44 protein-coding genes and 1 pseudogene (1 of these 45 running past the window's edge) are annotated in these 57671 nt (G+C 69.7%); 22 read left to right on the top strand and 23 right to left on the bottom strand.

The window, feature by feature from the left end; all coding sequences use genetic code 11:
* From AC4PMY_RS14440 to AC4PMY_RS14405, 8 genes are all read left to right on the top strand, one after another.
* Nucleotides 1-1129: the 3' portion of an MmgE/PrpD family protein gene (locus AC4PMY_RS14440; RefSeq protein WP_491623060.1), read on the top strand. 395 nt of this gene lie to the left of the window's left edge; the window shows 1129 of its 1524 coding nt (coding positions 396-1524); its start codon lies off the left edge, out of view; the stop codon is at nucleotides 1127-1129.
* A gap of 31 nt (nucleotides 1130-1160) precedes the next feature.
* Entirely contained in the window at nucleotides 1161-2060 is a 900-nt protein-coding gene (gene prpB / locus AC4PMY_RS14435) for a methylisocitrate lyase (RefSeq protein WP_064294892.1), read from the top strand.
* A 124-nt stretch (nucleotides 2061-2184) separates the two neighbouring features.
* Complete coding sequence (locus tag AC4PMY_RS14430; RefSeq protein WP_491623059.1) at nucleotides 2185-3309, top strand: bifunctional 2-methylcitrate synthase/citrate synthase; 1125 nt, start codon at nucleotides 2185-2187, stop codon at nucleotides 3307-3309.
* Between the two features lie 69 nt (nucleotides 3310-3378).
* Complete coding sequence (locus AC4PMY_RS14425; RefSeq protein ID WP_314139148.1) at nucleotides 3379-5205, top strand: Ig-like domain-containing protein; 1827 nt, start codon at nucleotides 3379-3381, stop codon at nucleotides 5203-5205.
* Nucleotides 5206-5290: 85 nt separating this feature from the next.
* On the top strand, nucleotides 5291-5725 hold the full coding sequence (locus AC4PMY_RS14420; RefSeq protein WP_071260440.1) for a hypothetical protein: 435 nt from the start codon (nucleotides 5291-5293) through the stop codon (nucleotides 5723-5725).
* A 124-nt stretch (nucleotides 5726-5849) separates the two neighbouring features.
* Entirely contained in the window at nucleotides 5850-6401 is a 552-nt protein-coding gene (locus tag AC4PMY_RS14415) for an acyl-CoA thioesterase (protein WP_079003589.1), read from the top strand.
* Nucleotides 6402-6542: 141 nt separating this feature from the next.
* Nucleotides 6543-8492: an Ig-like domain-containing protein gene (locus AC4PMY_RS14410; RefSeq protein WP_491623058.1), complete on the top strand. Its 1950-nt coding sequence runs from the start codon at nucleotides 6543-6545 to the stop codon at nucleotides 8490-8492.
* 91 nt (nucleotides 8493-8583) lie between these two features.
* Nucleotides 8584-9579 (top strand): DNA-3-methyladenine glycosylase family protein, encoded by a 996-nt coding sequence (locus tag AC4PMY_RS14405; protein WP_240555582.1) that lies wholly within the window; start codon nucleotides 8584-8586, stop codon nucleotides 9577-9579.
* A gap of 29 nt (nucleotides 9580-9608) precedes the next feature.
* Here AC4PMY_RS14405 and AC4PMY_RS14400 read toward each other — a convergent pair whose 3' ends face one another.
* Nucleotides 9609-11396: a phytoene desaturase family protein gene (locus AC4PMY_RS14400; RefSeq protein ID WP_491623057.1), complete on the bottom strand. Its 1788-nt coding sequence runs from the start codon at nucleotides 11394-11396 to the stop codon at nucleotides 9609-9611.
* 139 nt (nucleotides 11397-11535) lie between these two features.
* Here AC4PMY_RS14400 and AC4PMY_RS14395 point away from each other — a divergent pair, with 139 nt between their 5' ends.
* Nucleotides 11536-15297, top strand: a complete 3762-nt coding sequence (locus AC4PMY_RS14395) for a proline dehydrogenase family protein (RefSeq protein ID WP_491623056.1) — start codon at nucleotides 11536-11538, stop codon at nucleotides 15295-15297.
* Nucleotides 15298-15366: 69 nt separating this feature from the next.
* On the opposite strand, the gene AC4PMY_RS14390 is transcribed toward AC4PMY_RS14395, so the two are convergent.
* Together AC4PMY_RS14390 and AC4PMY_RS14385 are read right to left on the bottom strand one after the other, a co-directional pair.
* Nucleotides 15367-15717 (bottom strand): GntR family transcriptional regulator, encoded by a 351-nt coding sequence (locus AC4PMY_RS14390; RefSeq protein ID WP_491623055.1) that lies wholly within the window; start codon nucleotides 15715-15717, stop codon nucleotides 15367-15369.
* Nucleotides 15718-15806: 89 nt separating this feature from the next.
* The gene (locus AC4PMY_RS14385; protein ID WP_064294884.1) at nucleotides 15807-16244 is read right to left on the bottom strand and encodes an Lrp/AsnC family transcriptional regulator; all 438 of its coding nucleotides are present in this window, start codon (nucleotides 16242-16244) and stop codon (nucleotides 15807-15809) included.
* A 162-nt stretch (nucleotides 16245-16406) separates the two neighbouring features.
* Between AC4PMY_RS14385 and ddaH the strand changes: the two genes are divergently transcribed.
* From ddaH to AC4PMY_RS14370, 3 genes are all read left to right on the top strand, one after another.
* Nucleotides 16407-17288 carry a dimethylargininase gene (ddaH, locus tag AC4PMY_RS14380; RefSeq protein ID WP_064294950.1) on the top strand — a complete coding sequence of 294 codons (882 nt, stop codon included), beginning with the start codon at nucleotides 16407-16409 and terminating at the stop codon, nucleotides 17286-17288.
* Nucleotides 17289-17419: 131 nt separating this feature from the next.
* Complete coding sequence (locus AC4PMY_RS14375) at nucleotides 17420-17653, top strand: hypothetical protein (RefSeq protein ID WP_064294883.1); 234 nt, start codon at nucleotides 17420-17422, stop codon at nucleotides 17651-17653.
* A 114-nt stretch (nucleotides 17654-17767) separates the two neighbouring features.
* Nucleotides 17768-18526: a polyprenol monophosphomannose synthase gene (locus tag AC4PMY_RS14370; protein WP_064294882.1), complete on the top strand. Its 759-nt coding sequence runs from the start codon at nucleotides 17768-17770 to the stop codon at nucleotides 18524-18526.
* A 31-nt stretch (nucleotides 18527-18557) separates the two neighbouring features.
* On the opposite strand, the gene AC4PMY_RS14365 is transcribed toward AC4PMY_RS14370, so the two are convergent.
* Entirely contained in the window at nucleotides 18558-19226 is a 669-nt protein-coding gene (locus AC4PMY_RS14365; protein ID WP_064294949.1) for an NAD(P)-dependent oxidoreductase, read from the bottom strand.
* Nucleotides 19227-19554: 328 nt separating this feature from the next.
* On the opposite strand from AC4PMY_RS14365, the gene AC4PMY_RS14360 reads away from it, so the two are divergent.
* From AC4PMY_RS14360 to AC4PMY_RS14350, 3 genes are all read left to right on the top strand, one after another.
* Complete coding sequence (locus AC4PMY_RS14360) at nucleotides 19555-21270, top strand: YncE family protein (RefSeq protein WP_491623054.1); 1716 nt, start codon at nucleotides 19555-19557, stop codon at nucleotides 21268-21270.
* A 182-nt stretch (nucleotides 21271-21452) separates the two neighbouring features.
* On the top strand, nucleotides 21453-21827 hold the full coding sequence (locus AC4PMY_RS14355) for a DUF3060 domain-containing protein (RefSeq protein WP_491623053.1): 375 nt from the start codon (nucleotides 21453-21455) through the stop codon (nucleotides 21825-21827).
* 67 nt (nucleotides 21828-21894) lie between these two features.
* On the top strand, nucleotides 21895-28110 hold the full coding sequence (locus AC4PMY_RS14350) for a DUF7507 domain-containing protein (protein ID WP_491623052.1): 6216 nt from the start codon (nucleotides 21895-21897) through the stop codon (nucleotides 28108-28110).
* 234 nt (nucleotides 28111-28344) lie between these two features.
* On the opposite strand, the gene AC4PMY_RS14345 is transcribed toward AC4PMY_RS14350, so the two are convergent.
* The 6 genes from AC4PMY_RS14345 to AC4PMY_RS14320 all read right to left on the bottom strand — a co-directional run bounded on the left by AC4PMY_RS14345 (nucleotide 28345) and on the right by AC4PMY_RS14320 (nucleotide 36003).
* The gene (locus AC4PMY_RS14345) at nucleotides 28345-29685 is read right to left on the bottom strand and encodes an alpha-hydroxy acid oxidase (protein WP_083397233.1); all 1341 of its coding nucleotides are present in this window, start codon (nucleotides 29683-29685) and stop codon (nucleotides 28345-28347) included.
* Nucleotides 29678-30505, bottom strand: coding sequence for a FadR/GntR family transcriptional regulator (locus tag AC4PMY_RS14340; RefSeq protein ID WP_491623051.1), 828 nt, complete (start codon nucleotides 30503-30505; stop codon nucleotides 29678-29680). The genes AC4PMY_RS14345 and AC4PMY_RS14340 overlap by 8 nt, the downstream gene beginning before the upstream one ends.
* A gap of 121 nt (nucleotides 30506-30626) precedes the next feature.
* A complete protein-coding gene (locus tag AC4PMY_RS14335) occupies nucleotides 30627-31559 on the bottom strand; it encodes a 2-hydroxyacid dehydrogenase (RefSeq protein WP_071260430.1) in 933 nt (310 codons plus the stop codon).
* Between the two features lie 9 nt (nucleotides 31560-31568).
* Nucleotides 31569-33032 carry a rhamnulokinase gene (locus AC4PMY_RS14330; RefSeq protein ID WP_491623050.1) on the bottom strand — a complete coding sequence of 488 codons (1464 nt, stop codon included), beginning with the start codon at nucleotides 33030-33032 and terminating at the stop codon, nucleotides 31569-31571.
* Nucleotides 33029-35068: a bifunctional rhamnulose-1-phosphate aldolase/short-chain dehydrogenase gene (locus AC4PMY_RS14325; RefSeq protein WP_064294875.1), complete on the bottom strand. Its 2040-nt coding sequence runs from the start codon at nucleotides 35066-35068 to the stop codon at nucleotides 33029-33031. The genes AC4PMY_RS14330 and AC4PMY_RS14325 overlap by 4 nt, the downstream gene beginning before the upstream one ends.
* Before the next feature lie 176 nt (nucleotides 35069-35244).
* Complete coding sequence (locus tag AC4PMY_RS14320) at nucleotides 35245-36003, bottom strand: DeoR/GlpR family DNA-binding transcription regulator (RefSeq protein ID WP_491623049.1); 759 nt, start codon at nucleotides 36001-36003, stop codon at nucleotides 35245-35247.
* 248 nt (nucleotides 36004-36251) lie between these two features.
* Here AC4PMY_RS14320 and AC4PMY_RS14315 point away from each other — a divergent pair.
* Nucleotides 36252-37007: pseudogene (locus AC4PMY_RS14315) on the top strand (SDR family NAD(P)-dependent oxidoreductase); the annotation flags it as partial.
* Nucleotides 37008-37083: 76 nt separating this feature from the next.
* On the opposite strand, the gene AC4PMY_RS14310 reads toward AC4PMY_RS14315, so the two are convergent.
* Together AC4PMY_RS14310 and AC4PMY_RS14305 are read right to left on the bottom strand one after the other, a co-directional pair.
* Nucleotides 37084-38409, bottom strand: a complete 1326-nt coding sequence (locus tag AC4PMY_RS14310) for an MFS transporter (RefSeq protein ID WP_491623048.1) — start codon at nucleotides 38407-38409, stop codon at nucleotides 37084-37086.
* A gap of 153 nt (nucleotides 38410-38562) precedes the next feature.
* Nucleotides 38563-39153, bottom strand: a complete 591-nt coding sequence (locus AC4PMY_RS14305) for a TetR/AcrR family transcriptional regulator (protein ID WP_071260499.1) — start codon at nucleotides 39151-39153, stop codon at nucleotides 38563-38565.
* A 148-nt stretch (nucleotides 39154-39301) separates the two neighbouring features.
* Between AC4PMY_RS14305 and AC4PMY_RS14300 the strand changes: the two genes are divergently transcribed.
* On the top strand, nucleotides 39302-40135 hold the full coding sequence (locus AC4PMY_RS14300) for an alpha/beta fold hydrolase (protein WP_071260428.1): 834 nt from the start codon (nucleotides 39302-39304) through the stop codon (nucleotides 40133-40135).
* A 163-nt stretch (nucleotides 40136-40298) separates the two neighbouring features.
* Here AC4PMY_RS14300 and rhaI read toward each other — a convergent pair whose 3' ends face one another.
* Nucleotides 40299-41465, bottom strand: a complete 1167-nt coding sequence (gene rhaI, locus AC4PMY_RS14295) for an L-rhamnose isomerase (RefSeq protein ID WP_175118044.1) — start codon at nucleotides 41463-41465, stop codon at nucleotides 40299-40301.
* Between the two features lie 82 nt (nucleotides 41466-41547).
* Nucleotides 41548-41907 carry an L-rhamnose mutarotase gene (locus AC4PMY_RS14290; RefSeq protein ID WP_197479032.1) on the bottom strand — a complete coding sequence of 120 codons (360 nt, stop codon included), beginning with the start codon at nucleotides 41905-41907 and terminating at the stop codon, nucleotides 41548-41550.
* 217 nt (nucleotides 41908-42124) lie between these two features.
* Between AC4PMY_RS14290 and AC4PMY_RS14285 the strand changes: the two genes are divergently transcribed.
* Nucleotides 42125-43417 carry an MFS transporter gene (locus tag AC4PMY_RS14285; protein WP_491623047.1) on the top strand — a complete coding sequence of 431 codons (1293 nt, stop codon included), beginning with the start codon at nucleotides 42125-42127 and terminating at the stop codon, nucleotides 43415-43417.
* A gap of 18 nt (nucleotides 43418-43435) precedes the next feature.
* On the opposite strand, the gene AC4PMY_RS14280 is transcribed toward AC4PMY_RS14285, so the two are convergent.
* Nucleotides 43436-44305 (bottom strand): NAD-dependent epimerase/dehydratase family protein, encoded by an 870-nt coding sequence (locus AC4PMY_RS14280; RefSeq protein ID WP_491623046.1) that lies wholly within the window; start codon nucleotides 44303-44305, stop codon nucleotides 43436-43438.
* Between the two features lie 39 nt (nucleotides 44306-44344).
* Here AC4PMY_RS14280 and AC4PMY_RS14275 point away from each other — a divergent pair, with 39 nt between their 5' ends.
* Nucleotides 44345-44953 (top strand): DNA alkylation repair protein, encoded by a 609-nt coding sequence (locus AC4PMY_RS14275; RefSeq protein WP_491623045.1) that lies wholly within the window; start codon nucleotides 44345-44347, stop codon nucleotides 44951-44953.
* Nucleotides 44954-45038: 85 nt separating this feature from the next.
* Here AC4PMY_RS14275 and AC4PMY_RS14270 read toward each other — a convergent pair whose 3' ends face one another.
* From AC4PMY_RS14270 to AC4PMY_RS14260, 3 genes are all read right to left on the bottom strand, one after another.
* Nucleotides 45039-46481 (bottom strand): arabinose isomerase, encoded by a 1443-nt coding sequence (locus AC4PMY_RS14270; RefSeq protein ID WP_491623044.1) that lies wholly within the window; start codon nucleotides 46479-46481, stop codon nucleotides 45039-45041.
* 101 nt (nucleotides 46482-46582) lie between these two features.
* Complete coding sequence (locus AC4PMY_RS14265) at nucleotides 46583-47644, bottom strand: LacI family DNA-binding transcriptional regulator (protein ID WP_071260426.1); 1062 nt, start codon at nucleotides 47642-47644, stop codon at nucleotides 46583-46585.
* 130 nt (nucleotides 47645-47774) lie between these two features.
* Nucleotides 47775-48704: an aldo/keto reductase gene (locus tag AC4PMY_RS14260; RefSeq protein ID WP_121292188.1), complete on the bottom strand. Its 930-nt coding sequence runs from the start codon at nucleotides 48702-48704 to the stop codon at nucleotides 47775-47777.
* Nucleotides 48705-48752: 48 nt separating this feature from the next.
* Between AC4PMY_RS14260 and AC4PMY_RS14255 the strand changes: the two genes are divergently transcribed.
* Complete coding sequence (locus AC4PMY_RS14255) at nucleotides 48753-49166, top strand: PLD nuclease N-terminal domain-containing protein (protein WP_071260424.1); 414 nt, start codon at nucleotides 48753-48755, stop codon at nucleotides 49164-49166.
* A gap of 33 nt (nucleotides 49167-49199) precedes the next feature.
* Here the strand turns inward: AC4PMY_RS14255 and AC4PMY_RS14250 are convergent, their stop codons facing one another.
* The 5 genes from AC4PMY_RS14250 to AC4PMY_RS14230 all read right to left on the bottom strand — a co-directional run bounded on the left by AC4PMY_RS14250 (nucleotide 49200) and on the right by AC4PMY_RS14230 (nucleotide 55236).
* Complete coding sequence (locus AC4PMY_RS14250; protein WP_491623043.1) at nucleotides 49200-50270, bottom strand: hypothetical protein; 1071 nt, start codon at nucleotides 50268-50270, stop codon at nucleotides 49200-49202.
* Nucleotides 50271-50396: 126 nt separating this feature from the next.
* Nucleotides 50397-51458 (bottom strand): rhamnose ABC transporter substrate-binding protein, encoded by a 1062-nt coding sequence (gene rhaS / locus AC4PMY_RS14245; RefSeq protein WP_064294864.1) that lies wholly within the window; start codon nucleotides 51456-51458, stop codon nucleotides 50397-50399.
* Nucleotides 51459-51528: 70 nt separating this feature from the next.
* Complete coding sequence (locus AC4PMY_RS14240; RefSeq protein ID WP_491623042.1) at nucleotides 51529-52641, bottom strand: ABC transporter permease; 1113 nt, start codon at nucleotides 52639-52641, stop codon at nucleotides 51529-51531.
* Nucleotides 52634-53686: an ABC transporter permease gene (locus AC4PMY_RS14235; RefSeq protein WP_491623041.1), complete on the bottom strand. Its 1053-nt coding sequence runs from the start codon at nucleotides 53684-53686 to the stop codon at nucleotides 52634-52636. Before AC4PMY_RS14235 ends, AC4PMY_RS14240 begins: the two co-directional genes overlap by 8 nt.
* On the bottom strand, nucleotides 53683-55236 hold the full coding sequence (locus AC4PMY_RS14230; RefSeq protein ID WP_491623040.1) for a sugar ABC transporter ATP-binding protein: 1554 nt from the start codon (nucleotides 55234-55236) through the stop codon (nucleotides 53683-53685). Before AC4PMY_RS14230 ends, AC4PMY_RS14235 begins: the two co-directional genes overlap by 4 nt.
* Before the next feature lie 197 nt (nucleotides 55237-55433).
* Between AC4PMY_RS14230 and AC4PMY_RS14225 the strand changes: the two genes are divergently transcribed.
* Nucleotides 55434-56138 (top strand): response regulator transcription factor, encoded by a 705-nt coding sequence (locus AC4PMY_RS14225; protein ID WP_491623039.1) that lies wholly within the window; start codon nucleotides 55434-55436, stop codon nucleotides 56136-56138.
* A 4-nt stretch (nucleotides 56139-56142) separates the two neighbouring features.
* Nucleotides 56143-57576, top strand: coding sequence for a sensor histidine kinase (locus AC4PMY_RS14220; protein ID WP_491623038.1), 1434 nt, complete (start codon nucleotides 56143-56145; stop codon nucleotides 57574-57576).
* The last annotated feature ends 95 nt before the right edge of the window (nucleotides 57577-57671 follow it).

The following is a 57671-nucleotide window of genomic DNA, read 5'->3' as shown; positions in this document are numbered from 1 at the left end:
GGTGGCCCAGCACGTCGGTTGCACGGGCGCCGACCTCGTCCGAGGGATCGCGACCGGCTACGAGATCCAGATCGACCTCGCGAAGGCGATCAGCCTGCACCGACACAAGATCGACCACGTCGCACACCTCGGCCCGAGCGCCGCCGCCGGCATCGGCACGATGCTCGGCCTCGACCAGGCCACCATCCACCAGGCGATCGGCCAGGCACTCCACACCACGACGGCCACTCGCCAGTCGCGCAAGGGCGAGATCTCCACCTGGAAGGCGCACGCTCCCGCATTCGCCGGCAAGATGGCGGTCGAGGCCGTCGACCGGGCCATGCGCGGCGAGACCAGCCCGTCACCGATCTACGAGGGCGAGGACGGCGTGGTCGCCTGGCTGCTCGACGGCCCCGACGCCTCCTACGACGTCCCGTTGCCCGGCGCCGGTGAGCCGAAGCTCGCGATCCTCGACTCCTTCACGAAGGAGCACTCGGCGGAGTACCAGGCGCAGGCGTGGATCGACCTCGCCCGCAAGCTGCACCACGAGCACCCGGAAGTCCTCGTGCCCGGAGCCGTGGACCGCATCGTCCTCCACACCTCGCACCACACGCACTACGTCATCGGCTCCGGCGCGAACGACCCGCAGAAGTACGACCCGACGGCGTCGCGCGAGACGCTCGACCACTCCATCCCCTACATCGTCGCGGTGGCGCTGCAGGACGGCGCGTGGCACCACGTCGACTCCTACCGTCCCGAACGCGCCACCCGCGCTGACACCGTCGAGCTGTGGCACCGGATCTCGACGGCGGAGGACCCTGAGTGGACGCGCCGCTACCACTCGCTCGACCCGGCCGAACAGGCGTTCGGCGGGCGCATCGAGATCACGCTCACGGACGGGTCGACCATCGTCGACGAGATCGCCGTCGCCGACGCCCACCCGCTCGGAGCCCGGCCGTTCGCGCGCGCCGACTACGTCCACAAGTTCCGCACGCTCGCCGCCGACGTCCTCGATGCGGAGGAGATCGAGCGTTTCCTCGCGCTCGCCGAACGCCTCCCGGAGCTCGACGCCGACGAGGTCAAGCAGCTGAGCATCCAGGCCGCCTCCGGGGTCCTCGCCTCGGCACCCCACCCGACCGGCCTGTTCTGATGCCGGCCGACCTCCAGAAGGGACCGTGCTGATGCTGTACAGCGAGACCACGCCGGCAGAGAAGCGCCGGCTGTTCCGGGAGCGACTCGCCACCGGTGAGCTGCTGCGCTTCCCGGGCGCGTTCAACCCGCTCTCGGCGAGGCTCATCGAGCAGAAGGGCTTCGACGGCGTCTACATCTCCGGCGCGGTGCTCTCCGCCGACCTCGGGCTGCCCGACATCGGACTGACGACCCTCACCGAGGTCGCCGGTCGCGCCAAGCAGATCGCCCGGATGACCGAGCTGCCCGCGATCGTCGACGCCGACACCGGCTTCGGGGAGCCGATGAACGTCGCGCGCACCGTCCAGGAGATCGAGGACGCCGGGCTCGCCGGGCTCCACATCGAAGACCAGGTCAACCCGAAGCGCTGCGGCCACCTCGACGGCAAGCAGGTCGTCGACACCTCCACCGCACTCGGCCGGATCCGTGCCGCCGTCGACGCCCGGCGCGATGCGAACCTGCTCATCATGGCGCGCACCGACATCGCCGCCGTCGACGGGCTCGACGCCGCGATCGACCGGGCCAAGCAGCTCGTCGACGCCGGAGCCGACGCGATCTTCCCCGAGGCGATGCGGTCGCTCGAGGAGTTCGCCGCCGTCCGCGACGCGGTCGACGTGCCGATCCTCGCCAACATGACGGAGTTCGGCAAGAGCGAGCTGTTCACGAGTCAGCAGCTCGCCGATGTGGGCGTGAACCTCGTCATCTGGCCGGTGTCGCTCCTCCGCATCGCGATGGGTGCCGCGGGTCGTGCGCTCGACACGCTGAACGACGAGGGCTCGCTCACGAGCAAGCTCGGTGAGATGCAGCACCGTGCCGACCTCTACGAACTGATCGACTACGAGGGCTACAACCGCTTCGACACCTCGGTCTTCAACTTCACCATCGACCGGTAGGCGTCCCCTCACCGGTGAACACCACCTGGGTCTCCGCTCCCCGAGCTTGTCGAGGGGCGAGCCGGGTGCCAAGCTCGACCGACGCGCGCAGGACGCGCGCAGGCAGTACGCAAAGGAGCAACGCATGACCGAAGCGACCAGTGACATCAAGAAGGGTCTCGCCGGCGTCGTCGTCGACGTGACGAGCGTCTCGAAGGTGAACCCGGAGACGAACTCGCTGCTCTACCGCGGGTATCCGGTCCAGGAGCTCGCCGAGCACTGCAGCTTCGAGCAGGTCGCGTACCTGCTCTGGAACGGTGAACTGCCCACGGGGGCCGAACTCGCGGAGTTCACGTCGTCGGAGCGGGGCCAGCGCGCACTCGACGACAACGTCAAGGCGGCCATCGACCTCCTCCCGACGACGAGCCACCCGATGGACGCCCTCCGGACGGCGGTCAGCGTGATCGGTGCGAACGATCCGACCGCCGAGACGAACACCCCTGAGGCCAACGCGGTGAAGGCCGCGAGCCTGTACGCGAAGCTGCCCGCGATCGTCGCGTACGACCAGCGCCGCCGCCATGGTCTCGAGCTCGTCCCGCCGCGCGACGACCTCGGCTACAGCGCCAACTTCCTCTTCATGACCTTCGGCGAAGAGGCCGATCCGGTCGTCGTCGACGCGTTCGACGTGTCGATGATCCTCTACGCGGAGCACTCCTTCAACGCGTCGACGTTCACCGCCCGGGTCATCACCTCGACCCTCAGCGACCTGTACTCGGCGGTCACCGGAGCGATCGGCGCGCTCAAGGGCGCCCTGCACGGTGGGGCGAACGAGGCCGTCATGCACGTCTTCGACGAGATCGGGACCGCTGACCAGGCCAGCGCCTGGCTCGACGCGGCGCTCGCCGAGAAGCGCAAGATCATGGGCTTCGGACACCGGGTCTACAAGAACGGCGACTCGCGCGTGCCGACGATGCTCAAGGCGCTCGAGCGGCTCGCCGAGCACTACGGCAAGCCCGAGATCCTCGAGCTGTACACGACGCTCGAAGCGGACATGGTCGCGCGGAAGAACATCAAGCCGAACCTCGACTACCCCTCGGGCCCGGCGTACAACCTGATCGGGTTCGACACGGCCACGTTCACGCCGCTGTTCGTCGCCGCTCGGATCGTCGGGTGGACGGCGCACATCGCCGAGCAGCTCGCGTCGAACGCGCTCATCCGTCCGCTGTCCGAGTACGTCGGGCTCGACGAGCGGCACGTGCCGACCGACTGAGGGACGAGTTCTCCACAGATTCGGCGGCAGCCCCCATGGCGATATTCCAGATGAGTAGCCTCGGTCCTCGTGACTGCTCTGATTCGTGCTCCGCGCTCCTTGCTCCTGCGATCCACGCTCTCGGCCCTCGCCGCTGCGACCATCCTGCTCACCGCGGTGGGAGTCCCGGTCCCGGCGTCCGCCGCTCCGCCCGTCGGTTCCATCGCCGACCCCCAGGAGCACGACGACGGACCCCGTGACGCGTTCGGCACCGGGGACGTCCCCGGTGCGCCGGACGCCGTGGCCCCTTCGGCAGGCACCTCGAGGGTGATCGGCAAGCTCGTCCTGCAGAACCGGTCCAGTGGATCCTCGGCGTACGTCGGGCTCTCCGCGCCGGAGTCGGGTCGGAACGTCCAGCGGCTGTACTCCTCCTCGGTGGGCGGAGCAGCGTCGCTCGCGGGAACGTATTCCCTCCCTTCCGTCGGTGCGGCCGGGCCGATCACCGGCGTGGGAGCCTCCTCGACGCTCTGCCTGACGCCCGCCGGCGACGGCTCCCGGGCGTTCGTCGCAGCCCGGACGTGCACCGGTTCCCCGTCGCAGGACTTCGAGTGGCGCTACGTCTCGAACACGTGGGTCGCCGGCTACGCGCTGTACCCGGTGTCGAGTCGGTACTCCCTGGGTGGGACCGACACCGACACCTTCGTCGAGCTCACGATGGACGCGCTCACCGACGTCGTCGTGGAGTCGCAGCTGGCCCCGATCGAGCCGTTCGAACTGCGTACGCCGGCGATCGGCGCCACGGTGGACACGCCGTCCCCCACGTTCAGCGGTATCGGGCAGCCCGGATCGTCCATCTCGATCCGCACCGACGCGCAGGCCCTGCTCGCGAGCACCAGTGTCCCCCTGGACTCGACGTCCTGGTCGGTTCCGTCGATCCAGCTCGAGCCCGGCCGCTACACGGGCACTGCGACCCAGAGCGGGACCGGTTCGGATGTCCAGGTGCGTTTCGACTTCACGGTCCCGTCGCCGCTCGCGCCCGGCGCCTCGATCCCCACGCCGACGCTCGCCCCCGGTCAGTCCGTGGAGGTGGAGGCGACGTTCAACGCCGATGCCGGTGGTCAGCGCATCGACGTCTACCACCCGGCGAACACGCGGATCACTGCGGTCGACCACCCGGCCTTCACACTCGACGCGTTGGGCATCGGGGGTGTCTTGCCGGTCGGCGCGACCACGCTGAGGTTCACGCTGCGGGCGAACGACGACGCTCCCGTCGGCGAGGCCACGGGCGGCAAGGTCACCTACGGTTCCTCCCGCATCACGATCGCCGACTTCACGGCGAACATCGTCCGGGCGCCGGACGAGCCGATCGCCCCCTTGGTGGTCGAGTCGCCGAGGCGCGGCGAGACGATCAGTGAGACGACCCCCGTGTTCAGTGGGACCGGCGAGCCGGGGTCGCGCATCGAGATCCGTGGCGCGTGGGGCGACGTCCTCGGCTCAGTGGAGCGGGTCGACGCGAGCGGTGCTTGGTCGATCACATGGAACAAGAGCCTTTTGCCGAGCCGGTATGCCGGAGGCACCGTGAAGCAGTTCGTGGACGGGGTACCGACGCACACCTTCGTCTACGACTTCACGATCGTCCAGCCTCGACTCGTCGTCACCTCGCCGAGAGTCGGCGACACCCTCACCGGCACCAGGCCGGTGTTCACCGGTACGGCGAACCCGGGGGCGCGGGTGCAGATCACGGGCGCGTGGGGCACCGACCTCGGCTCCGCGATCGCCGACCCACGGACCGGGGAGTGGACCATCACCTGGCCGCGTGACTATCTCCCGGCGCGGTACTTCGGCGGCACCGTGACCGAGACCGTCGGCGGCAAGGTCATCGCCTCGTCCGGGTACGACTTCACCCTCACCCAGTGAGCTGACCATCGGGCCGCCGGCCCGGTGTCACTGCACCGGGTCGGCGGCTCCTGCCTCCCCCTACCGAGCCTCCGAAGGAGTACCCATGCCCAAGCAACCCACCCTCCTCGCCGCCGCGGGCCTCGCCGTCATCGCCCTCACCGGATGCACCGACGCGGATGCGACGTCGACGACGAGCGCGTCACCGACGGTCGCCGCCGAGTCCACCACCGGTTCCGAGTACACGATCCCCGACGTCACCGATGAGTGCGTCGACGGCACGGCGACCATCGTCGACGACAGCTCGAACGTGACCATCGACGGCGACTGCGAGAACGTCGTCGTGGAGGCCTCCAACAGCATCGTGACCGTGACGGGAGCCGTCGTGAACCTCTCGTTCAACAGCTCCATCACCCTCGTGAACGTCTCGACCGTCGACAACGTCACGTTCGTCGAGGGAGCCAACGGCAACAAGGTCGCGACCTCGTCGGCGCCGGTGGTCACCGACAGTGGGGAGGGCAACACCGTCGCCGCTGACTGACCGTCGGCGATCCGGCCCAGGTGTGTCGGACGCCACACGTCGCCAGGCGTCCCAGGACCCGGGTGTTGTCGAGTCGGGACAACCGTGGTGCACGACGCCGCGCCGGCGGGATACGGTCGCATCCGTGCACCTCATCTTCCGCACCATCGCCATGTTCCTGCAGTCCCGCCGTCGAGCCCGCCGCGGCGAGCGCCTCGACACCTGGGACGTCGGACGGATCCGGTTGAGCGTGCTGCCGACCGACCTCGACGTCCTCGGCCACATGAACAACGGTGTCTACCTGTCGATCTTCGACCTCGGCCGGTTCGACCTCCTGATCCGGAACGGACTCTGGGATCGCTTCAAGCACCTGGGCTGGTACCCGGTGGTGTCGAGTGAGAGCATCACGTTCCGGAAATCGCTGCAGCCCTGGCAGCGCTTCACCGTCGAGACCCGCGTGACGGGCTATGACGACAAGGGCGTGTTCATCGAACACCGGGTGGTCGTGGGCGGGGAGATCTACACGCAAGCCCTCGTCCGAGGTCGGTTCCTCAAGCGCTCGGGCGGCGTGGTGGCGCTCTCGGAACTCATCGAGCTCACCGGCCCGGCTCCAACCGACCTCCCTGCATGGCAGGCGCAGTGGGCGAGGGATGTAGCCCTGCCGCCCACGAAGGCGTCGGCACCGAGCGACTGGTGAACCGGAAGAGTTGGTCGACATACTGGATTAAGCAACTGGAATACTTGTAGGCTGACCGCGTTCGTTCGCGAACGCTCCGCCGGTGCGTCCGGACGGCCCTCCCTCGGGTCGTCTCGGGCGCACCCTTGCGAAAGGTCGCCCATGAAACTCCCCATCCCCATTGCCATCGTCAGTCTGCTCGGCATGACGGTGAGTCTGCTCACCGGTCCGGCCGCCCGGGCCACCGAGCCGGCGCCTGACACGACCCCGGCGGTGTCCTCGGTCGAGGGCAGGTTCGTCGGCCAGGCGTTCCCCTCCGGCTCGGACGCCTTCTTTGCGGTCGGTGGCTCGACGGACGTCCTGAACCCGGCCAGGGTGACGCTGCACGCCACGCTCGACCAGGCGCTCGCCGCATCCGGCCGCTGGACGTTCCCGTCGGTGGACGCGTCCGGTCCGGTCACGACCACGGTCGGAGGCGTCACGAGGTGCCTCCAGCCTGATCCGTCGCAGGCCTACAAGTACGTGTACCCGGCGGTCTGCACCGGCTCGACCGCGCAGCAATGGGGCTGGGAGGTCTTCGCGAACGACCGTGTCAGCGGATACGGCCTCGTCTCGAACGGCGGAGCAGGTGGCTTCCTCCGTCAGTTCGACGGCAGGCTGGCCGTGGGCGGGTTCGGCTCGGTCGTGGACGCCGACCGGGTCACCCCGGAGGGACTCGATCCCGTCCCCGTCGCCATCCCGGTCACCCTCGAAGCGCCGACGCCCGGGTCCGTCGTCCGGGAGCCACGTCCCGTGTTCAGCGGGCGAGGCACGCCCGATGCGGTCGTCGAGGTCCTCGACTCGTCCGGCGGACCACTCGCCACGGCGACCGTCACCGCAGAGGGCACCTGGTCTGCCGTTCCGACCCGCGATCTCGCGCCCGGAGCGCAGTCCGGCACCGTTCGTCAACGCTCTGACGACTCGACCGCGAACTGGTCGCTGACCTACCGCGTCGTCACAGCGGTGACGGTCCGAACGCCCGCACTCGACGCCACGGTGGACGATCCGCGTCCGGTGTTCTCCGGTCTCGGAGAACCGGGCGCGCGGGTGACCGTCCTCGATGACACGACGGGTGTGACGCTGGTCGACGTCGAGGTGGACGGAAGCGGCGCCTGGAGTCAGCAGTCACTCCGGACGCTCGAGCCGCGCGCGTACACCGCGACCGCGACGCAGGTCTTCGGGGAACAGCGCACCACGGCACCGCTCCGGTTCACCTATCGGGAGCCCACGCCCGAGCCGGGCCCGGTCGAGGACGTCACCCTGCTCTCGCCCGCCATTGGGGAGACCATCGAGACCGCAGACCCGGTGTTCAGCGGTCGTGGAGAGCCGGGCGCGACCATCCGGGTGATCGGTGCCTGGGGTACGGAGATCGCTGCAGCCGAGGTCGGAGACGACCATCGCTGGGCGGCGCCGATCAACAAGAGCCTGACCCCCGGTCGGTACAGCGGCGGCTCCGTGCGCCAGGAGATCGACGGGATGGAGCAGTCTCGCGCGCCGTACGACTTCACCGTGGCCGCCCGCGCGGTCGTCGCACCGCTTGTCGTGGAGTCGCCCGCGAGCGGTGGCGTCATCTCCTCGTCGGTGCCCGTGTTCAGCGGCACGGCACAGCCCGGTGCGAGGCTCGAGATCTGGAGCGCATGGGGCGATCTCGTCGGCACCACCGAGGCCGTCGCTGCGAGTGGACGCTGGACGATCAGCTGGAACAAGTCGCTGCTCCCCGCCCGGTACGCGGGTGGCACCGTCCGACAGATCATCGGCGGCGTCGAGACGCACCGCTCCGTCTACGACTTCACCGTCGCATCCGTCCTCAGGGTGACGTCGCCGAGGATCGGCGACACCCTCACCGGTACGCGGCCCGTGTTCACCGGCACGGCGACACCGCTGGCCGACATCGAGATCATCGGAGCCTGGGGCACCCGACTCGGGACGACGAAGGCCGACTCCTCGGGCTCGTGGACCGTCGAATGGAGTCGGGACTACCTCCCGGGCCGCTACCAGGGCGGACGCGTCGAGCAACGCGTGAACGGAACGTTCATCGATCAGGCCGGGTATGACTTCCGCCTGGTGCGATAGCGGATCGTCGGCGGCTGGTGAGGCATCCTCACGCCCCTCAGCCGCCGTCGGCGTCGCCGGATGTCGGTGGTCACCACGTAGGGTGACCACCATGTCCGCCTCTGCATCGTTCGCCGCTCCATCACTGTCCTCCGTCGAGGCCGCGCTGCAGCCGACCGGATCGGTGTCGCGCGAGGCGGAGCCGATGCGGACGGTGTACCGCCCGAGCGGTCCACTCGACGTCCACGGCACCCTGCGGCTGATCGCCCGGGGAGGCGACGGACCCTGCTACCGCCGCACGCCTGGCGGGGTCTGGCTGACGGCGCGGACACCGCACGGTGGCGCGACGCTGTACGTCTCGACGGTCCGCGACGGCAGGGTCGAGGCGACCGCCTGGGGTCCGGGAGCCGAGTGGATGATCGCCGGCGTGCCTGAGCTGCTGGGGCGCGACGACGACTGGTCGGAGCTCGACGTGAGCCGGAGCCCGCTCCTCACCGAGGTGTCCCGACGGAACCCGGGGTTGCGGTTGAGCCGCAACCGGCTCGTGTTCGAGATGCTCGTGCCGTCGATCCTCGAGCAGAAGGTGACCGCACTCGAAGCGTGGCGTGCGTGGCGCCTGCTCGTGCGGCGACACGGTGACCCGGCACCAGGGCCGGCACCCGAGGGCATGGTCGTCGCGCCGTCCGCCGAGACCTGGCGGATGGTTCCGAGCTGGGAGTGGCACACGGCGGGTGTCGGGCCGCAACGGTCGGAGACGGTCGTGCGGTCGTCGCGACTTGCCGCCGCGATCGAGCGGACGATCGACGAGCACCCCGATGACGCGTCACGGCGCCTCCAGAGCCTGCCAGGCATCGGCGCATGGACGGCCGCCGAGGTGACGCTCCGAGCGCACGGCGACCCCGACGCCGTGAGTGTCGGCGACTACCACCTCGCAGCCTCGGTGGGTCAGGCGCTCACCGGCTCACCCGTGGACGACGACGGTATGCTCGAGCTGCTCGCACCCTGGGCTGGTCACCGGCAGCGGGTGCTGCGGCTCATCGGCCGGAGCGGCATCCACAAACCGCGTCGCGGCCCGAAGATCACCATCCAGGACCACCGCCACCACTGAGCGCGGGAGCGCGCTCTCCGGCGTGCGGGTCAGGCGTCCAGGACGGCCATCGCCGCGTTGTGCCCGCCGAGCCCGCTGACCGCGCCACCGCGTCGGGCCCCAGCGCCGCAGAGCAGGACGCGCGGGTGCGCCGTCGCGACGCCCCACCGCTCGGCCGCCGTCGACCGAGGGGCGTCGTCCTCCAGGAACGGCCACGACAGCGGGCCGTGGAAGATGTTCCCGCCCGGCATCGCCAGGGAGCGCTCGAGGTCGAGCGTCGTCCGCGTCTCGATGCAGGGCCGCCCCTCGGCGTCGAGCAGCAGCAGGTCCTCGATCGGCTCCGCGATTACCGAGTCCAACGATCGCAGTACCGCGGCCTGCAGTGCGTCACGGAAGGCGTCGTGGCCGCCGGGGACCGCGTCCGCAGCGACCGCGAGCCGATGCGGCACATGGAGGCCGAACACGGTGAGCGTCTGCGCCCCCGAGGCCTGCAGCTCCGTTGACAGGATGCTCGGGTCGCTCAGGGTGTGGCAGTAGATCTCACACGGCAGCGGGTCGGGGATCCGGCCGGCCTCCGCCTCGAGGTAGGCGTGCTCCAGCTGCGCCCAGCCCTCGTTGATGTGGAAGGTGCCGCCGAACGCCGCCGCCGGATCGACGGCCGGGTCGAGGAGCTTGGGGAGTCTCCGCAGCAACAGGTTCACCTTGACCTGGGCGCCCTCGGGATGCGGGACATCGTCCTTCGGCGCTGGCGCCGTGCCGAGGATCGAGTCGGCATCACGCCACTGCACCGGCGTCCCCCGCGCTGCCGACCACGCGGCGTACGAGGCCGCGGCCGCCCGCTGCTCCGCCGCCGGGTCGAGGAGGCGCTCCAGCACCGCCGGAGCCGCGCCCGACAGGATCCACTCGCCGCGGACGACGACCCCGGGGCGAGGCCGGAACCGATCCTGCGCCGCCGCCGGTTCGGGCGCCTCGAGCTCCGCTTCCGCGGCGAGGTCCACATACGTGACGAGCCCGTGCTCCGGTTGGATGGACGTCACCTCGGCGAGCGTCCGGATCTCGGCACCGGCCTCTTCGGCGGCTCGGCGCAGCGCGTCCGTGACCGCGCCCATGCCGCCGACCGGGACGTCCCAGTCACCCGTCCCGCCGCCGATCAGGTGGTAGAGGAAGCAGATGTTCTGCTGCAAGGTCGGGTCGTCGGCGCGGGCGAAGGTGCCGATGAGCGCATCCGTGAAGACGACACCTCGGACGAGGTCGGAACGCGCGGCGTCCTCGATAGCACGGCCGATCGGCTCGTCGAACACCGCCGACCAGATCGACGCGACCTCTGCGGCCGGCACCCCGAGGTCCGCGGCGGCGGCGATCGCCGCGTCACGCGCATCGGAACGGCTGCGGAGCGGCTCGAGCACCGTCGGCCAGAGCACCGAGGCCAGGTGACCGATCCGACGGTGCAGTTCGGCGATGCCCGCGGCGTCCTCCGGATGCCCGATGGATGCAAACGACGCGACGGTGGCGTCGTCGTCACGGTTGTCGATCAGGAGACCCGTGCCGGGGTTCGCGGGGTCGGGCGTGTACGAGGAGAAGCGGCGCCGGACGAGCCGGACGTCGAGCCCGAGGTCGTCGATGATCCGCTGGGGCAGCAGGCTGACGAGGTACGAGTACCGGGACAGGCGTGCGTCCACGCCGGGGAACGGACGTTCCGAGACAGCTGCTCCACCCGTATGGTCGAGGCGTTCGAGGAGCAGGACGCGCTTGCCCGCGCGTGCGAGGTAGGTGGCGGCGGTGAGGCCGTTGTGCCCGCCGCCGACGATGACGGCGTCGTACTGCTCGACGGAGTGCATGACCACACCCTATTCGCAGCCGCACTTCGACAGGCTCAGTGACCGGGGGAGGGCGCTCGGCGACCGGGGTGCTCAGCCGCCAGGCGTGTACTCGCGAGCCTCAGCTGGGATCATCGGATCGGAGCATAGGCTGAGCAGCATGGCGAACGTTGCGAACGAGGGTCCCACCGAACCGGTCGGACTCGCGGATCGTGCGATCGCCCTCGCGTCGAAATGGGTCGACGAAGGGGCGGAAACTCCGACCGATCCCGCCGCCGAGCGGCTCGCCGGCGTGCTGCGCGACCCCAACGGCCTCGAGTTCACCGTCGGGTTCGTCGACGGCGTCATGCGCCCGGAGGACCCGCTCGTCGCCGGGAACGCCCTCGCCGCCCTCGCGGGTCGGACGCCGCGGTTCCTGCCCTGGTACGAGCAGGCCGCCGTCCGCACGGGTGGTCTGGTCGGTCCGGTCCTGCCCTGGGTCGTCGTACCCGCCGCGCGACGCGTCCTCCGGGGCATGGTCGGCCACCTCATCGTCGACAGCCGTCCTCGTGAGCTCGGCAACGCGATCGCGAAGCTGCGCGCCGACGGTTCACGGCTCAATCTGAACCTCCTCGGGGAGGCCGTCCTCGGCGAGGGCGAGGCGGCGAGACGGCTCGCCGGCACCCGCGAGCTCCTGCAGCGCCCCGACGTCGACTACGTGTCCATCAAGGTCTCGTCGATCGCCAGTCAGCTGTCCATGTGGTCGTTCGAGCAGGTCGTCGACCGCATCGTCCGTCGCCTCGTGCCGCTCTACGAGCAGGGGCTCGCGACCGGCACCTTCATCAACCTCGACATGGAGGAGTACCGCGACCTCGACCTCACCATCGCGGTCTTCACCCGACTCCTCGACCAGCCGCAGCTGCTGCACTACCAGGCCGGCATCGTCATCCAGTCCTATCTGCCCGACGCCCTCGAGGCGATGATGCAGCTCACCGCCTGGTCGAAGCAGCGCGTGGCCGCCGGTGGCGCGCCCATCAAGGTGCGGCTCGTGAAGGGCGCGAACCTCGCGATGGAGCGGGTCGACGCGGCGATCCACGGCTGGCCGCTCGCGACGACCGGATCGAAGCGCGAGACCGACACCAACTACAAGCGCGTGCTCGACTGGGCGCTCACGCCGGCGCACACGGACGTCGTGCGGGTCGGGGTCGCCGGGCACAACCTCTTCGACATCGCCTACGCGTGGCTCCTCGCGGGCGACCGCGGTGTACGTGAGCGGGTGGACTTCGAGATGCTGCTGGGGATGGCGACCGGTCAGGTCGAGGCCATCAAGCGGGACGTCGGGGCGGTGCTGCTGTACACGCCCGTCGTGAACCCGAAGGAGTTCGACGTCGCGATCTCCTACCTGGTCCGCCGTCTGGAGGAGAACGCCAGCGAGGAGAACTTCATGTCGGCGGTGTTCGAGCTCGCCGAGAAGCCGACCCTGTTCGCACGCGAGCGACGTCGGTTCCTCGCCTCGGTCGACGCCCTCGGAGAGACCGCCGGGCAGGTGCCGACCCCCAACCGGACGCAGGACCGCGCCGCGGAGGCCCCGGAGGCACCGCTGTCCGACAACGACGGGGACGACCGCTTCCGCGATCCTGCGCAGGCGCCCGACGCCGGACTCACGCAGCAGGTCCTCGGGCTGGAACGCGGATCGAGCGGCGGCGAGGACCGCTTCCACGCCGACCCCTCCTCCGCGTACGTCGAGACGGCGGTCTTCTCCCGCTCGGAGCGTGGTGGTGTCGTCGACGGCGCCCCGGGCTTCGAGAACACTGCAGACACCGACCCCTCGCTCGCGGCGAACCGGGCGTGGGGAGCGTCGATCCTGGCGCGCGTCCCGCAGTCGACCCTCGGTGGCTCCGCGGTCGCGGCCGCAGCCATCGACGACCCACGTGTCCTCGAACGCACGATCACGATGGTCCGCACCGCCGGTGAGCGATGGGGAGCCCGCCCGGCCGCCGAACGGGCCGCCGTCCTGCACGCTGCAGCTCGGGTCCTCGCCTCCCGTCGGGCAGACCTCATCGAGGTCATGGCGAGCGAGACCGGCAAGATGATCGCCGAGGCCGATCCCGAGGTGAGCGAGGCCGTCGACTTCGCGCACTACTACGCGGCCAACGCGCCCCTGCTCGAGAGCGTGCACGGGGCGAGCTTCGTCCCCTCCGCGCTCACGGTCGTGACGCCGCCCTGGAACTTCCCCGTCGCCATTCCGGCCGGAGGCGTCCTCGCGGCGCTTGCCGCCGGCAGCGGCGTGATCATCAAGCCCGCTCCACAGGCGAAGCGGTGCGCGGCCGTGGTCGTCGAGGCGCTCTGGGACGCCGGGGTGCCGCGCGACCTCCTCGTGCTCGCCGATGTGGCGGAGGGTGACCTCGGTCGTCGGCTCGTCTCCCACCCGGCCGTCGACCGGGTGATCCTGACCGGCTCCTTCGAGACGGCGCAGCTGTTCCGTGGGTGGCGTGCCGACCTGCCGCTGCTGGCGGAGACGAGCGGGAAGAACGCGATCATTGTCACGCCCAGTGCCGACCTCGACCTCGCCGTCGCCGACATCGTGAAGAGCGCCTTCGGGCACGCCGGGCAGAAGTGCTCGGCCGCGTCGCTCGTGATCCTCGTCGGCTCGGTGGCACGATCCGACCGCTTCCTGCGGCAGCTCGAGGACGCCGTCCGCTCGCTCCGGGTCGGCTGGCCGTCCGATGCGCGGACGCAGATGGGGCCGATCGTCGAGCCGGCGGGGGAGAAGCTCCTCGCCGGGCTGACCGAGCTGCGCCTCGGCGAGAAGTGGCTCGTCGAGCCGAAGCTGCTCGACGACTCCTCGGTCAACTTCGGCCGGCCGAGCGAGCGCCTCTGGTCGCCTGGGGTCCGCACCGGTGTCCAGCCCGGCTCGCCCTTCCACGTGACCGAGTACTTCGGACCGGTCCTCGGTGTCATGCAGGCCGCGAACCTCACCGAGGCGATCGCCCTGCAGAACGCGACCCCCTACGGACTGACCGCGGGCCTGCACACCCTCGACCCGGTCGATCTCGGGGAGTGGCTCGACACCGTCGAGGCGGGCAACCTGTACGTCAACCGGGGCATCACCGGTGCGATCGTGCAGCGCCAGCCCTTCGGCGGGTGGAAGCGTTCGTCGGTCGGGACCGGCACGAAGGCCGGCGGCCCCAACTACCTGTTCGGGCTCGGCGAGTGGCGACCTGATCCGGGATCGGCGAGCCGCAGCCTGCATCTCCGCGGGCTCGACACCCGCATCGTGAAGCTCATCGAGTCCGCCCAGCCGTCGCTCACCTACGAAGCCTTCGACGTGCTGCGACGGTCGGCGCTCAGCGATGCGATCGCGTGGGGGAACGAGTTCGGCGAGGTGAAGGACGTCTCGCAGCTCGGCGTGGAACGGAACCTGCTGCGCTACCGGCCGGTTCCGGTCGCGGTGCGGGTCGCGTCGGGGGCCGACCTGGGCGACGCGCTGCGGGTCCTCATCGCCGCGGTGCGGTCGCGTTCGCGGTTCACCGTCAGCCTCGGTGGTCGGCTGCCGCGCGAGGTGCGCGACTGGCTGTCGGAGCTCAGCATCCCCGTTTCGCTCGAGACCGACGAGCAGTGGCTGACCCGGATGGCGGCCCGCGGGTCGATCGACACGGGCGAGCTGGGCCAGGAGCCACCGGTCGCGACCCGGGTGCGGATCGTCGGTCCGCGTCCCGAGACGGTTGCGGAGGCTGAACCCGGGACGGAGGCCTCCGAGCCTGAGCCGCTCGCGAAGCGACTCGCTGAGGTGCTCGGCGGCGATCCCGAGATCGCGATCTGGGGTGGACCGGTCACCCAGGCCGGACGGGTGGAGCTCTTGCCGTTCCTGCGTGAACAGGCGATCTCGATCACGGCGCATCGGTTCGGTAACCCCGATCCGTGGTCCCAGAGCGTCATCTGACCCTGAACCCGTTCCCCGGTCCCTGAGTCCGTTCCCCGGTCCCTGAGCCTGTCGAAGGGCGAGCCGCCGTCAGGCGCGGAGCGCGGCCTCCACGAGCGCCACGGCGTCCTGCGGCGAGACACCGAGGTCCCGGATGCGGTCCGCGTACGCCGCCGCCGCCAGCTGCGCTTGCCGGTCGATCGCGTCGCCGTGCGCTGACACGAACGTCCCCGCGCGCCCCCGGGTCTCGATGACCCCGTCGGTCTCGAGCAGCCGGTACGCCTTCGCGACGGTGTTCGGTGCGATCCCCAGCTCGTCGGCCAGACCGCGCACCGTCGGGAGCTTCGCGCCGGTCGCCAACCGCCCGTCGCGGACGGCCTCGATCACCTGCGTCCGCAGCTGCTCGAACACACTGGTCCCCGCCTGAATCGTCCACTCCATTCGCCCATCCTGCCCGCGAACGGTCACGAATGGCGACTTCGGACGAGCCGCACTGTGCGTTGGTGACCGTTCGCGGGCCGGGGGAGGGGTCAGTCGATGTGGCGGTGGATGAGGCGGGTGAGGACGATCGCACTGCGGGTGTGGTCGACGTTGGGGGCGATCCGCACCTTCTCCAAGGCGTCCTCGAGGGCTGGGATGTTCCGGGCCCGCATGTGCACGATGGCGTCGGCGCTCCCGGTGACGGTGCCGGCGTCGACGACCTCCGGGACGCCCGACAGGATCCGCAGCAGCTCGTTGGGGGACACGGTGCCGCGGCAGAAGAGTTCGACGTAGGCTTCTGTCTGCATGCCGTCGACCGTGGGGTCGACCTGGATCGTGAACGACTGGATGACCCCGTCGGCGACGAGGCGGTCGACGCGTCGCTTCACCGCTGAGGCCGACAGGCCCACGACCGCGCCGATGTCGCCGTAGCCGGCGCGTGAGTTCTGTCGGAGCAGGTCGATGATGCCGCGGTCGAGGTTGTCCATGAGACTCAGTGTAAGCGCAATCATTGTGCGAAAAGCTGCCACTTCGCAGTATTCCTGCGCCAAACTCCGTGAAAACGCTGCGAATCGCATGCGATGATGAACGTGGCGTGCCCCCGGGCCCCTGGACCTCGTCCGCCGACCCTCGCTCGTTTGGAGGCCGACGTGTCGTCGACGCTCAACCACCCCACCCCCACCACGCAGGACGCCACGACCGGCACCCGCGTCGCGAACCGTCGCCGGTACCTCATGTGCCGGCCGGACCGCTTCACGGTCAGCTACCGGATCAACCCCTGGATGAACCCGGACGACCCGACCGACACCTCGCTCGCGGTGTCGCAGTGGGAGCAGCTGCACCAGGCCTACCTCGATCTCGGCCACCGGATCGACCTCATCGACCCGCTCGACGGCCTGCCGGACATGGTGTTCGCGGCGAACGGCGGCTTCACGCTCGACGGCACCGCCTACGGGGCGAAGTTCACCTACCGGGAGCGAATCCCCGAGGGGCCGGCCTACATGGACTGGTTCGAGGCGAACGGCTTCCGCGTCGAGCGCCCCGAGTTCGTGAACGAGGGCGAGGGCGACATCATGCTCGTCGGCGACACCATCCTCGCCGGGACCGGCTTCCGCACCGATCCCCGCAGCCACGACGAGGTGCGGCGCATCTTCGACCGCGAGGTCGTGACCCTCAACCTCGTGAACCCGAGCTTCTACCACCTCGACACCGCGATCGCCGTGCTCGACCCGGTGGCTCCCGCCGACGGCTCGCCCGCGAACATCGCCTACCTGCCGACCGCGTTCGACGAGGCGAGCAACCGCATCCTCGAGCAGCGCTACCCCGACGCGATCCACGTGAGCACCGAGGATGCAGCCGTCCTGGGCCTCAACTCGATCTCGAACGGTCGTGAGGTCGTCATCGCCGCCCGGGCCGTCGGGTTCGAGCGTCAACTGCGCGAGCGCGGCTACACGCCGATCGGCGTCGACCTGTCCGAGCTGCTCCTCGGCGGCGGCGGCGTGAAGTGCTGCACGCTGGAGCTGCGCGGCTAGCCCTTCGACAAGCTGAGGGACCGGACCGGGGCTGTGCGGTCTCAGGGGCCGGGGTCGATGTCGAGGGGTTGCGGGTGCCGGTGGCGCGGCGTATACCTGCACTGACCGCTTGAACCTGAGGAAGGGCACCCATGGACGCCGGAGAACGACGTGACCACGAACGCGCCGACGCAGGACGCTCCGGCACCCTGAGTGATGCGACGGGGTTCTGGGTCGTGATCGCCTTCGCCCTGTTCGCCGGCGGCATGTGGGCGTTCGGCGAGGCGTTCCGCACGGACGTCCTGCAGGCCGTCTGGTTCATGGGTGGCATCCTCATGATCGCGCTCGCGATCTTCATCCCGGCGCATTTCGCCAGCAACAACTGATCCCCAGCCGGACGTTCGCCGACCGTTTCCTGAGCGTCCGGACGTCCGGTCGGAGGCCGCCGATACGGTCCTGTTCAGCGCGCTACGCTGGCTGAGCAGACACGAGGACGGCACATGGATTCCACGGTGGTCATCATCCCCACCTACAACGAACGCGAGAACCTGGAGAGGATCGTCGCGCGCGTCCGTACCGCTGCACCATCCGTCGAGGTGCTCGTGGTCGACGACAACTCACCCGACGGCACCGGAGCGATCGCCGACCGTCTCGCCGCCGAGGACGACGCGGTGCACGTGCTGCACCGCACCGGCAAGGAAGGGCTCGGCGCCGCCTACAAGGCCGGTTTCGCCTGGGCGATCGGCCGCGGATTCGGCAACGTGGTCGAGATGGACGCCGACGGATCCCATGCCCCCGAGCAGTTGCCGGCACTTCTCGCGGCCACCGCGGAGGCGGACGTCGTCCTCGGGTCGCGCTGGGTCCCGGGCGGCACCGTCGTCAACTGGCCCAAGCATCGCGAGGCCATCTCGCGGGTCGGCAGTGCCTACGCCCGGTTCGCGCTCCGGCTGCCCGCGCGGGACGTGACCGGCGGCTACCGCGTGTTCAGTGCTGATGCACTGCGGCGGCTGCAGCTCGACGAGGTCCACAGCCACGGCTACGGCTTCCAGGTCGACATGCTCTGGCACGCGAACCGCGCCGGTCTCCGGATCGTCGAAGTGCCGATCACCTTCACCGAGCGGACGCTCGGGGCGTCCAAGATGACGAGCGGCATCGTCGTCGAAGCCATGCTCCGCGTCACCTGGTGGGGCGTCTGCGAACTGACGGACCGCATCATCGGGCGTCGTCCTGCAGCATCACGGGCGGCCGCCGGCTCCTGAGTCGCGACGGCGCCCGTCGGCGGGTTCGTCGTCAGCTGCGGCGCGGCCCTGACGAGATGACCGGGGCAGAGCCGATGAGGTCCTCGTCGTCGACCGCATCCACGAGGTATGCGGCGACGTCGCAGCGAGGGATGCGGAGCGAGCTCGGCCAGCTCCCCGGTGGTGAGGACACGACCGGGCGACGGGCGTCACTGGCGGAGAGCACGGTCGGGTGCACGATGGTCCAGTCGAGTTCCGAGCGGCGGAGGAACGCGTCCGCCTGCTCGTGATCGGCGTAGACGGTGCCGAGTCGGAGGAAGTGCGTCGCCCACCGCAAGCCGGCGGGGACGCTCCGGACCGACTCGCCGGCGCCGAGCGCGGAGAGGAGGACGACTCGACGCAGCCCACGCGAGCGCATCGCGTCCGTGACGACTCGCACGGCGTTCGAGATGAGGTCGGGAGGGCTGACCTGGCGCGCCCACGGCCAGTCGGACGAGCCGATGTTGCTGAGGGCGATGATGACGGCCTGCGCGCCACGCATGGCCTCCTCGACGTCCTCACTCCGCAGTGGAGACCCCTGGACGACCGTCAGGCGGTCGCCGGGGACGACGGCGGCGGGGTCGCGGACGAGCGCGGTGACCGAGTGGCCGCGGCGAAGCGCCTCGCCGATGATGAGCCGCCCGGTGCGGCCGCTCCCACCGATCACGAGGAGGTGTGCCACCGTCGCCTCCCGATCGTCGAACACCGGCCCGACGGCGCAGGTGCTGCGACCGTCCGGACGGATCCATCGTCCCCGACGGAGCGACGGAGGGCATCGGGGACAACCCGGGGAGGGCGGTGTGATGGTGTGAGCGCGCGAGTCCGGCCCGAGCGACCGGCGCTGGCCGATTTCCGCGACCGGTTGTCGGTGCGGTCCCGTGACCGCTATCCTCACCAACAACTGTCGCGAAGTCGCCGCAGAACTGATCCTCGCTCAGGTGATCGGTCGGTGCGGTCCGGACTCCTCGACGATCTCGGTGGGGGGAGTGGCTCGAGCGATGGGGTGGCGTATGCCCGTGATTCAGAAGGTCGTCGCCGCAGTGATCGCGGTTGCGGCGATGACCATGTCGGTCGGCCTGCCGCAAGCGGCGTCGGCGGCCGCGCCGGCGTATCAGGCGAGCCGCGTCCTGACACTCGACGCTCGACCGTACGGGGTCGCCGTCGATCCGAACCGTGGGCTCGTCTACGTGTCGGGCCGGACGTCGAACGTCGTCTGGGTCTACGACGCCGACACGCTGGAGCGGGTGACGACGGTCGCCGTCCCGAACCTGCCATCACAGATCGCGGTCGACCCGGCGAGCGGCTACGTCTATGTGTCGCAATACACCGGCAACCTGCTGCAGGGGTCCCTCGCGGTCATCGATCCCGTGTCCGCGTCGGTCGTGGCCAGCGTGCCTGTCGGAAACGCGCCGACGGGCGTCAGCCTGAACCTCTCGACGAAGCAGATCTACGTGGTGAACTCCGCCTCGGCCTACCTCTCGGTGCTCGACGCTTCGGATCCGGCGGCTCCGGTCCCGGTCACCACCTGGTCGGCTGTGACCGGGATGCAGGAGGTCACCGTCGACGCCGCAGGAACCACCGCGTACGCCGTCGCGCCGAACAACGACCAGGTGCTCGTGTTCGACACCGCGGACGGGACGCTGCGGACGAGCTGGTCGACGAACCGCGTGCCGCAGAGCCTCCTCCTCTCCTCGGACGAGACGAGCGCCTTCGTCACGGCGCAGCTCGGCCCGACCGCGACCGTCCACGACACCTCGACCGGGGCGGTGTCCGGGTCCATCGACGTCACGAACACCTACTTCACCTCCGCCGACCGTGCGCTCGAGTCGGCCTTCCTCACGTCCCCGCAGGCGAACGGCGGAACGGTCGTGGTGGTCGATGCGGCCACCGGCGCCCGCGTCCAGGACGTGCCCGCGATCGGCGCGTTCCAGATCGCGACCGACCCGACCCGCCATCGGACCTTCGTGACGAGCATCCGGAGCAACAACCTGACGGTGATCGATCCCATCGCCACGGCACCGTCCATCGTCTCCGATCCGATCGATCAGCGCGTGGCTGCCGGCGGTGATGCGACCTTCGAGGCCCAGGCCTCGAGCGTCGAGGCGACCACCGTGGTCTGGCAGGTCAGTACCGACGGGGGCGCGACCTGGAGTGATCTCGCCGACGAGACTGCACCGTCGCTGACGATCGAGGCGGCGACGGTCGATCAGTCGGGCCAGCGATACCGTGCGGTCTTCACGAACTCGGTCGGGTCGACGCCGACTGCGGCAGCGACCCTGACGGTGGATCCACCGGCACCGACGATCGCACTGGATCCCTTGGCCGATCGGAGCGACCGGTCGGGAGATGCGGTCTCCGTCGCCGCGAACGCGACGACGTCGGACGGCTCAGCCGTCACCTATTCGGCGGTGGGATTGCCCGGCGGCATCGGTCTGGACCCGTCGACGGGCGTGCTGCAGGGGATCCCGACCACCGTCGGTGTCTTCGCCGTGACCGTCTCGGCGACCGCAGGCGAACTGGTCGCCTCCACGACGTTCACCTGGACGATCACCGCTGCGACGGTGGTCGTTCCGTCTCCGACCCCGATCGATCCGTCGTCCGCGGAAGGGTCGCTGGTCCGGACGGGGGCCGACGCCGCGCCGTTCGCGCTGGCGGCGATCCTGATCCTCGCTGGGCTCGGTTCCGCTGCGAGCGCGATCTCGCGCGCGCGGAGGAGGGTGGGGTAGGGGCGAAGCCCCAGGCATCGACGCGCACACAGCGCATCCGACGGAACGCGCGGCCCTGAGGGGTCGCGCGTTCCGTCGTTGTGTCGGCCTGCACTCTCGTGGCTGCTTGTATATCACTTATTCGTCGGCTAGTATTTCACGTGTAGAATCAGACATTCGGAAACCGACCGGAGATCTCCCCCATGAAACCAGCCGTCCTCGCCGCCGTGACCCTTGCGCTCGCCGGCACCCTCGTCGCCTGTACGTCCGCACCGATCGCCAGCGTGGCCGAACCTGCCGTCACCCAGTGCACCGGCCGTGATGTCACCATCGGCTCGGACGGCGCGAACGTGCGCCTCATCGGCGACTGCGGTGCCGTGACGGTGCGAGCCGACGCCGTCACGCTGCAGGCGGACTCGGCGACCTCGCTCACGGTCGACGGCGACGACAACACGATCAGCATCGACTTCGTCGAGCGTGTCGACGTCGTCGGATCCGGCAACGACCTCACCTGGCTCGACGGCGCCGAGCTCGCCGAGGACGCCTTCCCCGGCAACACCCTGGCGCCGGCGCAGTGACCACCCTCCCCGACATCCCGTCCCCGTGCGGCCGCCCGGCCGCAATCGTTCTCTCGAAGGAAACAGCATGAAACCCCCTCGCTGGCGTTCGCGCCTGCAACTCATGGCCGGCACCCTGGCCATCACGACCGCGCTCGGTGGTGTGCTCTCGGCGCCGGCTGCGGCGACCACCGACCTCCAAGCCGTCGGCTCGTTCACCGAGTTCAAGCTCTCGATCACGGACGACGGCATCGTCGGCACGCTCGACCCGGCTGCCGACAACGGACTCATCGCGACCGGCTCCTCGGCGATGTTCGCCTGGTCGCTCGGAAGCGACGGACTCACCGACGGTGTCGCCTCGCAGACCCTGCCCGAAGGGTGGGTCTGGGACGAATCGTCCCTCATCAAGTTGAACAACGACTCTCCGACGTTCACCTCCCGCTACGTGCTCGAGGACGGTGGGCGCACGCTCCGTGCGACGATGTCGATCCCCTCGGGGTCGCTCGTGACGGTCGACGGTCTCACCGCGACGATGAACGGATTCACGACGGCCCCCGGCACGGTGTACGACGCGACGGTCGTCTACGAGGACGGCACGGGCGCTCGAGAGGCTTCCGGCGGGACGCTCACGACCGTGGGTGAGTACCGCTCGGACCTCGCGCCGATCAGTGGCCAGTCCAACGCGCTCGGCCAGTACGACTTCGGGAACGGTCTGGAGGACGCGATTCCGCTGTCCATCGGCGTACAGCTGACCTCGTTGCTCGAAGCCGGACAGCGGCGGCCCATGGAGATCGACCTGCCGATCGACGTCACCCTGACGTACGACGGTCCCACCGCCGGTGGCGTCGAACTCGAGAGCGACCTTGCGGAAATCGTCTCCGTCGACGGCAAGGAGATCACCCTACGGATCACCTCCCTCCCGATCAGCGACGTGGCTCCCACCCGCCTGGCCATCCGGCCGACCCTCTGGTACCCGAAGGACGACGTCCCTGAGAAGGCGGCCGATGCCATCGTGATCCCCTACACCCTGACGGGTCCCGATTGGACCACCAACGGTGGCTCGACCATCGTCGGTGCGATCGGTGGTCAGTCCTCAGCGCGTCTGACGCAGAACCTGAAGGACGACGAAGAGGGCGGCTGGGTCCTCGCTCCGCCGACGGCGGGCATCTCCGCAGCACGCTACATCTCCGGAACGCCGAGCTATCCGCCGCTCAACGCGTCCCGCTGGACGAGCGTGAGCAACAGTCTGGTGTCGCCGGACGCCGAGCTCTTCTCCGAGGGGACGGTCACCCCGCCGACCCGCGCGGAGTCCGGCCAGACCCGCAGCCAGGGGCTGACGAACCTGGTCACCCACCAGTTCTGGAATCCCGAGGAGGCTCAGTTCGTCCTCGACACCCCGGCCGTGGCCTTCGGTGTCGTCCGCGACAGCACCCTCCAGCAGCAGCCGGCCGACCGGTTCCTCGTCCAGTACACGAACGGAACCGATCAGCAGGACCCCGAGAGCAACGCCTGGTTCGACACGCCGCAGGAGGCCGGAGGCCCCACGGCGATCACCGGGGTGCGCGTGCAGTACCTCGGAGAGAGTTGGCAGAAGGACGTGCTCGGGCGCGTCGCCGACTTCAAGCTGTCCGTCCGTGTCCCGTTGGAGGCGCGTGCGCCGGTCGGGTCCTGCATCACGATCAACCACACCTGGACGGCGGACGAGACCGGTGCCCGCGGCCAGCGGACGAGCACCTGCGTCGAGCTGTTCACCACGAACCACTCGCTGGCAGCGGGTTCAGCCTCGGTCGTCGGTGGCAACTCCGTCGACCAGATCGCGCAGACCAGTCTGGTTCGACCGGCCGGCGCGCGCCTCGACGCTGCGCCCATCACCTTCGACGCGGTCCGCACCGAGGTGCGACTCGACTCCGCGGTGACGGCCTTCGACGTGTCGCGTCTCGACCCGGCGTGGCGAGTCGTCGGCGTGCGCGAGGCCGACCTCGGCCCCGATGGACTCCCCGGCACCCGCGATGACCGCGCTCCCGCGTACGTCACGCTCGAAAGCACTGCCCCGGTCGTGCTCGATGCGTCGTCCACGTCGCTCAAGCCCGTTCGCATCGGCACGACGGTGTCGGTCCAGCGGCCGGTCAAGCCGAACGCTTGGACCGGCGGGACCAACGGCACCCTGTCCACCTTGAGCACCCTCTCCGGCATCGGCGACACGGCGCTCCAGGCGTCCTCGCGTGTCAACGTCGTGCAGGTGGACACCCTCTCGCTGAGCGGCGCCGCGGGGAAGCCGCAGATCGAGTCCGACGACACGTCGATCGACTTCACGACCTATTGGTACAACTTCACCCGGAGCAACTACGAGGGCAACGTCGTGTTCCTCGACGTCCTGCCGTACGACGGCGACGCCCGCGGTTCCAGCTTCTCGGGGACCGCCACGCTCCAGAGCCTTCGCCTGTTGGGCGTCGAGCCGGCGACGGTGCAGATCACGACCGCCGATCCTCGCCTCATCGGCGATGCGCCCGGCGACGAGGTCGAGTGGGTCGATCTCGCCGAGGACGCCGATCTCTCCTCCGTCACCGCTGTGCGTGTCGTCTACGTCGGGTTCGACTCCACGGCCGCGGGTGGCCTCCGTCTCGACCTCTCGGTGGAGGGGCAGGAGGCGGGAGACGTCTACCAGAACAGCGCCGACGCCTACTTCGGATCGAACTCGGTCCGTCTCCGGACGCCGAACCAGACGTCCGAGGTCGTCGGCTCCACGGTCGGCGGTGTCGTCTTCGACGACCGGAACGGCGACGGCGTGCAGCAGGCCGACGAGCCCGGCCTGGCCGACGTGAGGCTCGACCTCCGTCCGGCCGGCGGCGATGCGATCGAGCAGAGCTCGACCGCATCGGACGGGACGTTCTCGATCGACGGGCTCGTCTCCAGCCAGGAGTACGAGGTGGTCGTCGACGGCACGACGCTCCCGGCGTCACACCTGCAGACCGCCGGTTGGCAGGATCGCCGAGACGACGTCGCCGGTCCGTTCACGGTGCCGATGGGAAGTGGTCGCGACGACCTCGTGTTCGGGTACCAGACCGTCGACTCGAGCATCGTGCTCGACAAGCGTGCGACGTTGCCCGAGGGGGATCTCGAGGTCGGCTCGGTCATCGACTACACCTTCGTCGCCACGAACAGCGGGCAAGGAACCCTCAGTGACGTCCAGTTGGACGACGACCTCCGGGGCCTGAGCGAACTCGCCTTCGACTGGCCCGCCGAATCCGGTGTGCTGGCTGCCGGGGCGACCGTGCAGGCGACGGCGAGCTACACCGTGACGCAGTCCGACATCGACCGTGGTCGCCTGACCAACGATGCGACCGTCGCCGGGACCGACGCGCTGGGAAGCGCTGTCAGCGATGACGACAGCATCACCGTCGATCTCGTCACGGGGGCTGCGGTGAAGGTGTCGATCGTGGGCAGTGTGCGCGACGAGGTCACGGCAGGTGCCGCGGTGGACTGGACCGTCACCGTCGAGAACGCCGGCTTGCCGACGCTGCGTGATGTCGAGGTTCGCGATGGCGAACGGTCGATCGGCAGCTGGGACACCCTCGCGCCCGCGGCGATCGAGATCACCACGTTCGAGACTTCCCTGACCCAGTCCGATATCGATGCCGGCCTGGTATCCCGGTCGGTGGCGGTGGAAGGGTTCCACGCTGCGGACGGTTCGTCGGTGACCGATGAGGACGCTGCGGAGGTGCCGCTCGACGTGGCCGGTGCGGTGTCGATCGAGGTGCTGTTGAACGGAGAGGATGTCGTTTCGGCTCCTGGTCCTGAGGTGACGGTCGGTGAATCGATCGAGTGGACGTACGTGGTCACCAACACCGGTATCCGGACGCTTGCCGACCTGTCCGTTTCGGATTCGTTCGGGTCCGAGCTGGCGGTCATCGAGACGCTCGCCCCGGGCGAGAGCCGCGAGATCACGGTCGATTCCGACGCGGTGTTCGCTGAGCAGACGGTCACCGCGGAGGTCGCTGGTGTCGAGGCAGGCGATCGGCCGGTGGGTCCGGTGCGTGCTGAGGACGTCAGCTGGTATCAGGGTGTGATCCACTCCTCGATCACGCTCGACGAGCGGGCGATCCTGCCTGACGGCGACCTGGTCGTCGGCTCGGTGATCGAGTTCGAGCTCACCGCGACGAACACGAGCGCCGGCACCGCATTGACGGAGGTCCAGGTCCGCGACCGGTTCGCGGGCATGGGTGAGCCGGAGGTGGTGTGGCCGGGCGAGCCCGGGACGTTGCAGCTCGGCGAGTCCGCGGTCGCGACGGTGGAGTACACGTTGACGCAGGCTGACATCGATCGAGGGTCCTTGACCACGGATGCGGTCGCGTCCGGCGTCGACCTCGCCGGCGACACGGTCGAGGCCGGTGACTCGGTCACCATCGATCTGGCCACGGGTGCTGCGGTGACGGTGTCGATCGTGGGCAGCGTCCGCGACGAGGTCGCGGTCGGTGCCACGGTGGACTGGACCGTGACGGTCGAGAACGCCGGGCTGCCGACGCTGCGGAACGTCGAGGTCTACAACGACGAGCAGACGATCGGGACCTGGGAGTCCCTGGCCCCCGGCTCGATCGAGATGAGCACGTTCGAGACCACGCTGACCCAGAACGACATCGACGCAGGTGTCGTCTCCCAGGTGGTGTCGGCTTCTGGTCAGCATGCCGCCGATGGCGCTCCGGTGACCGATGAGGACACTGCGGAGGTACCGCTCGACGTGGCTGGTGCGGTGTCGATCGAGGTGCTGTTGAACGGAGAGGATGTCGTTTCGGCTCCTGGTCCTGAGGTGACGGTCGGTGAGTCGATCGAGTGGACGTACGTGGTCACGAACACCGGTATCCGGACGCTTGCCGACCTGTCCGTTTCGGATTCGTTCGGGTCGGAGCTGGCGGTCATCGAGACGCTGGCCCCTGGCGAGAGCACGGACATCACGGTGTCAGCCGACGCGGTGTTCGCTGAGCAGCTCGTTCGTGCCGTGGTCTCCGGTGTTGAGGCGGGCGATCGGCCGGTGGGTCCGGTGGGTGCTGAGGACGTCAGCTGGTATCAGGGTGTGATCGACTCCGTGATCACCTTGAACGAGCGGGCGATCCTGCCTGACGGCGACCTGGTCGTCGGCTCGGTGATCGAGTTCGAGCTCACCGCGACGAACACGAGCGCCGGCACCGCATTGACGGAGGTCCAGGTCCGCGACCGGTTCGCGGGCATGGGTGAGCCGGAGGTGGTGTGGCCGGGCGAGCCCGGGACGTTGCAGCTCGGCGAGTCCGCGGTCGCGACGGTGGAGTACACGTTGACGCAGGCTGACATCGATCGAGGGTCCTTGACCACGGATGCGGTCGCGTCCGGCGTCGACCTCGCCGGCGACACGGTCGAGGCCGGTGACTCGGTCACCATCGATCTGGCCACGGGTGCTGCGGTGACGGTGTCGATCGTGGGCAGCGTCCGCGACGAGGTCGCGGTCGGTGCCACGGTGGACTGGACCGTGACGGTCGAGAACGCCGGGCTGCCGACGCTGCGGAACGTCGAGGTCCACGACGACGAGCAGACGATCGGGACCTGGGAGTCCCTGTCCCCCGGCTCGATCGAAGTGACCACGTTCGAGACCACGATCACGCAGTCGGACATCGACGCGGGCTTCGTCTCGCGCGAGGTGTCGGCGTCGGGAGCACATGCTGCCGATGGATCGCGGGTCTCCGACGACGACCTGGCCGAAGTGCAGCTGCCGACCGCCGGTGAGATCAGCGTCGAGGTGCTGCTGAACGGCGAAATCGTCGAGGAGGCTCCCGGGCCGGAGATCCTGGCTGCTGACGGCATCACGTGGACGTACATCGTGACGAACACCGGTCCGCGGACACTCACGGACGTCGTCCTCGACGACGGCATGGAGCCCCGGTCAGCCTTGTCCGTCGACGGTGCGCTGGCACCAGGTGCGTCGGTCAGCGTCGATCTCGAGGAGCGCGCCGAGCTCGGCGCACACCACCGGATCGTCACGGCGACCGCGGAAGACGGGTCTGGATCGTTCGACGACGGCGTGCAGCCTCGCTCGCTGGTATCCGCCTCCACCGAGTCCTGGTACGTCGGAATCGTCGTACCGGAGACGCCCGAACCGAACACGCCGGCACCCGTCGTCTCGTCCGGATCGACGGACGGTCCGCTCGCGAAGACCGGAGCCGAGGGCGCCTTCCTCGGAGGCGCAGCGGCACTCGCGCTGCTCGGGATCGCCCTGGGCTTCGGCCTCATCGTGCGCCGCCGTCAGCGTGAGGAGGTCGGCTCGGACCTGACGGAATGACGAGACGGTCCTGCCCGGGGTTCGGGCAGGACTGATCGGCCCAGGCCGGCGGCGGGGTCGTCTCATGCGGAAGCGTGAGGCGGCCCCACGCTCGCGTCGTGCGGCGTGCCGTCTGGCGAGAGCTCGGGACGGAACTGTGCGCCTGCGAGGACGTCCAAGGCCCCGGTCACCAAGCGTGTCGACAAGGATCCTTCGGCGCGCGCGGTGACCGGGGCCGGTCGAGTGAGGAGACGGTTACGCCTTCGCGGCTGCGGGCTTCCGCGCCGGAGCCTTGCGGGCGGGCGACGTCGCGGGCTTCGCTGTTGTGGAGCGTCCGGCACTCAGTGTCGACTGCTCGGGCAGCGGCTGCAGGGTCGTGAACCGCGACAGCTGCGTCACGTGGTGAGGCTGCAGCTCGTCGAGCGAGGCGACACCCAGCAGCTTCATCGTGCGCACGATCTCACCCGAGAGGATCTGGATCGCACGATCGACGCCCTCGCGTCCACCGGCCATGAGCCCGTACAGGTAGGCGCGGCCGATGAAGGTGAAGCGCGCACCGAGCGCGACGGAGGCCACGATGTCGGCGCCGTTCATGATGCCGGTGTCGAGGTGCACCTCTGCGTCCTTGCCCACCTCGCGCACGACGCTCGGCAGGAGGTGGAACGGGATCGGCGCGCGGTCGAGCTGGCGGCCGCCGTGGTTGGAGAGCTGGACGGCGTCCGCACCGAGGTCGACGGCGAGCTTCGCATCGGCGACCGACTGGACGCCCTTGACGATGAGCTTGCCCTTCCACTGCTCGCGGATGTATTTGACCTCGTCCGGGCCGACGGTCGGGTCGAACATCGTGTCGATGAGCGCCGCGACGGTTCCCGACCAGCGGTCGAGGCTCGCGAAAGCCAGTGGCTCCGTGGTGAGGAAGTTGATCCACCATGCCGGGCGGGGGAGCGCGTCGACGATGGTCTTCGGGGTGAGCGACGGCGGGATCGTCATGCCGTTGCGGACGTCGCGCAGGCGGGCGCCGCCGACCGGGGTGTCGACCGTCACGACGAGGGTGTCGTAGCCCGCCGCGGCCGCGCGATCGACGAGCGCCATCGACCGTTCGCGCTCGCTCCACATGTACAGCTGGAACCAGTTGCGCCCACCGGGTGCCGCCGCCTTGACGTCCTCGATCGAGGTCGTGCCCATGGTCGACAGGGTGAAGGGGATCCCCGCGGCCGCGGCGGCGGAGGCCCCCGCCCGTTCGCCCTCAGTCTGCATCATGCGGGTGAAGCCGGTCGGCGCGATGCCGAAGGGGAACGCGACACGCTCGCCGAGGACGTCCCAGCCGGTGTCGACGTTCGCGACGTTCTTCAGGACGGCCGGGTGGAACTCGATGTCCTGGAACGCCTGCCGTGCCCGAGCCAGTGAGATCTCGCCCTCGGCGGCGCCGTCGGTGTAATCGAAGGGCGCCGTCGGCGTGACCCTCTTCGCGATCGCCCGGAGGTCGCTGATGGTGGTGGCGGCCGCCAGCCGTCGCCGGCGAGCGTTGAACTCCGGCTTCTTGAACTGCATGAGCGGCAGGAGGTCATGGGGCTTGGGGATGCGGCGTTCAACCATGGTCTGTCTCTTCTTTCCGCGAACTGTCGCTTGAGGTGGGTGTCGAGGGGTGCGGACTGTCGTCTTCTGACCGTTCGCGAGCCTGGTAGTAGTTGGTGATGTGGGAGCGGACGGAATCGCGGGCCAGCGGGGCGTCGGCGTGACGGATCGCCTCCACGATGCCCCGGTGCTCGGCGCGCAGGCGGTCGGCGGTGGCTGACCACGACGCCAGTTGTGGGACACCGGCCAGGACGTAGCGCTCGATGGAGTCGCGGAGGCCGGACATCGTGGCGACGAGGACCTGGTTGCCCTCCGCCTCGGCGAGCGACAGGTGGAACTGCGCGTCGAGGGCGAGGAACTCGGCCTCCGTGAGCGTCGACTGGTCCATCGCGTCGAGCAGGGCCTCGGGGTGTGTGAGATCGGGGACGGTCGTTCCGGCGCGCGACGCGAGACTGTGGACGACCGCGGTCTCGATCACGAGCCGGGTGTCGACCACGTCCTGGACGGCGAAGCCTTGCGCGGCCACCTGGAGCCGCATGAGGGTGGCCATGCCACCGGACGGCGTGGCGACGATGATCGCGCCGGCGGTGGGGCCGGATCCCGTGTGGGTGCGGATGAGTCCCAGGACCTCGAGGACGCGGATCGCCTCGCGGACGCTGGACCGACCGACGCCGAGGTCGATCGCGAGCTGTCGTTCGCCGGGCAGGCGGTCACCGGGGGTGAGGACACCGCTGAGGAGGTCCGACTCGATGCGGGCGAGCACGACCTCCCAGGCCCGGGGCTCCGCCGCTGGGGTGGGGGGCTGCGTCGCCGGGGCCGCGGCCGTCGCTGGTGCGTTCATCGATCCTCCTTCGACATTTCGGTGTGGTCAGACCACAAACCCTACCTCTTGAACCGATTCAACGCGAGCCCTTCTCGCAGATTTCTCTGCGAGGGGGTTTCGACGGATATCGACGCCCATCTCAGGTGCGGAGGACGATGTTCTCCGGCTCCTCGTCGGCCAACAGATGTTCGATCTGTCGACGCAGGAGACGCGCCATCCGCGGCAGCATGGCGCTCGTCGCGCCCCCGATGTGCGGGGAGACGAGCACGTTCGGCAGGGACCACAGCGGGTGGTCGGCGGGCAGTGGTTCGGGGTCGGTCACGTCGAGCGCCAGTCGGATGCGACCGCTCGTCGCGTGCTCCACCAGGGCGTCGGTGTCGGCGACGGGGCCGCGGGCGACGTTCACGACCAGGGCGTCGTCGGGCAGTGCCGCCAGGAAGTCGTCTCCGATCAAGCCGCGGGTGCTGTCGGTCAGCGGGACGACGACGATGACGATCTCCGCGTGCGGCAGGAGTTCGGGCAGTTCGTCGATGCCGTGGATCGGCCCCCGCTCGTCCTCCCGCGCGCTCGACGCCACCCGGGTGACCTCCACCTCGAACGGGAGCAGGCGCTCCTCGATGGCCGCGCCGACCCCGCCGTACCCGATGAGGAGCACGCGGCGGTCGGCGAGGCTCGGGCGCTGGCTCTGCAGCCATTCGCCCGTCCGCTCGGCCCGCACGAAGTCGGGGATGCCGCGCTGCGAGGCGAGGATGAGCCCGACCGTGAGCTCCGCCGTCGAGGCCTCGTGGACGGTCGCCGCGTTGGCGAGGGTGATGCCCTCCGGGAGGAGGTCCGCGAGGCCGTCGTAACCGATCGACTGCACCTGGACGAGCTTCGGCGTCACCGCACCGACGTTCGCGAGCGGTTTGTTCGAGCCGAGGTACACGGGCACGACGAGGTCGATGTGCTCGACCGGCGGTTCGGTGCGCAGATCCCATTCGACGAACTCGACGCCCTCGGGGAGGGGGCCCTGCGACAGCACCTCCTCGCGCAGGTCGGCGGGCAGGCTGACGATGAGTGGAGAAGCGGTCATGCTGCGACGCTACCGGCTGACGGTCGTGGAGCCGGCAGGCTTGCGCGGCTCGTAGCGGGTCGGCTCGAAGGAACGGGCGACGAGGGCGCGCAGGGACTCGAGGTCGCCGTCGATGATCCCCACCGCCCTCGCCTGGACGAGGACGTTCCCCAGTGCCGTCGCCTCGACGGGGCCGGCGATGACGGGGATCCCCGCACGGTCGGCCGTCAGCTGGCAGAGGAGCGTGTTCTGGGATCCGCCGCCGACGACGTGGATCGCACGCACCTGGACCCCGGACAGCTCGGAGGCCGTGTGGACCGCGTCCGCGAACGCCTGCGCCAGGCTCTCGATGATGCACCGGACGAACTCGGCACGGGACTGCGGGACCGCCCGCCCGTGCTCGGTGAGGAACCCGGCGATGCGCGCCGGCAGGTCACCGGGGGCGAGGAACCGGGGGTCGTTCGCATCGAACACCGAGACGGGTGCGTCGACCGCGGCCGCCTGGGCGATGAGCCCGGGCAGGTCGATCGTCTCGCCACCGCGCTCCCAGGTGCGCACCGACTCGCTCAGGAGCCAGAGTCCCATCACGTTGTGCAGGAAGCGGGTGCGTCCGTCGACGCCGCCCTCGTTCGTGAAGTTCGCCGCTCGACTCGCCTCGGTGAGGACCGGGCGTTCGAGCTCGACCCCGACGAGTCCCCAGGTGCCGCACGAGATGTAGGCGGCATCCGGGGTCGTCATCGGGACGGCGACGACCGCTGAGGCCGTGTCATGTGAACCGATGGCGGTGACGGGCGTGGACGCGGGCAGGCCGACCTCGGTGGCGACCGCTTGGAGGAGCGTCCCGATGCGATCGCCCGGCTGGACGATGGGCGGGAGGATCGTCGCCGGGATGTGGAGCCGCCCGAGGAGCTCGGTGTCCCAGGCGGTCGGTTCGCCAGCGCGGACGAGGCCGGTGGTCGACGCGTTGGTGGCCTCGGCGACGCGAGCACCGGTCAGCCAGTGTGCGATGAGGTCGGGCACCAGGAGTGCGGTGTCGGCGACGTCGAGCATGCCGGCGTCGCGCTCGGTCGCGAGCTGGTAGACGGTGTTGAACGGCAGGAACTGCAGGCCGTTCACGCGGTAGAGGTCGGCGAAGGGGACCGTTCCGTGGACCGCCTCGACACCTGCAGCCGTCCGTTCGTCGCGGTAGTGGAACGGTGCGCCGAGGAGGCGCCCCTGCCGGAGGAGGCCGTAGTCGACCGCCCATGAGTCGATGCCGATGCTCGCCAGGTGCGGCTCCTGCTTCGCTGCGCCCGACAGCCCCGCGATGATCGAGCGGTACAGCTCGAGGATGTTCCAGTGCAGGCCGTCCGGCGTGCGGACGGGCGTGTTCGGGAACCGCGCTACCGGTACGAGGCGCAGCTCGCCGGGGCCGACGTGGCCGAGCATGACCCGCCCGCTCGTGGCCCCGAGGTCGACCGCCGCGACGGTGCCGCTCCGGCCTGCCGCGCTCATCGCAGGAAGGCCGCGGCCACGCCCGCGTCGACGGGGATGTGCAGTCCGGTCGTGTGGCTGAAGTCGCTCGTGCAGATCGCGAAGACCGCATTCGCGACGTTCTCCGGGACGACCTCGCGCTTGAGGATGGTGCGCTGCGCGTAGAACTTGCCGAGGTCCTGCTCGTCGATGCCGTACGTCTTCGCGCGGTTCGCACCCCAGCCCGAGGCGAAGATGCCGGAGCCGCGGACGACCCCGTCGGGGTTGATGCCGTTCACCTTCACACCGTACTCGCCGAGCTCTGCGGCGAGGAGACGGACCTGGTGGGCCTGGTCGGCCTTCGTCGCGGAGTAGGCGATGTTGTTCGGGCCGGCAAACACGGAGTTCTTCGACGAGATGTAGACGATGTCGCCGCCGAGCTTCTGGTCGATGAGCACGCGTGCGGCGGCCTTCGAAACGAGGAACGAGCCCTTCGCCATGACGTTGTGCTGGAGGTCCCAATCGGCCTCGGTGGTCTCGAGGAGCGACTTCGACAGCGAGAGGCCGGCGTTGTTGACGACGAGGTCGAGCCCGCCGAAGGCCAGGACCGTCTCGTCGATCGCGGCCTGGACGGCCGCCTCGTTCGAGACGTCGGCGGCGATGCCGATCGCGACGTCCGTGGTGCCGAGCTCGGCTGCCGCGGCCTGCGCCTTCTCCAGTGAGAGGTCGGCGATCGCGACGACCGCGCCCTCCGCGACGAGACGCGTGGCGATGGCCTTGCCGATGCCGGATGCGGCACCGGTGACGAGCGCGATGCGGGTCGCGAGCGGCTTCGGTTTCGGCATCCGCTGCAGCTTCGCCTCCTCGAGCGCCCAGTACTCGATCGCGAACTTCTCGGCCTCGTCGATCGGCGCGTAGGTCGAGAGTCCCTCGGCGCCGCGCATGACGTTGATGGCGTTGACGTAGAACTCGCCGGCGACGCGGGCGGTCTGCTTGTCCTTGCCGAAGCTGAACATGCCGACGCCCGGGACGAGGACGATGAGCGGGTCGACACCGCGGATCGCCGGGCTGTCGGCCGTGGCGTGGCGGTCGTAGTAGGCCTGGTAGTCCTCGCGGTACGCCTCGTGCAGGGTGCCGAGGCGCTCGATGACGTCTTCGACGCTCGCCGTGGCGGGCAGGTCGACCGTGAGCGGCTTCACCTTGGTGCGGAGGAAGTGGTCGGGGCAGCTCGTGCCCAGTGCGGTGAGGCGCGGGTGCTCCGCCGAGGCCAGGAAGTCGAGGACCTCGGGGCTGTCGGTGAAGTGGCCGACGACGGGACGGTCGGCGGAGGCGAGCCCGCGGATGGTGGGCGCGAGGGCCGCCGCCTTCGCACGACGCTCGGCCTCGGGGAGGGCCGCGTAGCCGTCGAGCGCCGGACCGAAGGGCTCGGGGCGGGAGTTCGCCTCGATGTAGGCGGCCGCGGTGTCGATGATCCACAGCGAGTTCGCCTCGGCCTCCTCGGAGGTGTCGCCCCAGGCGGTGATGCCGTGCCCGCCGAGGATGGTGCCGACCGCCTGCGGGTTGTCGGCCTTGATGGCGGCGATGTCGAGGCCGAGCTGGAAGCCGGGGCGACGCCATGGGACCCACACGACCTTGTCGCCGAAGATCTTCGCGGTGAGTTCGGGGCCGTCGGCGGCGGTCGCGATGGCGATGCCGGAGTCGGGGTGCAGGTGGTCGACGTGGGCCGCGTCGACGAGGCCGTGCATGGCGGTGTCGATCGATGGAGCCGCGCCGCCCTTGCCGTGCAGGGTGTAGTCGAAGGCGGCGACCATCTCGTCCTCGCGGTCGAGGCCGGGGTAGACGTCCTGCAGGGCGCGCATGCGGTCGAGGCGAAGGACCGCGAGACCCTCGGGCTTGAGCGTGCCGAGGTCGCCGCCGGACCCCTTGACCCAGAGGAGCTCGACCGGCTCGCCCGTGACGGGGTCGATCTCGGTGCCCTTGGCCGAGGTGTTGCCGCCGGCGTAGTTGGTGTTCTTCGGGTCGCTCCCGAGGCGGTTGCTGCGGGCGATGAGCTCGGCAGCGGTTGGGTTCACGGACATTCGCACTCCTTCGTCGGGGCACGTCCGTGCCCAGTGTTCGATCGTGTTAAGTGTCACACGAAGTGACAGATCTTGCAATGGCGGCTGTCCCGATCTCAGGAGGGCTGTGGCGCGTCGCGGTCGTCGCGGAGCGACGCGCGGGGTGACTCCTGAGAACGGGACGTGGGGGCCGGGCCCTAGAGGAGTTCGACGGCGTCGCGGTAGGCGTCGAGTGCAGGGTCGGCAGGGTCGAGTTCCGTGACGAGGAGGTCGACGTCCGCCAGGGCGAAGCCGACCGCCATCGCGCGCTGTCCCAGCTTCGAGGACGCGGCGACGAGGATCGTCTCGTCCGAGGCACGGGCGAACGCCTGCTTGACCTGCGCCTCCTCGAGGGTGACCTCCGAACTGCCGACGGTCGAGTCGATCGCGGCGGCCGACAGGAAGAAGCGCCGGTAGAGCACCGACGACGCCGCCTGGCAGGCGATGGGGCCGATGAAGCTGTCAGTGCGCGGCTCGGCCTGGCCGCCGACGAGGATGGCCGTGATCTCGCGGTTCGCGCCGGCGAGGAGGAAGTTCGGGTAGGAGTTGGTCGCCACCGTGAGCGTCGACTCGCCGAGCAGTCGACTGATGCCGCCGGCCGTGCTGGAGGCGTCGATCGCGATCGCGCCGTCCGTCGGGATGAGTGACCGGAGCTTCTCGACGATCGCGCCCTTCTCGCGGACGCCCGTCGCGGACCGCTCGGTGAAGGTCCTCGGTCGCAGGGTCGGGATGGCACCACCCCGGACTCGCCGCACCAGGCCGAGCTGCTCCAGGTCGGCGAGGTCGCGTCGCACGGTCATCGAGGACACGTCGAGCTCCGCAGCCGCATCGTCGAGGCGGATGCTGCCGTCGCGTTCGAGGATCGCCGTCAGTCGGGTCCGTCGTTCCTCGGCGCCGAGCGTGCCGGTCGTGGCCATGCCGCCCCCTGTCCATCGGTGTCGGACGTGTCCGTTCGTGTCCGTCTCAACAGGATGTCACAGCGGGAGGGGGCATCGGTCTGGTTCACAACTCAGGAGCACCCCGGCGCGTCGCCGACATGACGCGGTGTGGCGTGCGCGGCGCGCCACGAGCGTCCTGAGTTACGGACAAGCAAATATATATGAGCATCTGGAACTTCTAGACTGGCGCCACGGAAACCACACACGAACCAGTCCTCGCCGGTCGCACGGCGATCATCACCGGAGGCGCCCGCGGGCTCGGGCTCGCGATGGCCACGGCGCTCGCCGAAGCCGGCGCCCAGGTCGCCCTCCTCGACCGGTTGGAGACGGTGGCCGACGCCGCGTCGGTCCTCGATGCACAGGTCTCGCCTGCGGTGATCGGGCTCCCAGTCGACGTCACTGACGAGGGATCCGTGAACGCCGCGCTCGACCACGTCGCGGATACCCTCGGGACGCCGGACATCCTCGTCAACAGCGCCGGGATGACGCACGGCGCCCGCGCGATCGACACCGAGGTGGCCGATTGGGACCGACTCTTCCGCGTGAACGTCACCGGGACCTTCCTCGTGTCCCGGCAGTTCGCGCGACGCTTCGTCGCCGACCGTCGCGACGCCGGTCAGCTCGCGAGCATCGTGAACGTGTCCTCGATGTCCGCCTTCGCCGTGAACGTGCCGCAGACGCAGGCCGCGTACAACGCCTCGAAGGCCGCCGTCTCCATGCTCACGAGCAGTCTCGCGATCGAGTGGTTGCCGCTGGGGATCCGGGTCAACGCCGTCGCACCGGGCTACTTCGCGAGCGACATGACGCGTGACTTCGTCGCCGCCAATCCGGACATGGCCGAGGACTGGGTGTCGCGGATCCCGGCCGGCCGGATGGGTGAGCCGGACGAGCTCGGTGACCTCGTCGTCTACCTCGCCGGAGAGCGCTCCTCCTACGTCGTCGGGCAGAGCTTCCGGATCGACGGCGGGTACACGCTCATCTGACGGGCGATGACGACGACGGCCCGGAGCGCATCGGTGGGATGCGCTCCGGGCCGCTGTCATGCTGGGCCGTTCGGACTCAGCGCTGGGGCACCGTCGGGATGCTCCGCGTCGTCTCCGCCTTCGCCAGGGCGTCCTGGTCGACCCGCATCAGGAACGTCACCGCGAACCCGACGAGGTACGTGCAGGCGAGCGCGATGACGGTCGCCGTCGTGCCGAAGGATGTCCAGAGCAGGGTGACGAGCAGCGACCCGACGAACTGGGAGAGTCCGGCGGAGAGGTTGAGGAGTGCGACCGCGCCGCCGCGATGGTTCGGCTCGAGCGCCGGCATGAGCGCCGACAGTGGGACATAGGCCGCGACCGCGAACCCGAACATGACGACGGCGATCCCCGTGAGCCAGGGGTTCGGCCCGACGACGAGCGGGATGAAGTAGAGCAGGAGCGTGGACGCGAACATGCCGAGGCTCCCGAACCAGCGGACGGTGCGGATCCAGCCGATGCGGTCGCCGAGGATGCCCCAGAGGAGGTTCGTGAACACCGTCACGATGTACACCAGCCCCCACAGCTGCAACCAGGTGCCCTGCTCGAAGCCGATGTCGCGCACGAAGACGATCGGCAGCATGACGATGAACCCGTAGAGCGAGATCTGGTTGATGACGCGCTGGAGCATGCCGTAGGCGAGCTGGACGTTCCGGAACGGGAGGGCGATCGTGGTCGCGAGGGTCTCACCGAGGCCCCGGAGGGTGCGGGGTTCGGAGGTCTCCGGTCCCTTGCCGCGCACGAGGACGCCCGCGAGCACGCCGCCCACGGCGATGAAGGCGATCGCGCCCCACATCGTCTCGACGGCTCCGAACGCCGGGATGGTGAAGCTCGGCAGATAGGACCCGAACACGCCGACGCCGACCGAGTACGAGCACCAGAACCAGCCCATCGCGGACGACAGCTTGTCCTGCGGAGCGGCGTAGGAGATCCACACGACGAACCCGAAGACGAACAGTGGGTAGGCGACGGCGCGGATGGCGTACATCACCATCATCATCGCGAAGTCGTGCTGCATGATGCCGAAGTACACGAAGCCGGCATGGAAGACGATCCACCCCGCGGCGGCGGCGATCATGATCCGCCGCGGTCCGAAGTACTCGGCCAGCACACCGGAGGCGAACGCCCCGATCGCGACGATCAGGCCGTACACGGTGAAGAGCGAGCCCACCTGGTCGGTGCTGAAGCCCTCGCTCGTCACGAGGAAGTCCGAGAGGAACGCCTGCTCGAGTCCGTCGCCGGTCATGAAGAAGGCGATCGCGACGTACCCCCAGAGCAGCGGGCCGGAGAGGCCGAGGAAGGCCTTCGGTGGTCGGGTGCCGGGGGATCCGACGCTGGGTGCAGGTGTACCGATTGGTGAGGACATGCTCTCTCTCCATTGAGGTGGGACGCGTCGACGGCGCGTGGAACCCGGGGGAGTTCTGAGCAGAAAATATATCAGAGTGTGGCCTGACCACATCCGTTCGCCTCTTTCTGGGCAAACGAGGTTTCGTTCGCCCGGAAATGGGTGAACGAATCGCTAGGGGGCGGCGTCGATGAGCGTCTCGGCGGCGCGACGAGCGTGCAGCGCAGCCTCGGGGGAACCCGTGATGGCGGCGGTGGTCTGGGCGCCCTCGGCGAGGATCGCGAGCTGGGGTGCGAGTGATGCCGGCGCGCCGGCGTCGGCGACGAGGTCGGCGACGTAGTCCTGGAAGGACGCCTTGTGTTCGCGGGTGATGGTGGCGACCGCCGGCGAGACGCCCCCGAGCTCCCCGAAGGTGTTGATGAATCCGCAGCCGCGGAACGAGTCGTCACTGAACCAGCCGGCCAGGTAGTCGTAGATCGCGAGGAGGCGGTCTCGGGGCGTTTCGGCGTCGTCCACGAGGGCGCTGACGCCGGTGGTCCAGATCGCGTGCCGGTACTCCATGACCGCGAGGACGATGTCCTCCTTGCTCGGGAACTCCGAGTACAGGCGCTTCAGCGATACGCCTGCCGCCGAGCGCAGCTCGTCCATGCCGACGGACTGGATGCCCTTCGCGTAGTACAGGCGGTCGGCGGCGTCGACGATGATGTCGCGCACGGAGGCCGGTGCCGCGGGTGCGCCCGCCGGGCTCGGCGACGCGATGGTCATCGTCTGTTCGCTGGTCATTCCATCAGTGTACTTGCATTGAGAACGATCGTTCCCTATGCTGATGGACACCGAGGAGAACGCTCGTTCTCAATTCGGGGCGTGGAACCGGGCGACGAGCCCGGACGCTGAAGACGAAAGGAATCGAACCATGTCGTTCATCACCGTCGGAACCGAGAACAGCACCTCCGTGGAGCTCTACGTCGAGGATCACGGCAGCGGCCAGCCCGTCGTCCTCATCCACGGCTACCCCCTCGACGGCTCGTCGTGGGAGAAGCAGACCGCGGCGCTCCTCGACGCCGGCTACCGCGTCATCACCTACGACCGCCGCGGTTTCGGCAAATCCTCCAAGCCCGCCGAGGGCTACGACTACGACACCTTCGCCGCCGATCTCAAGGCCGTCGTCGACGGGCTCGATCTCCACGACGCGGTCCTGGTCGGCTTCTCGATGGGCACCGGCGAGGTCGGCCGCTACCTCGGCACCTACGGCTCGGAGCGCGTCGCGAAGGCCGTCTTCCTCGGATCGCTCGAGCCGTACCTGCTGCAGACCGATGACAACCCGACGGGCGTCCCGCAGGACGTGTTCGACGGGCTCCTCGCCGCCGTCACCGACGACCGCTACGCGTTCTTCACGAGCTTCTTCGAGAACTTCTTCAACACGGACGAGAACCTCGGCTCGCGCCTGAGCGAGGAGGCGCTGCGGGCCAACACGCAGCTCGCTTACAACGCGTCGCCGTACGCGTCGGTCGCGGCGCAGCCGACCTGGCTGACCGACTTCCGGGCCGACGTCGCGAAGATCGACGTCCCGGCGCTCATCGTCCACGGCACCGGCGACCGCGTCCTGCCGATCGACTCCACCGGTCGCGTGTTCGCGAAGGCGCTGCCCTCTGCCGAGTATGTGGAGATCGAGGGCGCCCCGCACGGCATGCTCTGGACCCACTACCGCGAGGTCAATGAGCAGCTGCTCGCCTTCCTCGCGAAGTAGTCGGCTCGGTCGGTTCGCAATTCAGGTCCGTTCCGGCGCGTCGGCGAACTCGGCCGGCGCACCCGGGGTGACACGCCGCGCGCGTCCTGACTTGTGAACGTCCGGATGTGGATGAAGCCCCGCGACCGGGTCGGTCGCGGGGCTTCCTCGTGCTCGGGTGTGCCTAAGCGCCCCAGCTCGCCTGCGTCCCGCCGACGCGCTCCTCGGCGATGTGCTGCTGGTAGCCCGAGGCCAGGTAGGCGCCGAACGGGTCGGCGGGCAGGCCGCGGCTCTCGCGCCAGGCGGCGAGCGGCCCGCGGACGTCGGTGTAGAACGCGTCCATGAGGATGCCGTTCGCGCCGAGCACGTCGCCGGCCTCCTGTGCCGCCGTCAGTGCGTCGCGGTCGACGAGCAGTGCGCGCGCGGTCATCTCCTGCACGTTCAGCACCGAGCGGATCTGACCGGGGATCTTGTCCTCCACGTTGTGGCACTGGTCGAGCATGAACGCGACCGGCGAGTCGTCGTCGAGGCCGCCGCCGCGGACGACCTCGTAGAGGATCCGGAACAGCTGGAACGGGTCGGCTGCACCCACGATGAGGTCGTCGTCGGCGTAGAAGCGCGAGTTGAAGTCGAACGAGCCGAGCTTCCCGAGACGCAGGAGCTGGGCGACGATGAACTCGATGTTCGTGCCAGGCGCGTGGTGGCCGGTGTCGAGACAGACGAGGGCCTGGTCGCCGAGCTGGGCCACCTGGGCGTAGGACGTTCCCCAGTCGGGGACGTCGGTGTGATAGAACGCCGGCTCGAAGAACTTGTACTCGAGCACGAGTCGCTGCTCCTCGCCGAGGCGGGCGTAGATCTGCTGGAGCGAGTCGGCCAGGCGGTCCTGCCGGCCGCGGATGTCCTGCTGGCCCGGGTAGTTGCTGCCGTCGGCGAGCCAGATCTTGAGGTCCTGCGAGCCGGTCGCGTGCATGACGTCGATGCAGGCGAAGTGGTGGTCGATCGCCTTCTGACGGATCACCGGGTTGCTGTGGGTCAGGCTGCCGAACTTGTAGTCCTCGTCCTGGAAGGTGTTCGAGTTGATCGTGCCGAGCGCTACGCCGTGGTCCTCGGCGTAGCGACGGAGCGCGCTGAAGTCGTCCACGAGGTCCCACGGGATGTGGAGTGCGACCTTCGGCGCGAGGGCGGTGAACTCGTGCACCTTGGCGGCGTCGGCGATCTTCTCCTCGGGCGTCCGCGGGGTGCCGGGCGTCGTGAACACCTTGAAGCGGGTGCCGGAGTTCCCGAACGCCCAGGAGGGGAGTTCGATGGCTTGCTTCTCGAGCAGGGGGGTGATGGTGTCGAAACTGGTCATGGTCACTTCTCTGTGCGTGTTCCGGTGGTCTTGGGCGCGTTCACGGCGCTGACTGCAGCATACGTGAATCGTTTCAATGATGCTACTCGTGCAGGGCGGCGAGCTGGTCCTCGAGGTGGAACACCTCGGTGAGCTGGAGGAAGCCCTGGTCCGGCGGGAGGTCGAGGTCGACGAAGAACTCACCCATCTCGGCCTGCCAGCGGGCGTTGACCTCGGTCTCGGCCATGCCGGCCTGGGCCGCTTCAAGGGACGCCGTCTCGAAGTACCCGATGAGGAGGCCGTCGTCGCGGACGAAGAGCGAGTAGTTGTGCCAGCCGGTGTCGGCGAGAGCCCGCAGCATGTCCGGCCAGACGGCGGCATGGCGTTCGCGGTACTCCGCGAGGCGCTCGGGTTTGACCTGGAGCTGGAAGCACACGCGGTGCAGGGGTCGGGCACTCGTCATCGAGGCGCACCTTTCGGTTCGGTTCACGGACACTCTGAATCGATTCAGAGGATCGCAAGCAGCGTATCCGGGCGATCGGCCGCGGGTCAACGGACCGGCTGACCGGACGTCTGAAGATCTGGACAGGGTGCATCGACCGTTCGGCGTTCAGGGCGCGCCCGTCGTCCGCGACGATCACCCCTGGACACCCCGGAGCGAAGTCCCTAGCGTGGAACGTATGGCTGCCGACGACGCGCCACCCGATGCACCCACGATCGACGGTTCCGACGGTTCGGAGGAGACGACCGTCGCCTCGGAGAGCCCGCACTGGCGTCGCGACGTCGCGGTGTTCCTGTCCGGCCAGACGGTCTCGCTGTTCGGCTCGATGCTCGTGCAGTACGCGATCATGTGGCACCTCACACTCGAGACGAAGTCCGGTGTGGTGCTCGCGTTCGCCGCCGTCGCGGGGTTCCTGCCGCAGGCGATCGTGTCGATCTTCGGCGGGGTGTGGGCCGACCGCATGAACCGCAAGCTGCTCATCATCGCGGCCGACGGCTCGATCGCCATCACGACCCTCGCGCTCGCGATCTTCCTCATCAACGGCGCCGCCGAGCTCTGGCTCATCTTCCTCACGCTCGCGATCCGCTCGGTCGGCGCGGGTATCCAGATGCCGGCGGTGTCGGCGCTCATCCCGCAGATCACGCCGACCGACAAGCTCATGCGGGTCAACGGCATCAACGGATCCATCCAGTCGGCCATGATGCTCGTCGCGCCGGCTGCAGCCGGTGCGCTGTACGCGAGCGCGTCGCTCGTCGCGATCTTCTTCGTCGACGTCGTCACGGCCGCCATCGGGATCGGGTTGCTGCTGCTCGTGCCGGTGCGCACACTCGTGCGCTCGGGCGAGCGTCCCGGCTACTTCGCCGACCTCACCGAGGGTGTGGGCTACGTCTGGCACCACGGCTTCGTGCGATGGCTGCTCATCCTCTTCGCGATCGTGTTCCTGCTGGTCGTCGCGCCGTCCTACCTCACGCCGCTCATGATCGCCCGCACCTTCGGCGACGAGGTCTGGATGCTCACCGTGAACGAACTCGCCTTCAGCGTCGGCATGGTCGGCGGCGGCGCGATCATCGCGATCTGGGGCGGCACCAGGAACCGCGTGCTCCTCATCGTCGGGTCCTCGGTGGTGTTCGGGGCGCTGTCCATCGGGCTCGGACTCTCGACCAACCTCTGGGTCTTCTTCGGCTTCATGTTCCTGCTCGGGATCGCGGTGCCGTTCTTCTCGACGACGTCGATGACCCTGCTGCAGGAACGCGTCCAACCGGAGCGGCAGGGTCGCGTGTTCGGGTTCGTCGGCATCGTCATGGCGGTGTCGATGCCGCTCGGGATGATCGTGTTCGGGCCGCTCGCCGACATCGTGTCCGTCGAACTGCTCCTCGTCGTCGCCGGCGTGCTCACCTTCGTGGTGCTCGCCGTCGCCGTGCTCGTGCCGTCCGGGCGACGGGCGATGGCCGAGGTGACGAAGCAGCCGTGATCCGCTCTGGCCGTCCGGTCAGGGGAGCTGCGCCGAGTAGCCCTCGCGGTAGGTGGGATAGCGGTAGGTGAATCCGGTGTCGCGGAGGGCGGCCGCCGTGATGCGCTTGCCGCGGTGCGGTTCTTCCGGGGTGCGACCGGCGTCGTCGAGCGTCGGGTGAGCGACGCCGAGTCGATCGGCGAGGAAATCGGCGACCGTCGACAGCAGGACCGGCTCCTCGTCGATGCCAGCCACGACCGGCGGGAGCGATGCCGCCGGCAGGTCGAGCAGGTGCACGATCACGGCAGCGGCGTCGTCACGATGGATGCGATTGGTCCAGCCGGAGGGCCGGGTGACGCGGCCGTCGCGGACCTGGTCGACGAACATCGTGGCCGTCGGGCCGTAGAGACCGCCGAAGCGGATGGTGCTCGCCTCGGGCACGGCGGCGAGGACTGACTCCTCGGCCGCGAGCAGGGCGCGTGCGGTGCCGGTGGTCGGGACGGCCGGCGTGGTGTCGTCGATCGTCTCCCCACCGTCCTCGCCCCACACCGCGGTCGACGAGACGAACAGGATGCGGGGTGGGGTGCCGGGGAGCGCGGCTACGGCAGCGAGGAGGTACCCGACACCGTCGCGGTAGAGGGCGTCATAGGCCTCGACCGAGCGTGCCCGGGGCGCAAGGGCCACGACGATCGCCGTCGTGTCCGCAGGAAGGTCGGGGACGGAGGTCGTGAGGTCGCGGAGCTGGAGGGTGAAGCGCCCCTCGACCGAGCCGGGCGCTGGGTTCGGCTCGGGGGCAGGGTTCGACTCGGGCGCCGTGCGCTTCACGCCGACGACGTCCTCACCACGGGCCAGGAGCCTCCCGGCGACGTCGGAGCCGAGCTGTCCGAGTCCCACGATCACGACGGTCATCGCTCCACCGTACCCGGCGGCAGGGGTGAGAATGGTGGGATGAGTGCTGTGGGGGAGTTCATCGACGCGGCGCTCCAGTACGAGGGCGACGGCTATCGCGCAGCGGACGTGGCCGAGCGGCTGGGCGATGGACTTCAGTCCTACGGGTCCTCGGTCGGTGCGGTCCGCGGCACCGTGCGGGACGCGCTCCGGAAGTTCCGCGGGCTGGAGCACGACGAGCTGACAGCCCTCGCCTCGGAGCTGTGGGCCGTGCCGGTCTTCGAGCGCCGGCTCGCCGCGATCGTCCTGCTGCAGTCGAGCGTCCCGGTGCTCAAGCGCACCGACCTGACGCGGATCGAAGGTTTCGTCCGCGCCGGTCGAGTGCCCGAGCTCGCCGACCCGCTGGCTACCGACGTCATCGGACCGCTCCTGGAGCGCCTCGACGGGACGCCCCGGACCAAGGCCGAGAGCGTCCTCGACCGCTGGATGCAGGACGAGCCCTGGTTGCGACGTGCGGCGCTGCTCGCCCCGATCCGCGAGCTCGGTGCGGGTGGCGGCGATGTCGATCGCGCCACCCGTCGGCTGGCCGTCGCCCTGGACGGCTTGCAGCGGCCGGCGCCGATCGCCGTGGTGGAGCCCGCGATGGAGCGTCTTCGCGCCGTGCTCTGATCCGTCCTGTCGCGAGCGCCCTTCGACAGGCTCGGGGACCGGGTTCGGCTCGGGGACCGGGTTCAGCGCAGGGGCCGACGCGGACTCACACCTGGCGGAAGTCGATCCCCAGGAGGCTCGCCGCAGCCCGGTAATCCGCCGCCCGGTGCCCGAGCGACAGCGACCAGTGGTGCCCGATACCGGTCGCGCTCCACTCGTCCACCCAGACACCCGGGTCGCGCCCGAAGTCGACGCGGCTCGTCGTGTTGCCGATCGCGAGCAGCGGGCCCGGGACGACCTCGCCCTCCGAAGCGACGAAGGCGAGTGATCCGTCGCGGTCCTGTCCCAGCCCCAGCAGTGTGACGGGCCCGTGGCGCACGTCGAACTCGACGCTCACGCCCCAGCCGCGCTTGCCGTGATAGACCCCGAGTCCGCGCAGCAGCGGGTCGCGGGAGCTGACGGCGAGGTGCGCCGGACCGTCGTGCCCCATCTCGACGACTCCGTCCTCGAAGTCCAGCGCCTGGATCTCGCAGAACGACCCACCGGCGCCGACGACCTGGGTCGCGAGCTGTGCGACCGTGGTCCGCAACTCGTACTCGCCGGTCGTGGGGACACCGCGAGCGGTGAGGAGGGACGCGCCGAGGATCATGCCGGCGCCGAGTCGCTCGTGCTGTTCGCCGTCGCGACCGCGGTGGTAGTAGGCGAGGCTGTCGAGCGCGAACTCGTCGACGAGCCGATCGAGCCCGACCGACACCTTCGCTCCCCACGCGAAGTCGTCCTCGACCACCGTGTCGTCGAGGGTGAAGACCTCCCTGGCGAGGGCCATGCGGTCGGCGACCTCGGCGTCCGTCACCTCCTCGACGAGGACGCGGAGGTCGTCGAACTCCACGACCTCGACGTGCGAGCCGAAGGTGGTCGGCAGCAGGGTGAGGTCGGTGGAGACGTCGAGCATGCCGGGGTAGACGTGGCCCATGAGGCCGTGGCGGGCGTGACGGAGGGCTGCGCGGACGTGCGCCGCGTGGATCCACTGCGAGATGCGGTCCCACGCCGACTCCTGACGCAGCCACCCCGACACCGAGCGGAACGGGATGCCCGCCCGTCGGAAGACGTTGCCGACCTCGGGCACGGGGCACTGCCCGCAGTAGGCGAGCCAGGCGCCGGTGTCGAAGCTCGCGTGGTCCATCCGCTCGGTCGGCTGCAGGTCGATGACGAGGACCGGGGTGTTCGCGCGCTGGGCGATCGGCAGGACCATCGAGGAGGTGAGGTAGGTGGTGAGGAACAGGACGATGAGGTCGCAGTCCCCCTGTCGGAGGTGTTCCGCCGCGGCGTCGCCCTCCTGCGCGTCCGAGATGAAGCCGACGTCGACGACTTCGGCGTCCATCTGCTGGAAGCGTTCCGAGACGTACCGGGCCGATTCCTGGAGCTGGGGGAGCAACTCCGGGAACTGCGGCCAGTACGTGCCGAGGCCGCCGGCGACGAGGCCGATGCGGGGCTTCCGCCGTGCCTTCGGGGTGAGGAGCGGGTGGGCGGCTGCTGCGGTGTGGGTCATCGTCGATCCTTGGGTGGGTGCGGGTACGGGAGTATTTAATCGATTAAATACTGGTGACGACTGTACCCGGGCGTCACCGCCGCGTCCAGCCTCGCCGCTGCTCAGGCAGGCAGGGGAGCGGACTCGCGGACGACGAGATGCGGCTCGAGCGTCCGCGTGACGTGCTCGTGTGCCGCGCGGTCGGCCCCCAGCTCGGCCAGGAGGATCTCGACGGCCAAACGCCCGAGCTCATCCTTCGGCTGCTCGACCGTGGTGAGCGGCACCCGCCCGTCGGCTGCGAGCGCGAGATCGCCGTATCCGACCACCGACACCTCGTCGGGCACCGCGAGACCACCGTCGTTCAACCCCCTGATGACGCCGAGCGCGAGCTGGTCGTTCGTGCAGAACACGCCGGTCGGACGCGGTGTCTCTGCCGCGATCCGACGGCCCGCGATGCGCCCCGAGTCGACGGTCATCTCGTCCACGGTGACCTCGCGGAGGTCGTCGGGGTCGAGACCGGCCGCGACGAACGCGTTCCGGGCACCCTCGCGTCGATCGGCGCACTGCGGGATCGCCAGGTCGCCGTTCACGAGCACGATCGACCCGTCGGCGCGGGCGGGAGCATCGCGTCCGGCGGACACTCGGGCGGGATCGGCGAGCAGGTGCGCGACCGCGAGTTCCCCGCCGTGCACGTCGTCGATCGCGACGGAGCAGCCGGTGCCCTCGGGAGCGGTGCGGTCCATGAGCACGAGGCGGCTGCCGACCCGTCGCAGCTGGGCCAGCCGGGAGGCGTCGGCCGTCAACGGAGCGACGAGTGCGCCGGCAGCCCGGTGCTCGGCGAGCATCTCGAAGTGCCGGAGTTCGAGGTCCGGGTCGTCATGGCTCACGCAGAGCGCGACCGTGTAGCCGTGCTCGGCCGCGGCCTCGGTGACCCCGCGGGCGATCGCCGAGTAGAACGGGTTCGCGATGTCGGGGATGACGAGGCCGATGAGCCGGTTCGTGCCCTGTCGCAGGGTGGCGGCGGCGCGGTTGGGGACGAAGTCGAGCTCCTCGATCGCCGCGAGGACGCGCTCGCGCGTTGCGGGGGCGACGATCTCGGGGCGGTTGAGCGTGTTGGAGACGGTCGCGTTCGAGACGCCGGCGAGTCTGGCGACGGCGGCGAACCCGATGTCGTGCTTCGCCATGCTGCCCTCCGATTCCACTCCGAGCGTACCCGGCGCGCCCCTCGTCCCGTTCTCAGGACTCCTCCGGTGTGGTGGGGCGATCTCCGCCCGACACGCCGCGGAAGTCCTGAGAACGGGACGGAGGCGACCGCTACGGGAGGGTGTGGCCAGCGGCGGTGAAGAGGCGGTACCACTCCTCGCGTGACAGCGTCACGTCGGAACCTGCGGCCGCTTCCTCGACGCGCGACGGCTTGGTGGTGCCGAGCACGACCTGGATGTTCGCGGGGTGCCGGGTGATCCACGCGGTCGCGATGCCGGACGGCGTCACGCCGTGTGCGGCTGCGAGCTCGTCGAGCACGTCGTTCAGCTCCGCGTAGTGCTCGCGGTCGCCGATGAAGACGCCCGTGAAGAAGCCGGCCTGGAACGGCGACCACGCCTGCAGGGTCATACCGGTCAGGCGGCTGTAGTCGAGCATCCCGTTGTCGCGGTCGATCGACTGGTCGAGGCCCGCCATGTTCGCGGCGACGCCCGACGCGATGATCGGGGCGTGGGTGATGCTCAGCTGCACCTGGTTGACGATGAGCGGCTGCTCGACGGAGCCCTTCAGCAGCTCGACCTGTGCCGGCGTGTGGTTGGAGACACCGAAGTTCCGGACCTTGCCCGAGGCCTGCAGGGCGTCGAACGCCGAAGCGACCTCCTCCGGCTCGACGAGGCTGTCGGGGCGGTGCAGGAGCAGGAGGTCGAGGTAGTCCGTCTTGAGGGCGGCGAGCGACTCGTCGACGGTGCGGAGGATGTGCTCCTCCGAGAAGTCGAAGAAGCCCGGGCGGATGCCGACCTTCGACTGGATGAGCACCTGCTCGCGCTCGGCGGCGGTGAGGGTGACGGCGTCGCCGAAGCGGCGCTCGCAGCCGTGACGCTCCGAGCCGTAGATGTCGGCGTGGTCGAACACGGTGACGCCGGCGTCTCGTGCGGTGTGGAAGAGGGTGCGGATCGCCTCGTCGTCGAGGGGCTCGATGCGCATGAGGCCGAGGACGATGCTGGACGCGGTCAGGTCGGTCTGGGGCAGGGGGATGGTCTTCATCCGACCATCCTGGCCGAACCCACCGATGGTCTGCCTAGGATTGACGACATGTTCGTGTTGTCGTTGCTGCTCATCGTGCTCACGATCATCGCGCTCATCGACGTGGTGGGTCAGCCCGAGCCCGTCGTGCGCAACCTGCCCAAGATCGTGTGGGTGCTGCTCATCGTCTTCATCCCGCTCATCGGCGTCGGACTGTGGTTCCTGCTCGGCAAGGACTGGTCGAACAGCCGCATCAGGTTCCCCGAGCGTCGGCCGCGCAGTGCGTCCCGTTCGAGCGGCTCCTGGGGTCCCGCGGCATCCTCGTCACCCTCGCCGTCCCAGCCCGACCGCGCGGTCAGCAGCACCGAGGAGCAGCTCGCGGCCCTCGAACGCGAGATCCAGGCCGCGGAGGACGCCGAGCGCATCCGCAAGCTGGAAGCCGAGCTCGCGCGGGACGACGACCGTCGCGACGAGCCCCGCTGACCGCTGCTGCGCACGACGCGGTCCGCACGACGGTCAGTCGAGGACGGCGACGAGGATCTCGGCACCGACGACGAGTCCGGCGACCACGAGGACGGGGACGAGCACCCAGTTCCGGCTCGGACACAGTCGCGCCCCACGGGTGGTCCCCGCGTCGAAACGCGACGGACGCGGGGTGACCGGACTCATGCGGGCGATGCGTCCACCGAGCTTCGGGACGACCAGGTCGATGAACCGGAACAGCCGCAGCGTCTCCGACGCGTCCCAGAGCCGGAAGCTCCCGCTCGTGGTGACGAAGAGGTTGTCGTCGACGATCTCGATGTCCCAGCGCCGGCCGTGGTCGATGAGGAGCGCCATGACGTCCGGGGTGAACACCTGCAGTGCCTCGACCTGGAAGTCGCGGGGGACGTAGAGGGCGAAGTGCCGGTCGAAGTCGCCTTCGAGGGAGACGAGCTGTTCGTGTTCGACGGTGCGTGCGATCCCGCGACGCGCGCCGCCGTTGTTGGCGACACCGTCGAGCAGCAGGTGCGGTGACCGCGTGGGCAGGGAGACGTGCACGAAACCGACCGAACCGCGGGTCTTGCCGGCACCGCCCGAGGCCGAACGCTCCGAGAGGGTCGCGTCGCCGATCGTCACGCCGACCGTCGCCGGCCCGGTCCGTCCGCGGATCCGTCGCCCCTCCGGACTGAGCAGCTGGTTCGCGACCGCGATGTGCAGGCCCGTACCGAAGACGACGCCGACCGGTGGGGGCGGCGCACCGTTGGCCCGGTACTCCAGACCGTTGTCGGCGGCGAAGCGACGAACGCGGAGGAGGCGACGCTCGGTGAGCGGTTGCGTCAGGAGGAAACCGCCGAGGACGACCGCCAGCACGGCGACCACGGCGACGATGCCGGCGACGATCTCGATCCCGCTGCCGAGGCCCTCCCATCCGTCCGGGAGACGCAGCGGCAGGCTGGTGGCCGCCCACCAGAGGTACAGCCCGCTCGCGACGACCACGCCCGCGCCGACGGCGGCGTCGCGGAAGACCCAGGGCTGGTCGGCGACGACCTCCTTCCACGGGAGGTGCCGCGTCAGCTCGGTCGTGTCGGGCTCGGCGGTCGGAGGCACAGCGTTCACGATATCGCCGCCATCGGATGCACGTGCGGTTCACAATTCAGGACGCGAACGGCGCGTCGCCCCCGGATCCGAGGGTCCGGGGGCGACGCGCCGAGATCGTCCTGAATCGCGAACGGGTCAGAAGTCGTACTTGTCGATGTTCGACGCGTCGAAGGTGGTCGGCGGGCCGACGATGACGGTGCCGTCGGCGCCGACCTCGCGCTCACCGAGGTCGCCGGCCTCGAAGGTGTCGCCCTCCTTGCCCGTGATCGTGCCCTCGGCGAGTGCCTTGCCGGCGAACGCGGCGACGTAGCCGAGCTGAGCCGGGTCCCACAGCGCGAACGCGGTGACGGTGCCGTCCTTCACGAACGGACGCATCTCGTTCGGGAGGCCGAGGCCGGTCAGCGCGACCTTGCCCTTGTACTCCGAGGTGGAGAGGTAGCGGGCGGTCGCGGCGATACCGACCGTCGTGGGCGAGATGATGCCCTTGAGGTTCGGGTGCGCCTGGAGCAGACCCTGGGCCTCCTGGAACGACTTCGTGTCGTCGTCGTCGCCGTAGACCTTCGCGACGAGCTTGATGTCCTTGTAGTCCGGGTTGGAGGCGAGCTCCTCCTCCATGTACTTGATCCACTCGTTCTGGTTCGTCGCGTTGGCCGTGGCCGAGAGGATCGCGATCTCGCCCGAGCCGCCGATCTGCTCCGAGATGAGCTTCGTCTGGATCAGGGCGACGTCCTTGGCGACGACCTGGGAGATGAAGACGTCGCGGCAGTCCTTGCTGGTGTCGGAGTCGAACGCGACGATCTTCGCGCCGCCGTCGCGGGCCTCCTTGAGGGCGGGGCAGACGGCGTCGGGGTCGTTCGCCGCGATGACGATGACGTTCGTGCCGGCCTGGGTCTCGGCGTTGATGAACGACACCTGGCTGGACGCGCTCGCCTCGAGCGGGCCGACGACCTCGGTGGCGCTGAAGCCGGCCGCCTTCGCGCCGTCTTTGCCGCCGCCGAGCACGACGTCCGTGTACGGGTTGTTGAGCTGCTTGGGGATGAAGGTGATGCTCTCCGCGGCACCGCCGCCACCACCTGATCCCGCGGAGTCGCCGGTGGCGCACCCCGTCGCGATGAGTGCGAGGGAGGCTGCTGCGGCGATGAGGGCCGCTGCGCGACGGGCCGGACGGCCTGCTGCGCGGTTTCGAATCGACTGCATTGTCTGTTCCTTTCTGGATACGCCTGGTGCTGTGGCGTGGGGTGCCCCGAGGGCTGCGCCGATCGGGAGATCAGTGCTGGGGCAGGCTGCGTCGGATCCGTCGGTGGTGGTTCCACTGCTTGACGGATTCGAAGATACTGGGGCCGACCACCGAGGCGATCAGCAGGGTCCCGGTCACGATGATGAGAACGACGTCGGAGACGCGGCCGAGCCGGAGCGCGTAGTTGATGGTGCCGATGAGCAGCACACCCGCGACGACGCCCGGGATGGAACCCTTACCGCCGAAGATCGAGACGCCGCCGAGGAGCACTGCCGCGATGACGGCGAGTTCGAGCCCGGAGGCGTTGTCGCTGCGGGCGCTCGAGTAGCGGAGCGTCCAGAACACCCCCGCGAGGGCGGAGACGCCGCCGGTCGCGACGTAGAGCCAGAACTTCGAGCGGGCGACCTTGATGCCGACGAAGCTCGCCGCCTCCGTGCTGTACCCGAGCGCGTAGAGCCCGCGGCCGAAGGGGGTCAGGTGCAGGACGACCCCGAAGGCGAGCACGACGACGACGACCCCGACCATGACCACGGGGACGCCGGTCGAGCCGATCTTCGACGTGAAGAACGCGGTGAGCTCGGGTGGGAAGTTCGCGACCGCGTTGTCGCCGATCACGACGAGCGCGAGGCCGCGGAACAGCGCGAGCGTGCCGATCGTCACCGCGAGCGACGGGAGTCCGACCACCGCGATGAGGAAGCCGTTGAACGCGCCGGCGACGACTCCGACGAGCAGCCCGATGAGGAGGACGACCCCGATGTCCATCCCGCCGCCGGCCCACAGCACACCGATGACGGCGCTCGTGAGGCCCGCGGTGCTCGCGACGGACAGGTCGATCTCGCCGGTGATGATCACGAGCGTCATCGGCATCGCGATGAGGAGGATCGGGATCACGTCGAGGAGGAGGAAGCCGACGGTGACGGGGGAGGCGAACCGCGGGATGAGCAGGCAGGCGCCGATGACGACGACGAGCAGCGCGTAGATCATGATGGCGTCGCGGCCGAGCAGGATGCGCGAAGCGCCGGTGCGGCCCTTCGGTTCGGCCACGAGCACGCCGGTGGTGTCGGTGCCGAGCGGGCCGGAGCCCTTGGAGAACGGAGCCTTCGGGGTGGTGCCCGAGGTGGTCGGGGTCTTCAGATCAGACATCGCGTGCCTCGCTCATTCGCAGTTTCTTGGCCGTACGGAGGCTGGCGACGCGGTCGATGACGATCGCGGCCAGGATGAGGATGCCCACGATCGCCTGCTGCCAGAACTTGTCGACGCGCAGGGCGGTGAGGGCGCTCGTGATGGTGGTGAGGAGGATCGCGCCGATCGCGGCCCCGGCGACGGAGCCGCTGCCGCCGAAGATCGCGACACCACCGACGACGGCCGCTGCGACGACGTCGAGCTCCATGCCCGACCCGGTGGTCGCGCCGACCGAGTTGAAGCGGGAGGCGTAGAGCACGCCGGCGAGTCCGGCGAGCAGGCCGTTCGCCAGGAAGGCGAGGAACACGCGGCGGCCGACCGGGATGCCGAACAGCTTCGCGGCGTCGGGGTCCGACCCGATCGCGTAGAGGTCGCGGCCGGACCGTGCGCCGGCCATGTAGACGGCGACGACGACCACGACGAGGATCGCGATGAGGGTGATGACCGGGAAGCCGAGGACGGTGTCGACGGACAGTTTCCCGAACGCGTCGGGTCGGTCGTCCGCGAAGTACTGCGTGCCACCGGCCCACGCGTTGTTCAAGCCTCGGTAGATGTAGAGCGTGCCCAGGGTGATGACGAGGGCGGGGACCTTCGCGATCGTGACGAGCGCACCGTTGATCGCACCGAGCACCGCGCCGAGCAGCATCGCGATGGCGAACACCGCGATGATCGGCAGCTGCGGCATCGTCGCGAACATCGTGCCGGTCGCGAAGGCGACGAGCCCCAGGATCGAGCCGACGGACAGGTCGACGTTGCGGGTGATGATGACGAGCGCCTGACCGACGGCGAGGATGATCATGATCGTCGCGTTGAGGAGGAGGTCCTTCACCCCCTGCGCCGACAGGAACAGCGGGTTCGCGAGGTAGGTCACGAGCACGAGGACGACGAGGGCGACGGTGACCGGGAGTTCCCGGAGTCGCACGATCGACGCGATCGGGTTCGTCGTGCGCTCGGTCGCGACGGTGACGGGGCCGCCGCCTCCCGGCTTGGTGGTGGTGTCGGTCATCGTGCGCCTTCCAGGGAACCGGTGGCCGCGTGCATCACGGTCTCCGGGGTCGCTTCTTCGCGGGTGAGCTCGGCGGTGATCCGGCCCTCGTGCATGACGAGGACGCGGTCGGCCATGCCGAGGACCTCGGGCAGTTCGGAGGAGATCATGAGGATCGCGATGCCGCGGCCGGCGAGTTCGGAGATGAGGCGGTGGACCTCGCTCTTCGTGCCGACGTCGATGCCGCGGGTGGGCTCGTCGACGATGAGGAGGATCGGCTCGGTCGCGAGCCACTTCGCGAGGACGACCTTCTGCTGGTTGCCGCCGGAGAGGGTGGAGACCGCGTACTCCTGGGAGCCGGTCTTCACCTGGAGGCGGGCCGACCATTCCTCGGCCGCCTGGCGTTCGCGGCGGCCGGAGATGATCCCGAACCGCGCGAGCCGGTGGCGGAGGGTGAGGGTCGCGTTGCGGGCGACCGACAGGTCCATCACGAGACCCTGCTTGCGACGGTCCTCCGGGACGAAGCCCATGCCGGCGTCGATCGCCGCCTGCGGGTCGCCGGCCTTGACCGGCTTGCCGTCGAGCGTGACGCGTCCGGTGTCGTAGGGGTCGATGCCGAAGACGGCCCGGGCGACCTCGGTGCGCCCGGCGCCGACGAGTCCCGCGAGGGCGACGATCTCACCCGAGCGCACCGTGAACGAGATGTCGGAGAAGACACCGGCGCGCGACAGCCCGTCGACGGTGAGGGCCGCGTCACCGATCTCCGCGTCCTGCTTGGGGAAGAGGGCGGCGATGTCGCGACCGACCATCTGCCGGACGATCGCGTCGACCGTCGTCTCGCTCGTGACGTGCGTGGCGATGTAGCGGCCGTCGCGCATGACCGTGATGCGGTCGCACAGCGCGAAGACCTCCTCGAAGCGGTGGGAGATGAACATGATGCCGGCACCCGCGTCGCGCAGGGAGCGGGCGACCTGGAAGAGGCGGTCGACCTCGACGCCGGAGAGCGCGGCGGTCGGTTCGTCCATGATGAGGACCTTGGCGTCGAGCGAGATGGCCTTCGCGATCTCGATGATCTGCTGGTCGGCGATCGACAGGCCCTCGGCGACGCGGTCGGGGTCGATCTGGACGCCGAGGCGGTCGAACAGGGCGCGGGCGGCCTTCCGCATGGCGCCCGTGCTGATGAGGCCGAGGCCGTTCTTCGGCTGGCGGCCGATGAAGATGTTCTCGGCGACGGTGAGGTCGGGGAACAGGGTCGGCTCCTGGTAGATCACGGAGATGCCCGCGGCCTTGCTGTCGGCGACCCCACGGAAGGCGACGGGCTTCCCCGCGAGGGTGAAGTCGCCGGCATCGGGGGTGTAGAGCCCGGCGAGGATCTTCACGAGCGTGGACTTCCCGGCGCCGTTCTCACCGACGAGCGCGTGGATCTCGCCGGCCTCGATCCGGATGGTGCCGTCGGCCAGGGCGACGACGGGGCCGAAGGTCTTGGCCGCTCCGATGAGGGAGAGCGCCGGCTGGGCGCTGCGCCCGGCGGGCTCGGTGCGCGCCGGCTGCGCTGGATGGTCGATCGTCATTGAGGGTCCGTTCCTCCACGGTGAGGGGCTCGCTCCCGGCGGGATGTGAATCGATTCAGGGTCGGGAGCACCTGCACTGTATGGCCGCCGGATCGCGGGCGGCAAGGCGAAGTGGTCGTTCCTGACAGGACCTTCAGAAACGGTGCCCCGGTCGGCTCGCCTAGGCTGTGGATGCTCGATGGCGAAGGAGGACGACCGTGCGGATCCTCGTCGTCGATGACGAACGCGAGATGGCTGGCCTCCTCTCCCGCGGTCTCGGGTCGGACGGCCACGACGTGACGACGGCGTTCGACGGCCCGACCGCACTGGACCTCGCGCGGCAGGCGATCGCGCCGGCATCCGGTGGCGACCCGGGCTTCCAGGTCGCGGTCGTCGACGTCATGCTCCCGGGGCTCTCCGGATTCGCCGTCTGCCGCGAGCTCAAAGGCCTCGACCCGACGCTCGCGGTGATCCTGCTCACGGCGCGCGACGCCGTGGACGACCGGGTCCGAGGGCTCGATGCGGGGGCCGACGACTACATGATCAAGCCGTTCGCCTTCGCCGAGCTCGCCGCGCGGATCCGCGCGGTCCGGCGGCGGGACGCGCTCACCGTGCAGCCACGCTTGGACGTCGGTGGGCTGACGCTCGACCTGCACCGGCACCGGGCACGCGTCGGTGACCACGACGTGCCGCTGAGCGGGACCGAGTTCGACGTCCTCCGGGTGCTCGCGAGCGAACCGGGTGTCGTCGTCTCCCGGGCGGCCATGCTGCGGGAGGTCTGGGAGACCTTCGACAACATCGACCCGAACGTCGTCGACCAGTACATCAGCCGCCTCCGTCGCAAACTCGACCTGGCCGGGGCTGGCGTCCGCATCGTGACGAGCCGCGGCGTGGGGTTCTCGCTCGTCGCCGCAGGGAGCTGAGGGCGTGTCGGCGGACCGTCGCCGGTCGACGCGGCACCACGGCATCCGCACGCGGATCGCCGGGGGCAGTCTGCTCATCGCCGTCGTCGTGTCGCTCTTCGCCGGGCTCGCGATCAACGCCCAGCTGGAGCGCATCGTCCGCGACGGCACCGTCCAGGCGCTCCGCAGTGACGGCGCGCAATACGTGTTCGCGCTGCAGGCGAGACCCGACGACCCGCTCCAGGGGCCCGGCCTCGGGACCCGCATCGCCGTCATCGCCCCCGACGGCTCCATCCCGGTCTTCAGCCTGCCGACGACGCTCGCCGCGCCGCTCCCGGCGCTCGCTGCGACGCGGGAGGTCACCACGGTCGACGCCGGTGCCGCCACCTACATCCTGTTGTCGCAGCCCGTGACCGTCGGTGGCGACACCTGGTACGTCATCGCCGGGCGCGACGAGGCTGAGGAGACGACCGTCCTCGTCCAGATGCGGCTCCTCCTCGTCGGGTCCTTCGCGCTCCTCGTCCTCGGTGTGGCGGCCGGCGGGTGGATCCTGACGACGGTGTCGCTCCGGCCCGTCACCCGGCTCCGGGTGAGTGCGCAGAGCCTCAGCGAGCGGTCGACCGACGAGGTGCTGCCGGTCGGCCGTGCCGACGACGAGATCGCGCAGCTCGCGATCACCCTCAACGACCTCATCGAGCGGCTGCGGGCCTCGGCCGACCGCGAACGGCAGCTCGTGTCCGACGCGAGTCACGAGCTCCGGACGCCGCTCGCGATCCTCCGAACCCAGCTCGAACTCGCGCGCCTCGAGGACTCGTCGCGCGAGCAATTGCTCGCCGACATCGAGGGGGCCGAGCGCAGTGCGACGCGGCTGTCGGCGCTCGTCACCTCGCTGCTCGAGTTGTCCCGCATCGAGGCGGCGACGCCGGAGGAGCGGACGAGCGCGGCCAGGCTGGAGGCCGACGTGCTCGAAGCGGTCGAGCGCGCACGGTTCCGGGTCGCCTCGGACGACGCGCTGGCCGGGATCGAGGTCGAGTACGTGAGTGCGATCGCCGAGAGCGGGCCGGGGGATGGCGCGGCGGTGTACGCCGTGCGCGCCGACGAGGTCGGCCGGGTCGTCGACAACCTCGCGGGGAACGCGCTGCAGGCGTTCACCGAGCGCGGGGGTGCTCCGCGCCGGGTGTCGGTCATGCTCGACGACGACGGTGGTCAGCTCACGCTGCGGGTGTCGGACAACGCGGGAGGGCTCGACCCGGCCTTCGAACCGCGGGCGCTCGAGCGGTTCAGTCGCTCCGACGCGACGCGGTCCTCCGGGCACGGTTCCGGTCTCGGGCTCGCGATCGTCGCCGCCATCGCGCGCAACGCGGGTGGGGAGATCGTGCTCCGCAACCGTCCCGGCCACGGTCTCGAGGTCGTCGTCACCCTGCCCGTCGCGTCGGCCAGGCCGGGCGATCCCGCCTGATCGTCGCCCGTTCTCAGGAGTCGTCCGGTGTGTCGGGGTCGGGCGGGGGCGCCGCGCCGGAGAACTCCTGAGTCGGGGACGGATGTGGGTGGGTG

Source organism: Plantibacter sp. MDV22-iso1 (genome assembly GCF_058408345.1).
Note: the sequence above shows the minus strand (reverse complement) of the source record. Positions and strands in the feature narration are given on the sequence as shown.

Bases quoted from the DNA above. Each gene is read 5' to 3' on its own strand.
- rhaI (WP_175118044.1), bottom strand. From the start codon at position 41,465: ATGACCAGTTTCGACACCATCACCCCCCTGCTCGAGAAGCAAGCCATC.
- AC4PMY_RS14410 (WP_491623058.1), top strand. From the start codon at position 6,543: ATGAAACTCCCCATCCCCATTGCCATCGTCAGTCTGCTCGGCATGACG.
- AC4PMY_RS14275 (WP_491623045.1), top strand. From the start codon at position 44,345: ATGAGTGCTGTGGGGGAGTTCATCGACGCGGCGCTCCAGTACGAGGGC.
- AC4PMY_RS14335 (WP_071260430.1), bottom strand. From the start codon at position 31,559: ATGACCGCTTCTCCACTCATCGTCAGCCTGCCCGCCGACCTGCGCGAG.
- AC4PMY_RS14395 (WP_491623056.1), top strand. From the start codon at position 11,536: ATGGCGAACGTTGCGAACGAGGGTCCCACCGAACCGGTCGGACTCGCG.
- AC4PMY_RS14235 (WP_491623041.1), bottom strand. From the start codon at position 53,686: ATGACCGACACCACCACCAAGCCGGGAGGCGGCGGCCCCGTCACCGTC.
- AC4PMY_RS14430 (WP_491623059.1), top strand. From the start codon at position 2,185: ATGACCGAAGCGACCAGTGACATCAAGAAGGGTCTCGCCGGCGTCGTC.
- AC4PMY_RS14345 (WP_083397233.1), bottom strand. From the start codon at position 29,685: ATGGTTGAACGCCGCATCCCCAAGCCCCATGACCTCCTGCCGCTCATG.
- AC4PMY_RS14330 (WP_491623050.1), bottom strand. From the start codon at position 33,032: ATGAGCGCGGCAGGCCGGAGCGGCACCGTCGCGGCGGTCGACCTCGGG.
- prpB (WP_064294892.1), top strand. From the start codon at position 1,161: ATGCTGTACAGCGAGACCACGCCGGCAGAGAAGCGCCGGCTGTTCCGG.
- AC4PMY_RS14355 (WP_491623053.1), top strand. From the start codon at position 21,453: ATGAAACCAGCCGTCCTCGCCGCCGTGACCCTTGCGCTCGCCGGCACC.
- AC4PMY_RS14420 (WP_071260440.1), top strand. From the start codon at position 5,291: ATGCCCAAGCAACCCACCCTCCTCGCCGCCGCGGGCCTCGCCGTCATC.
- AC4PMY_RS14350 (WP_491623052.1), top strand. From the start codon at position 21,895: ATGAAACCCCCTCGCTGGCGTTCGCGCCTGCAACTCATGGCCGGCACC.
- AC4PMY_RS14370 (WP_064294882.1), top strand. From the start codon at position 17,768: ATGGATTCCACGGTGGTCATCATCCCCACCTACAACGAACGCGAGAAC.
- AC4PMY_RS14280 (WP_491623046.1), bottom strand. From the start codon at position 44,305: ATGACCGTCGTGATCGTGGGACTCGGACAGCTCGGCTCCGACGTCGCC.
- AC4PMY_RS14260 (WP_121292188.1), bottom strand. From the start codon at position 48,704: ATGAAGACCATCCCCCTGCCCCAGACCGACCTGACCGCGTCCAGCATC.
- AC4PMY_RS14385 (WP_064294884.1), bottom strand. From the start codon at position 16,244: ATGGACAACCTCGACCGCGGCATCATCGACCTGCTCCGACAGAACTCA.
- AC4PMY_RS14255 (WP_071260424.1), top strand. From the start codon at position 48,753: ATGTTCGTGTTGTCGTTGCTGCTCATCGTGCTCACGATCATCGCGCTC.
- AC4PMY_RS14340 (WP_491623051.1), bottom strand. From the start codon at position 30,505: ATGAACGCACCAGCGACGGCCGCGGCCCCGGCGACGCAGCCCCCCACC.
- AC4PMY_RS14310 (WP_491623048.1), bottom strand. From the start codon at position 38,409: ATGTCCTCACCAATCGGTACACCTGCACCCAGCGTCGGATCCCCCGGC.
- AC4PMY_RS14305 (WP_071260499.1), bottom strand. From the start codon at position 39,153: ATGACCATCGCGTCGCCGAGCCCGGCGGGCGCACCCGCGGCACCGGCC.
- AC4PMY_RS14325 (WP_064294875.1), bottom strand. From the start codon at position 35,068: ATGTCCGTGAACCCAACCGCTGCCGAGCTCATCGCCCGCAGCAACCGC.
- AC4PMY_RS14375 (WP_064294883.1), top strand. From the start codon at position 17,420: ATGGACGCCGGAGAACGACGTGACCACGAACGCGCCGACGCAGGACGC.
- AC4PMY_RS14320 (WP_491623049.1), bottom strand. From the start codon at position 36,003: ATGGCCACGACCGGCACGCTCGGCGCCGAGGAACGACGGACCCGACTG.
- AC4PMY_RS14290 (WP_197479032.1), bottom strand. From the start codon at position 41,907: ATGACGAGTGCCCGACCCCTGCACCGCGTGTGCTTCCAGCTCCAGGTC.
- AC4PMY_RS14360 (WP_491623054.1), top strand. From the start codon at position 19,555: ATGCCCGTGATTCAGAAGGTCGTCGCCGCAGTGATCGCGGTTGCGGCG.
- rhaS (WP_064294864.1), bottom strand. From the start codon at position 51,458: ATGCAGTCGATTCGAAACCGCGCAGCAGGCCGTCCGGCCCGTCGCGCA.
- AC4PMY_RS14405 (WP_240555582.1), top strand. From the start codon at position 8,584: ATGTCCGCCTCTGCATCGTTCGCCGCTCCATCACTGTCCTCCGTCGAG.
- AC4PMY_RS14400 (WP_491623057.1), bottom strand. From the start codon at position 11,396: ATGCACTCCGTCGAGCAGTACGACGCCGTCATCGTCGGCGGCGGGCAC.
- AC4PMY_RS14390 (WP_491623055.1), bottom strand. From the start codon at position 15,717: ATGGAGTGGACGATTCAGGCGGGGACCAGTGTGTTCGAGCAGCTGCGG.
- AC4PMY_RS14230 (WP_491623040.1), bottom strand. From the start codon at position 55,236: ATGACGATCGACCATCCAGCGCAGCCGGCGCGCACCGAGCCCGCCGGG.
- AC4PMY_RS14270 (WP_491623044.1), bottom strand. From the start codon at position 46,481: ATGACCCACACCGCAGCAGCCGCCCACCCGCTCCTCACCCCGAAGGCA.
- AC4PMY_RS14265 (WP_071260426.1), bottom strand. From the start codon at position 47,644: ATGGCGAAGCACGACATCGGGTTCGCCGCCGTCGCCAGACTCGCCGGC.
- AC4PMY_RS14240 (WP_491623042.1), bottom strand. From the start codon at position 52,641: ATGTCTGATCTGAAGACCCCGACCACCTCGGGCACCACCCCGAAGGCT.
- AC4PMY_RS14300 (WP_071260428.1), top strand. From the start codon at position 39,302: ATGTCGTTCATCACCGTCGGAACCGAGAACAGCACCTCCGTGGAGCTC.
- AC4PMY_RS14285 (WP_491623047.1), top strand. From the start codon at position 42,125: ATGGCTGCCGACGACGCGCCACCCGATGCACCCACGATCGACGGTTCC.